The sequence below is a fragment of the Micromonospora sp. NPDC005203 genome, assembly GCF_042872705.1.
Lineage (GTDB): Bacteria > Actinomycetota > Actinomycetes > Mycobacteriales > Micromonosporaceae > Micromonospora.
Map to the genome: position 1 here is coordinate 449,901 of NZ_JBIAKV010000002.1, position 45,278 is coordinate 495,178.

At 72.5% G+C, this 45,278-nt stretch carries 41 protein-coding genes; 26 read left to right on the forward strand and 15 right to left on the reverse strand.

The features are described from left to right. The first annotated feature begins 18 nt into the window (after positions 1 to 18). The 4 genes from ACFYPM_RS07345 to ACFYPM_RS07360 all read left to right on the forward strand — a co-directional run bounded on the left by ACFYPM_RS07345 (position 19) and on the right by ACFYPM_RS07360 (position 3,648). The gene (locus ACFYPM_RS07345) at positions 19 to 801 is read left to right on the forward strand and encodes an ABC transporter ATP-binding protein (protein WP_387192170.1); all 783 of its coding nucleotides are present in this window, start codon (positions 19 to 21) and stop codon (positions 799 to 801) included. After that, positions 801 to 1,691 (forward strand): branched-chain amino acid ABC transporter permease, encoded by an 891-nt coding sequence (locus ACFYPM_RS07350; RefSeq protein ID WP_387192172.1) that lies wholly within the window; start codon positions 801 to 803, stop codon positions 1,689 to 1,691. Before ACFYPM_RS07345 ends, ACFYPM_RS07350 begins: the two co-directional genes overlap by 1 nt. Next, entirely contained in the window at positions 1,688 to 2,791 is a 1,104-nt protein-coding gene (locus tag ACFYPM_RS07355; RefSeq protein WP_387192174.1) for a branched-chain amino acid ABC transporter permease, read from the forward strand. Before ACFYPM_RS07350 ends, ACFYPM_RS07355 begins: the two co-directional genes overlap by 4 nt. 110 nt (positions 2,792 to 2,901) lie before the next feature. After that, on the forward strand, positions 2,902 to 3,648 hold the full coding sequence (locus tag ACFYPM_RS07360) for an SDR family NAD(P)-dependent oxidoreductase (protein WP_387192176.1): 747 nt from the start codon (positions 2,902 to 2,904) through the stop codon (positions 3,646 to 3,648). A 59-nt stretch (positions 3,649 to 3,707) separates the two neighbouring features. Here the strand turns inward: ACFYPM_RS07360 and ACFYPM_RS07365 are convergent, their stop codons facing one another. Then, complete coding sequence (locus tag ACFYPM_RS07365) at positions 3,708 to 4,541, reverse strand: hypothetical protein (protein ID WP_387192178.1); 834 nt, start codon at positions 4,539 to 4,541, stop codon at positions 3,708 to 3,710. A 141-nt stretch (positions 4,542 to 4,682) separates the two neighbouring features. Between ACFYPM_RS07365 and ACFYPM_RS07370 the strand changes: the two genes are divergently transcribed. From ACFYPM_RS07370 to ACFYPM_RS07380, 3 genes are all read left to right on the forward strand, one after another. Continuing rightward, a complete protein-coding gene (locus ACFYPM_RS07370) occupies positions 4,683 to 6,467 on the forward strand; it encodes a BTAD domain-containing putative transcriptional regulator (protein WP_387192180.1) in 1,785 nt (594 codons plus the stop codon). A 59-nt stretch (positions 6,468 to 6,526) separates the two neighbouring features. Next, positions 6,527 to 8,647: a RecQ family ATP-dependent DNA helicase gene (locus tag ACFYPM_RS07375; protein ID WP_387192182.1), complete on the forward strand. Its 2,121-nt coding sequence runs from the start codon at positions 6,527 to 6,529 to the stop codon at positions 8,645 to 8,647. 133 nt (positions 8,648 to 8,780) lie between these two features. Next, the gene (locus ACFYPM_RS07380) at positions 8,781 to 9,827 is read left to right on the forward strand and encodes a hypothetical protein (RefSeq protein ID WP_387192184.1); all 1,047 of its coding nucleotides are present in this window, start codon (positions 8,781 to 8,783) and stop codon (positions 9,825 to 9,827) included. Positions 9,828 to 10,227: 400 nt separating this feature from the next. Here the strand turns inward: ACFYPM_RS07380 and ACFYPM_RS07385 are convergent, their stop codons facing one another. Then, the gene (locus tag ACFYPM_RS07385) at positions 10,228 to 10,644 is read right to left on the reverse strand and encodes a helix-turn-helix domain-containing protein (RefSeq protein WP_387192186.1); all 417 of its coding nucleotides are present in this window, start codon (positions 10,642 to 10,644) and stop codon (positions 10,228 to 10,230) included. A gap of 248 nt (positions 10,645 to 10,892) precedes the next feature. On the opposite strand from ACFYPM_RS07385, the gene ACFYPM_RS07390 reads away from it, so the two are divergent. Then, positions 10,893 to 11,351, forward strand: a complete 459-nt coding sequence (locus ACFYPM_RS07390) for a hypothetical protein (protein WP_387192188.1) — start codon at positions 10,893 to 10,895, stop codon at positions 11,349 to 11,351. Between the two features lie 10 nt (positions 11,352 to 11,361). Here ACFYPM_RS07390 and ACFYPM_RS07395 read toward each other — a convergent pair whose 3' ends face one another. From ACFYPM_RS07395 to ACFYPM_RS07410, 4 genes are all read right to left on the reverse strand, one after another. Further along, positions 11,362 to 12,543 carry a class I SAM-dependent methyltransferase gene (locus tag ACFYPM_RS07395; protein ID WP_387192190.1) on the reverse strand — a complete coding sequence of 394 codons (1,182 nt, stop codon included), beginning with the start codon at positions 12,541 to 12,543 and terminating at the stop codon, positions 11,362 to 11,364. Positions 12,544 to 12,631: 88 nt separating this feature from the next. Continuing rightward, positions 12,632 to 14,338, reverse strand: coding sequence for a DEAD/DEAH box helicase (locus ACFYPM_RS07400; RefSeq protein WP_387192192.1), 1,707 nt, complete (start codon positions 14,336 to 14,338; stop codon positions 12,632 to 12,634). Between the two features lie 473 nt (positions 14,339 to 14,811). Continuing rightward, positions 14,812 to 15,039: a DUF3107 domain-containing protein gene (locus tag ACFYPM_RS07405; RefSeq protein WP_124822399.1), complete on the reverse strand. Its 228-nt coding sequence runs from the start codon at positions 15,037 to 15,039 to the stop codon at positions 14,812 to 14,814. 64 nt (positions 15,040 to 15,103) lie between these two features. After that, entirely contained in the window at positions 15,104 to 15,742 is a 639-nt protein-coding gene (locus ACFYPM_RS07410; RefSeq protein ID WP_387192194.1) for a TetR/AcrR family transcriptional regulator, read from the reverse strand. Between the two features lie 1,340 nt (positions 15,743 to 17,082). Here ACFYPM_RS07410 and ACFYPM_RS07415 point away from each other — a divergent pair. The 6 genes from ACFYPM_RS07415 to ACFYPM_RS07440 all read left to right on the forward strand — a co-directional run bounded on the left by ACFYPM_RS07415 (position 17,083) and on the right by ACFYPM_RS07440 (position 24,329). Then, positions 17,083 to 19,305 carry a hypothetical protein gene (locus ACFYPM_RS07415; RefSeq protein ID WP_387193391.1) on the forward strand — a complete coding sequence of 741 codons (2,223 nt, stop codon included), beginning with the start codon at positions 17,083 to 17,085 and terminating at the stop codon, positions 19,303 to 19,305. A gap of 23 nt (positions 19,306 to 19,328) precedes the next feature. Beyond that, positions 19,329 to 20,303 (forward strand): alpha/beta fold hydrolase, encoded by a 975-nt coding sequence (locus ACFYPM_RS07420; RefSeq protein ID WP_387192196.1) that lies wholly within the window; start codon positions 19,329 to 19,331, stop codon positions 20,301 to 20,303. A gap of 5 nt (positions 20,304 to 20,308) precedes the next feature. Next, a complete protein-coding gene (locus tag ACFYPM_RS07425; protein WP_387192198.1) occupies positions 20,309 to 21,166 on the forward strand; it encodes a DUF3152 domain-containing protein in 858 nt (285 codons plus the stop codon). Positions 21,167 to 21,254: 88 nt separating this feature from the next. Continuing rightward, on the forward strand, positions 21,255 to 22,091 hold the full coding sequence (locus ACFYPM_RS07430) for a DUF3152 domain-containing protein (RefSeq protein ID WP_387192200.1): 837 nt from the start codon (positions 21,255 to 21,257) through the stop codon (positions 22,089 to 22,091). A 122-nt stretch (positions 22,092 to 22,213) separates the two neighbouring features. Next, positions 22,214 to 23,395: an adenylyltransferase/sulfurtransferase MoeZ gene (gene moeZ, locus ACFYPM_RS07435; RefSeq protein ID WP_387192202.1), complete on the forward strand. Its 1,182-nt coding sequence runs from the start codon at positions 22,214 to 22,216 to the stop codon at positions 23,393 to 23,395. Between the two features lie 85 nt (positions 23,396 to 23,480). After that, positions 23,481 to 24,329, forward strand: a complete 849-nt coding sequence (locus tag ACFYPM_RS07440) for a squalene--hopene cyclase (protein WP_387192204.1) — start codon at positions 23,481 to 23,483, stop codon at positions 24,327 to 24,329. 179 nt (positions 24,330 to 24,508) lie between these two features. On the opposite strand, the gene ACFYPM_RS07445 is transcribed toward ACFYPM_RS07440, so the two are convergent. Next, positions 24,509 to 25,753, reverse strand: a complete 1,245-nt coding sequence (locus ACFYPM_RS07445; RefSeq protein ID WP_387192206.1) for a glutamate-5-semialdehyde dehydrogenase — start codon at positions 25,751 to 25,753, stop codon at positions 24,509 to 24,511. A 91-nt stretch (positions 25,754 to 25,844) separates the two neighbouring features. Beyond that, positions 25,845 to 26,954 carry a glutamate 5-kinase gene (gene proB, locus ACFYPM_RS07450; RefSeq protein ID WP_387192208.1) on the reverse strand — a complete coding sequence of 370 codons (1,110 nt, stop codon included), beginning with the start codon at positions 26,952 to 26,954 and terminating at the stop codon, positions 25,845 to 25,847. A 61-nt stretch (positions 26,955 to 27,015) separates the two neighbouring features. Here proB and ACFYPM_RS07455 point away from each other — a divergent pair, with 61 nt between their 5' ends. Beyond that, positions 27,016 to 27,330 (forward strand): MGMT family protein, encoded by a 315-nt coding sequence (locus ACFYPM_RS07455; RefSeq protein ID WP_387192210.1) that lies wholly within the window; start codon positions 27,016 to 27,018, stop codon positions 27,328 to 27,330. Between the two features lie 45 nt (positions 27,331 to 27,375). Here the strand turns inward: ACFYPM_RS07455 and ACFYPM_RS07460 are convergent, their stop codons facing one another. Both ACFYPM_RS07460 and ACFYPM_RS07465 read right to left on the reverse strand, forming a co-directional pair. Continuing rightward, on the reverse strand, positions 27,376 to 28,596 hold the full coding sequence (locus tag ACFYPM_RS07460) for a hypothetical protein (RefSeq protein WP_387192212.1): 1,221 nt from the start codon (positions 28,594 to 28,596) through the stop codon (positions 27,376 to 27,378). Then, entirely contained in the window at positions 28,589 to 29,152 is a 564-nt protein-coding gene (locus ACFYPM_RS07465; protein ID WP_387192214.1) for an RNA polymerase sigma factor, read from the reverse strand. Before ACFYPM_RS07465 ends, ACFYPM_RS07460 begins: the two co-directional genes overlap by 8 nt. Positions 29,153 to 29,334: 182 nt before the next feature. Here ACFYPM_RS07465 and ACFYPM_RS07470 point away from each other — a divergent pair, with 182 nt between their 5' ends. Next, complete coding sequence (locus ACFYPM_RS07470) at positions 29,335 to 30,726, forward strand: MFS transporter (RefSeq protein ID WP_387192216.1); 1,392 nt, start codon at positions 29,335 to 29,337, stop codon at positions 30,724 to 30,726. Between the two features lie 27 nt (positions 30,727 to 30,753). Further along, entirely contained in the window at positions 30,754 to 32,223 is a 1,470-nt protein-coding gene (locus ACFYPM_RS07475) for a pyridoxal phosphate-dependent decarboxylase family protein (RefSeq protein WP_387192218.1), read from the forward strand. Between the two features lie 53 nt (positions 32,224 to 32,276). On the opposite strand, the gene ACFYPM_RS07480 is transcribed toward ACFYPM_RS07475, so the two are convergent. Next, positions 32,277 to 33,479, reverse strand: coding sequence for a hypothetical protein (locus ACFYPM_RS07480; RefSeq protein ID WP_387192220.1), 1,203 nt, complete (start codon positions 33,477 to 33,479; stop codon positions 32,277 to 32,279). Further along, entirely contained in the window at positions 33,472 to 34,008 is a 537-nt protein-coding gene (locus tag ACFYPM_RS07485) for an RNA polymerase sigma factor (protein ID WP_387192222.1), read from the reverse strand. The genes ACFYPM_RS07480 and ACFYPM_RS07485 overlap by 8 nt, the downstream gene beginning before the upstream one ends. A 221-nt stretch (positions 34,009 to 34,229) precedes the next feature. On the opposite strand from ACFYPM_RS07485, the gene ACFYPM_RS07490 reads away from it, so the two are divergent. Further along, positions 34,230 to 34,811 carry an NADH-quinone oxidoreductase subunit B gene (locus ACFYPM_RS07490; RefSeq protein ID WP_387192224.1) on the forward strand — a complete coding sequence of 194 codons (582 nt, stop codon included), beginning with the start codon at positions 34,230 to 34,232 and terminating at the stop codon, positions 34,809 to 34,811. A 68-nt stretch (positions 34,812 to 34,879) separates the two neighbouring features. Beyond that, positions 34,880 to 36,196, forward strand: coding sequence for a DUF2252 domain-containing protein (locus ACFYPM_RS07495; RefSeq protein ID WP_387192226.1), 1,317 nt, complete (start codon positions 34,880 to 34,882; stop codon positions 36,194 to 36,196). Between the two features lie 16 nt (positions 36,197 to 36,212). Here the strand turns inward: ACFYPM_RS07495 and ACFYPM_RS07500 are convergent, their stop codons facing one another. Further along, positions 36,213 to 37,259, reverse strand: coding sequence for a glucose 1-dehydrogenase (locus ACFYPM_RS07500; protein ID WP_387192228.1), 1,047 nt, complete (start codon positions 37,257 to 37,259; stop codon positions 36,213 to 36,215). Between the two features lie 105 nt (positions 37,260 to 37,364). Between ACFYPM_RS07500 and ACFYPM_RS07505 the strand changes: the two genes are divergently transcribed. Both ACFYPM_RS07505 and ACFYPM_RS07510 read left to right on the forward strand, forming a co-directional pair. Further along, on the forward strand, positions 37,365 to 38,246 hold the full coding sequence (locus ACFYPM_RS07505; protein WP_387192230.1) for an NADH-quinone oxidoreductase subunit C: 882 nt from the start codon (positions 37,365 to 37,367) through the stop codon (positions 38,244 to 38,246). Then, positions 38,246 to 39,208, forward strand: coding sequence for an NADH-quinone oxidoreductase subunit H (locus ACFYPM_RS07510; protein ID WP_387192232.1), 963 nt, complete (start codon positions 38,246 to 38,248; stop codon positions 39,206 to 39,208). Before ACFYPM_RS07505 ends, ACFYPM_RS07510 begins: the two co-directional genes overlap by 1 nt. A gap of 192 nt (positions 39,209 to 39,400) precedes the next feature. Here the strand turns inward: ACFYPM_RS07510 and ACFYPM_RS07515 are convergent, their stop codons facing one another. After that, positions 39,401 to 40,420: a glutathione S-transferase family protein gene (locus tag ACFYPM_RS07515; RefSeq protein ID WP_387192234.1), complete on the reverse strand. Its 1,020-nt coding sequence runs from the start codon at positions 40,418 to 40,420 to the stop codon at positions 39,401 to 39,403. Positions 40,421 to 40,536: 116 nt separating this feature from the next. Here ACFYPM_RS07515 and ACFYPM_RS07520 point away from each other — a divergent pair, with 116 nt between their 5' ends. Further along, a complete protein-coding gene (locus ACFYPM_RS07520) occupies positions 40,537 to 40,965 on the forward strand; it encodes an ester cyclase (protein ID WP_387192236.1) in 429 nt (142 codons plus the stop codon). On the opposite strand, the gene ACFYPM_RS07525 is transcribed toward ACFYPM_RS07520, so the two are convergent. After that, positions 40,946 to 41,521: a Uma2 family endonuclease gene (locus ACFYPM_RS07525; protein WP_387192238.1), complete on the reverse strand. Its 576-nt coding sequence runs from the start codon at positions 41,519 to 41,521 to the stop codon at positions 40,946 to 40,948. The genes ACFYPM_RS07520 and ACFYPM_RS07525 overlap by 20 nt on opposite strands. Positions 41,522 to 41,617: 96 nt before the next feature. On the opposite strand from ACFYPM_RS07525, the gene ACFYPM_RS07530 reads away from it, so the two are divergent. Genes ACFYPM_RS07530 through ACFYPM_RS07545 form a run of 4 tightly spaced genes read left to right on the forward strand, consistent with a single transcriptional unit; the run spans position 41,618 to position 45,132 of the window. Next, on the forward strand, positions 41,618 to 42,232 hold the full coding sequence (locus ACFYPM_RS07530; RefSeq protein ID WP_387192240.1) for a NuoI/complex I 23 kDa subunit family protein: 615 nt from the start codon (positions 41,618 to 41,620) through the stop codon (positions 42,230 to 42,232). A gap of 25 nt (positions 42,233 to 42,257) precedes the next feature. Next, positions 42,258 to 42,818, forward strand: coding sequence for an NADH-quinone oxidoreductase subunit J (locus ACFYPM_RS07535; RefSeq protein ID WP_387192242.1), 561 nt, complete (start codon positions 42,258 to 42,260; stop codon positions 42,816 to 42,818). Further along, positions 42,815 to 43,204: an NADH-quinone oxidoreductase subunit NuoK gene (gene nuoK, locus ACFYPM_RS07540; protein ID WP_387192244.1), complete on the forward strand. Its 390-nt coding sequence runs from the start codon at positions 42,815 to 42,817 to the stop codon at positions 43,202 to 43,204. The genes ACFYPM_RS07535 and nuoK overlap by 4 nt, the downstream gene beginning before the upstream one ends. Next, complete coding sequence (locus tag ACFYPM_RS07545; RefSeq protein ID WP_387192246.1) at positions 43,201 to 45,132, forward strand: NADH-quinone oxidoreductase subunit L; 1,932 nt, start codon at positions 43,201 to 43,203, stop codon at positions 45,130 to 45,132. The genes nuoK and ACFYPM_RS07545 overlap by 4 nt, the downstream gene beginning before the upstream one ends. The last annotated feature ends 146 nt before the right edge of the window (positions 45,133 to 45,278 follow it).

The following is a 45,278-nucleotide window of genomic DNA, read 5'->3' on the forward strand; positions in this document are numbered from 1 at the left end:
GCGAACGGAGGCAGCACTGTGAGCGAACCGATTCTCACCGTGGAGGACCTGTCGGTCCGGATCTCCGGGCTGCACATCCTGCAGGGGGTGTCGTTCACGGTCGCGCCGACCGGGGTGACCGTCCTGCTCGGCCGCAACGGCGTCGGCAAGACCACCACGCTGCGCGCGATCGTCGGCCTCACCCCACCCGCCGGAGAGGTCCGCGGCACCATCCGGATGGGCGCGCGGAGCCTGCTGGCCCAACCCACCCACCGGCTGGTCCGCGGTGGGCTCGGCTACGTGCCCGAGGACCGGTGTGTGTTCGCCGGCCTCACCGTCGCGGAGAACCTGCGGCTCGCCGAGCGGCGCGGCACCAGCCCGGCGTACGACAAGGTCTTCGCGCTCTTTCCGGAGCTGGACCGGCGCGGACGGCAACGGGCCGGCTCGCTCTCCGGTGGGCAGCAGCAGATGCTCGCGATCGGGCGGGTGCTGCTCAACGACAACCGGCTGCTGCTGGTCGACGAGCCGACCAAGGGGTTGGCGCCGAAGGTGGTGACCGAGGTGGCCGAGGTGTTGGCACGCGTCGCGGAGTCGGTGCCGGTGCTGCTCGTCGAGCAGAACCTGGCGGTGGTACGCCGGCTGGCCCGCGATGCGGTGGTGTTGGCCGCCGGCAGGGTGGCCTGGACCGGCGACGCCCACGAGTTGCTGTTGGAGACCGCGTTGACGAAGTCGCTGCTCGGTGTGGGCTCCGCGGAGGTGGCCACGCCGAGCGCGAGGAGTGAGCTTGCGAGCCCCGCAGTCGCGAGGAAGGACCAGCTCTGATGGGGACCGTGATCCTGTTGACGTTGACCGGGCTCGGCCTGGCGGCGCTGTACTTCCTGGTCGCGTCCGGCCTCTCCCTGGTCTTCGGCCTGGCCGACGTGCTCAACTTCGCGCACGGGCTGTTCCTCGGCGTGGGCGCGTACGGCACCTGGTGGGCGGCGGGCAACCTGCCGGGCGCCGGCTCGGACGGGTTGGGCTTCGTGTTCGCGGTCGCCTTCGGGGTGGCCGCCGGCACGCTGGTGGCGATCCTGGTCGAACTGGTGCTGATCCGCCCGCTGTACTCCCGCACTATCGAGCAGGTGCTGGTCACCGTCGGGCTCTCGCTGGCCGGGGTGGCGTTGTTGCAGGCCACCTGGGGTGCGGACGCCCGGCCGTTCCCGCGTCCGGACTGGACCCGGCAGGTGACCGGCATCCTCGGCGCGCAGGTGCCCAACGGTGGCCTGCTGCTGATCATCGCGGCGGTGCTGGTGCTCGGCGCGATCCTGGCGTTCCTGCGCTGGACCCGGTACGGGCTGGTGATCCGGGCCGGCGTGGAGAACCGGGAGATGGTGACCGCGCTGGGCATCGACGTGCGCAAGGCGTTCACCCTGGTCTTCGCGATCGGTGGAGCGGCCGCCGCGCTCGCCGGGGCGCTCGGCGGGGTCTACTTCGGCACCGTCTCGCCCGGCCTGGGCAGTTCGCTGCTGATCTTCGCGTTCATCGTGGTGGTGATCGGTGGGATGGGCTCGGTGGTCGGCTCCGCGTACGCGGCGGTCGTGGTCGGGCTGGTGCAGCAGTTCGTCAACTACTACGGCACGTCCGGGCTCGGCGACATCTGCGTGGTCGGGCTGCTGGCCGTGGTGCTGCTGCTGCGCCCGCAGGGCATCGCCGGAAAGGTGGCAACGGCATGACGGTGATCGACGCGCCTCCTGCGCAGGTGCCCGACGAGTTGACCCCGCAGCGGGGGCGGTGGCACCGGGTGCGCCCGTTCCTGCCGCTGGTCGCGGTGGTGGTGCTGGCGATCCTGCCGTACTCGACGATCTCCCTGCCGGGGATCTTCGAGGGGCCTGTCAACTCACCCGGCACCCTGCAACTGCTCGCCATCTGCCTGATCTTCGGTGGCCTGGCAGCCGGTTACGACCTGCTCTTCGGCCGGACCGGCATGCTCTCCTTCGGGCACGCGCTGTACTTCGCCGCCGGCGTGTACGGCACCGACATCCTCATCACCCGGGCCGGTCTGCCGCTGTGGCAGGCGGCGCTGTTGACGATCACCGGCGGGACGATCCTCGCCGCGTTGCTCGGCGCGGTGGCGCTGCGGACCGTGGGTATCGCGTTCGCCATGGTCACGCTGGCCTTCGCCCAGGTCGGCGCGATCCTGGTGGCCCGGGACTTCGGCGGGCTCACCGGCGGCGAGGAGGGTCTGCCGCTGGACGTGTCCGGGCTGCCGGCCGGTCTGGTCGGGGTGACCAACACGGTCAACCTGTACTGGCTGGCGCTCGCGTACCTGACGCTCGTGGTCTTCGTGGTGCACCGGGTGAGCGGGTCCCCGACCGGTCGGGTGCTCGCCGGTCTGCGTGACGACGAGCGGCGGATCGGCGTGCTCGGGCTGGACCCGTACCGCTACAAGCTGGTGGCGTTCACTCTCGCCGGCGGGCTGGCGTCGGCGGGCGGGGTGGTCTACGTCCTGATCGTCGGCGGCGCCTCACCGCACATCACGTCCTCCGAGCTGACCCTGTCGCTGCTGGTCATGGTGGTGCTCGGCGGGCCGGGCACCCGCTGGGGGCCGGTGCTCGGCGGCGTCCTCTACATGTACCTGGACCACCGGCTCACCGCGTTCGGCACGAGCGACGCGGTGGGCAACCTGCCGGCCGTCCTCAGTCGCCCGCTGAGCCAGCCGCTGTTCGTCCTGGGCACGGTCTTCATCCTGGCCGTCTACTTCTTCCCAGGAGGCCTGACCAGCCTGGCCCCCCGCCTGTCCCACCTAACCAAAGCCCTCCGCCCCCCACGCTGACCCCACCCCCCTCTGAGCCCGTCGATCATGGAGTTATCGCCGCGACACGTCGCGGCGGATGGCGATAACTTCATGATCGACGGGTTTCAGTGCATGGGGAGGTTGGGGAGATGGATTCTCGGGTTGCTGTTGTCAGTGGGGGTGGGACCGGGATTGGAGCGGCCGTTGCCGGTTCGCTTGTTCGGGACGGGTACGACGTAGTGATCGTCGGGCGGCGAGCCGACGTGTTGTCGGCCGCCGCCTCGCAGATCTCGGTCGACTGCGGGCGGCCGGACGCCGTGACCGCCGTGACCGCGGACCTGACCGAGCCGGAGCAACTCGAGCGGGTGCTCGCGGCGGTCGGCGGTCGGCCGGTCGACGTGGTGGTCAACAACGCCGGCGGCTACCTGGGCGGGGACACCTCCACGCTGGAGGGGACCGCCGCGCACTGGCGAGCCAACCTGGACGCCAACGTGCTCACCGCCGTGCTGCTGACCGAGGCGCTGCGGCCGGTCCTGCGTCGGCCCGGCGGGCGGGTGATCCTGGTCAGTTCGATCGCCGCCCAGCGTGGCGGCGGTGGGGCGTACTCAGCCGCGAAGGCGGCTCTGCACGGTTGGGCGTACGACCTGGCCGCGAAGCTCGGCCCGGACCAGATCACGGTCAACGTGGTGAGCCCCGGTTATGTCGCCGAGACCGAGTTCTTCGGCGACCGGATGACCGCCGAGGGGCACGCGCAGCGGGTGGCGGCGACCCTGGTCGGGCGGGCCGGGCTGCCGGACGACATCGCCGAGGCCGTCCGCTATCTCGCGAGCCCGGCCGCCGGATACGTCACCGGCCAGGTCCTCGGTGTCAACGGGGGCTCGGTCCTCGGCCGCTGACCACACGAACGCAGAGGGCGGCGACCCCCCGTTTGGTCGCCGCCCTCCTATGTCAAGGGTCAGCCGTTCAGCAACTCGTACGCCATCGGCGGCGCCTTCGTCGCAGCGGCGCCGGTCGGTACGCTGATCTTCGGAGTGGTGCCGTAGTCGGCGTAGTTGACGACGTAGTCGTACGCCTTCGCCTTGCCGGCGGCCGGGATCTTCAGCGTCAGCGAGGTCAGGTTCTTGTCCGCGCCGACGACTGCCGTGAACGGCACCTTCTTGCCGGCGTCGCCCAGCGCCGCAGCCTCGCCGTCGTCGAACGCCTTCGCCGCCTCCCCGGCGCTCACGTCGATGAACCCGACGTACGTCCCGGGGCTCTGCTCCTCGACCGAGGTGGCCGCCTCGATGAGCGGACCGGCGTTGCCCTGGTCCGCACCGTCGTAGGTCGGGATGCCAGCGTTGTCGGAAAGCTTGGTGCGGTCCAGCTTCATCCACTTGTCCGGGAACTTCGGCAGCCCCGCCTGGCCGGTCAGCTTCGCCTTCATCCACAGCTCATCGGCGATGATCAGCACCGACATCTTGACGGTGATGCCCTCCGAGCCGGGCGCGATCGTGCTGTTCACCTCGATGCCCTTCGCGTCCGGGTCGACCCGCCCGCTCAGCGTGCTGGACGAGTCCTTGCCGGTGAACCGGAACGCCCCCTCGGTGCCCTCCGGAACGGCATCCAGGAGCACCTGCTTCGGGTCGGCGGTCGGGCTGGCGCTCGGGCTGTCGCTCGGGTTGCTCCGCGGTGCCGAGGCTGGTCCGCTCGTGGGTCCGCACCCCCCGAGCAGGGTGGTCGTGGCCAGCATGGCGGCGATCACGCCGACCGTGCGGCGGGTGGCGCTCGCGGTGCCCGTTGCCTGTGTCATCACATTCTCTTTCTCGCTGCGTGGCTGGTGCCGATGTCCATGTTGTCGGCAGGCACGGCGGTGCGGCTGCCGATATGCTGCCGTCCGGCTGCCGGGCACTGCCGTCCGGCGCTGCCGGAGGTGTCAGGAGCGGGAATAGGCATGTCAGCAACGCTGCGTTTCGAGATCCTCGGGCTTCAGCGGGCCTGGTACGCAGACCGCGAGATCGACCTCGGTCCCGGCAAACAGCGTGCTGTGCTGACCGTGCTGCTGCTCTCCGTGGGCCGTCCGGTGTCCACCGGGCAGATCGTCGAGGCGGTCTGGCCGGAGGATCCGCCCGCGAACGGCCCCAACGTGGTGCAGAAGTACGTCGCCGGGTTGCGCCGGGTGTTGGAGCCGGAGCGGTCGCCGCGTACGCCGGGCCAGGTGTTGAGCCTGACCGATGCCGGTTATCTGCTCCGCGTCGATCCGGACGCGGTCGACGCGGTCCGTTTCCAGCGGGGGATCCACCGCGCCCGGCAGCGCCGGGCCGAGGGTCGTGCCGCCGAGGCGTTGACCGAACTGGCCACCGCCCTGGCGCTCTGGCAGGGCGAGCCGTTCACCGGCTTCACCGGGCCGTTCCTGGAGGCGGCCCGGCAACGGTTGATCGAGCTGCGGGCGGTGGCGTTGGAGACCCGGGCCAACCTGATGCTGGACCTCGGCCGGCACCGGGAGATGGTCGGGGAGTTGGTGGAGTTGGTGGCCGAGTTCCCGGTCCGGGAACGACCGCGGCACCAACTCATGCTGGCGCTCTATCGCAGTGGGCGGCAGGCGGAGGCGCTCGCGGCCTACCGGGAGTTCGGCGACCTGCTCCGGGAGGAGTACGGCATCGGGCCGGGTGAGGCGCTTCAGGCCCTGCACCGCCGCATCCTCTGCTCCGACCCGACCCTCACGGTGGCGAAGCCGTCGAGCGAGCCGGAACTGTCCCGACCCATGCCGGCTCCCAGCCCTCGCCAACCAGCCGACCCACCCGCGCCGCCGCCGCCCACGCCGCCCGCGCCCACGCCGCCCGCGCCAACGCCGCCCGTGCCAGCGCCGCCCGCGCCGCCCGTACCAACGCCGCCCGTGCCGCCCGCGCCGGCCGTGCCGCCGCCGACCGCGCACCCCAGCCCGCCCGGGTCGCCAGCTGTCGCGTTCACCCCGCCGCCCGTTCCGTTTCCGGTCGCGGTGCCCCCGGACGGGCATTCGTCCCGGAACACCCGGGGGCCGTCGGCGCCGAGGTGGCTGAGTGTCAGCGTGACGATCGTCGGCACGCTGACCGCGGTGTTCTCCTTCGGTCTGCTCACCTGGCTGGTGGTGCTGTTCTACGCCAGTTGGCGGCGGAGCTGGCGCAACGGGCTCACCGGTCTGGGTTACCTGTCGCTGACCGCCACGATCATCGCGATGTTCGGCAACAGCGACTCGGAGGAGATGAGCGACACCGAAGGTCTCCTGATCGTGGCCTGGATGCTCGTCTGGCTAATCGGGGTCGTGCACACGATTTTGCTCAACGGCGCGCTCTGGACGGCCCTCACCAATCGGATCGCGGGGTCGCCTGCGCCGGTGGTCGACGACCGTCGGGTCCGCCGTGAGCAGGCCCGCTACCTGCTCTACCACTACCCGGCGGCGCGGCAGGAGCTGCACATCGGCCGGCCCGACCTGTACCGCACCTTCGACGACGGCGGCCTGGTGGACGTCAACGCGGTCGGGGAGCGGACGATCGCCGAGCTGCCCGGGATCACCGCCGGGCAGGCGCGGCAGGTGGTGATGGACCGTTGGCTCCGTGGCCCGTTCGGCTCGATGGAGGACCTGGCTGGCCGTTGCCTCCTCCCGCCGGTGCTCACTGACTCCCTGCGCGAGCTGCTCATCTTCTTCCCCCCGCCGCCGGTGCCCGCCGCACCCACCGCCACGCCCGACCGGGTCGAGTGAGGCGACCCGCACAGGGCGCGACGGGGAGGGACGTCTCCCGTTGCTGGTAGAAATGCCGGATGGGCGACGAGCGGGCGGCGGTACGGGAGCGGGCCGAGGCGGTGCTGCGTCGGCTGGCCGGCGATCACGCCCGGCTGCGCGAGGATCAGTGGCGGGCGATCGAAGCCCTGGTCGTCGACCGGCGGCGGGTGCTCTGTGTGCAGCGCACCGGTTGGGGCAAGTCGGCTGTCTACTTCGTGGCCACCGCCCTGCTGCGAGAGAGCGGTGAGCACGGCCCGACCGTCATCGTGTCCCCGCTGCTGGCGTTGATGCGCAACCAGGTCGAGGCCGCTGCCCGGGCCGGCATCCGGGCCCGCACGATCAACTCGGCGAACCTCGACGAGTGGGACGAGATCACCGCCGAGATCCAGACCGGTGCGGTGGACGTGCTGCTGATCAGCCCGGAGCGGCTCAACAACCCGGACTTCCGCGACGGCGTGCTGCCCAAGCTGGCCGCGACCACCGGGCTGCTGGTGGTCGACGAGGCGCACTGCGTCTCCGACTGGGGGCACGACTTTCGCCCCGACTACCGGCGGCTGCGCACGTTCCTCGCCGAGCTGCCCGAGCGCACGCCCGTGCTGGCCACCACCGCCACCGCCAACACCAGGGTCAGCCAGGACGTGGCGGAGCAGTTGGGTGACGCCCTCGTCCTGCGCGGCACCCTGGACCGCGAGTCGCTGCGCCTCGGTGTACTCGACCTGCCCAGCCCGGCGCACCGATTGGCCTGGCTCGCCGACCACCTGGACCAGCTGCCCGGCTCGGGCATCGTCTACACACTGACCGTGGCGGCAGCGGGGGAGACGGCCGATTTCCTGCGCTCCCGCGGCTACCCAGTCTCCTCGTACACGGGGCAGGTCGAGGACGCCGACCGGCGAGCCGCCGAGCAGGACCTGCTCGACAACAAGATCAAGGCGTTGGTCGCCACCAGCGCGCTCGGCATGGGCTTCGACAAACCCGATTTGGGCTTCGTCGTCCACCTCGGCGCACCCCCCTCACCGATCGCGTACTACCAGCAGGTCGGCCGCGCCGGCCGCGCCGTGGAGCACGCCGAGGTGCTGCTGCTGCCCGGCGTCGAGGACGCGGCCATCTGGCGCTACTTCGCCTCGCTGGCGTTCCCTGCGGAGCAGCAGGTGCGTGCCGTGCTGGCCGCACTGCACAGCGACCGCCCGCTCAGCACCCAGGCCCTTGAACCCCTCGTCGACCTGCGCCGGACCCGCCTGGAACTGATGCTCAAGGTGCTCGACGTGGACGGCGCGGTCCGCCGGGTGCGCGGCGGTTGGCTCGCCACCGGAGAGCCCTGGGTCTACGACGAGGCCCGGCTGCGCCGCGTCGCCGAGGCACGCACCGTCGAGCAACAGGCCATGCGGGAGTACGCGACCACGCCCGACTGCCGGATGCGGTATCTGCGGGAGTGCCTGGACGACACCGGGGCGGCCGACTGCGGGCGGTGCGACAGGTGCGCCGACCCGATCTTCGCCGCCGACGTGTCGACGGCCGCGCTCGCCGCCGCGCAGACGTTCCTGGGTCGACCTGGCGTGGAGATCGCGCCCAAGAAGCTCTGGCCGACCGGCTTGGACGCGGTGGGCGTACCCCTCAAGGGCCGGATCGCTCCGGCGGAGCAGGCGCTGCCGGGGCGGGCCGTCGGGCGCCTCTCCGACCTGGGTTGGGGTGGCCGGCTGCGCGACCTCGTCGGCCCGGAGGCGCCGGACGCGCCGGTGCCCGACGACGTCGTCGGGGCCGTGGTGGAGGTGTTGAAGGCGTGGGCGCACGGCGACGACCCGTGGCCGCGCCGGCCGGTGGGTGTGGTCGCGGTGGGTTCCCGGCGACGGCCCCGGCTGGTCGGCTCGTTGGCCGAGCGGATCGCCGCCGTGGGCCGGTTGCCGCTGCTCGGCGAGGTCACCCCGGCCGGTCCTGGAGGGCCGGCCGGTCCGCGCGGCAACAGCGCCCAACGGGTACGCGCGCTGCACGACACGTTCACCGTGCCGGTCGACCTGGCCGATGCCCTGGCCGGGCTGGACGGCCCGGTGCTGCTCGTCGACGACCTGGTCGACTCGGGCTGGACGATGACCCTGGTGGCTCGGGCACTGCGCCGGGCGGGCGCGCCCGACGTGCTCCCGCTCGCCCTCGCCGTGGCCGGCTGACCTGCCGCGACCCGGGTGGAGCGCCGCGCGCACGTCGGTGCGGGATAGTTCCTGGGCGGCGGCGAATGCGACGGTCGCCACCCCGTCCGGGCGTCGGACCGGGGTGGTCCGTCGCGGCGGTACGGTGGGCGGCATGACCGACCAGCGCCCCGCCGCCGTGCCGGTGGTGCCTGACCGGGTCCCCGACGCGGTGGTGATCTCTGACCGGGTCCCCGACGCGGTGGTGATCTCTGACCGGGTCCCCGATCCGGCGGTGGTGTCCGACCAGGTCTCCGCCGCACCGGATCGGAGCACACTCCGGCTGGCGTTGGTGGTTGGCGGGCTGGTGCTGGCGGTGCTGCTCGGCTTCGGCCTCGGCCGGTTGAACGCCGCGGGGACCACCGGCAGCCCGTCGTTGGCCGCCGAGCACACCGACCCGCCGGGCGTCGCGCCGCACAACCACGGCTCCGCCACGACCACCGATCAGGGCGCGGCCACCGAGCCGGGCGGGCTGGCGGTCAGCGCGGCCGGGTTCACCCTGACCCCCCTGGTCACCGAGTTCGCGGCGGGTCGCCCCGGTCAACTCCGCTTCCAGGTGCGCGACGCGCAGCGCCGGCCGGTCACCCGGTTCGCCATCGTGCACGACAAGCCGCTGCACCTCATCGTCGTCCGGCGGGACGTGACCGGTTACCAGCACCTGCACCCGACGATGGCGGCGGACGGCACCTGGTCGGTGCCGTTGACTCTCGCGCAGCCCGGCGTCTGGCGCGCGTACGCCGACTTCACCGTGGTTGCCGACAACGGCACGCAGACCGCGGTGACCCTCGGCGCCGACCTGGTCGCGCCCGGCGACTACCAGCCCCGGTCGCTGCCCGCCCCGGCCACCTCGACGACGGTGGACGGGTTCACCGTCGGCTACCTGGGGACTCCGCAGGCCGGGGCGACAGTGCCGGTCACCTTCCGGATCGACGGCGTCGGCGGTGCCGCCCCACTGGAGCGGTACCTCGGGGCGTACGGGCACCTGGTGGCGTTGCGCGAGGGCGACCTCGGCTATCTGCACGTGCACCCGGAGCCGGAACTGGTGGACGGCCAGGTCAAGTTCTGGTTGACCACTCCCGGTCCGGGCCGCTACCGCCTCTACCTAGACTTCCAGGTGAACGCCAAGGTCCGAACCGCCGAGCTAACCCTAACCGTCCCCTAGGACCCCCCACCCCCACCCCCATCCCACCGCCACCGCCCCCGTTGATCATGAGGTTATTGCCCCGACACGCCGTTACGGGTGGCAATCAACGCCGTTGCGTCAGGGCAGTGGCCGCCGGACCAACCCGCTGCTGACCATCGAGGCTTGTAGATCAAGCCACGTCGAGCAGGAGATCCGCGCCGATCTTGCACTTCCTGTCGCCGATTTAAGCGGGAATGCACCCTAATGTCGGGGCAGAAAGTGCAAGATCGCGATGCAGGATCGGTTGACGAGCAGTCATTCCGCCTAACGCAACGGCGTTGGGGTGGCCATGACCTCATGATCAACGGCGTGGGCGTGGGTGTGGGCGTGGGCGTGGGTGTGGGTGTGGGCGTGAGGCGTGCGGGTGGGGCGTGCGGGGTTAGCCCGCTCGGCGGACTGGGCGGCGGGCCAGGTAGCGCAGCAGGTCGCGGATGTGGTGTTTCTCCTCGGCGGGGACCGTCGGGTCGGCCAGCCGGTCGAGGATGGCCCGGACGTCGGCCTCTACCGGGCCGTCGTCGTGGCGTCGGCGGGGAGTGGGGCCGGCGTCGGGCAGGCCGAGCGCGCGGAACGCGGCGGCGACCGGGAGGTCCAGTGCGGCACAGAAGCCGCGCACCTTGGCCAGTTCGGGGTAGTCCTGCCAGTCACCAGCCAGCCAGCGGAACACGGTGGAGCGACCCACGCCGGTGTGCGCGGCAAGATCGGTCACGGTCCAGCCACGGTCGTCGCGGGCGTCGTCGATGGCGCGCCGGACGAAGCGGGCGAAGGCCATTTGCGGTGTTACGTCGGCTGATCCCATCCCTGCGTGTCTTCCCCCCTGCCGGAGCACCGGGACGATGCGCCTTCCGAGGGTAGTACGCCCGGGGCGCGAAACAATTGTCTGAGCGCACAAACTGTCCCGTGGACGAGACTTTTCTCTGGAAGCGTGTGTGCAGAATGAAAATTGCATCGAGCGATCACCGTCGTTCCTCCATTAGGCTCGGTGCCCGCCCCGGCATGGCGTCTGAACGCCAGCCATGTTCGACCGGACCACCGCCGAGGAGCACCATGGCCGAATCGAGCCGCCCCCAGCCGTACCAGCCCGGTGCGGTCAGCCTCTTCTTCGTCGCCAAGGCTGGCGTCTTCGCCGCCGGGTTCTGGATCTGGCTGCTGGTCCTGGTGCTCCGCACCGACTCCGCGACCGGCCAATACGTGCTGGCAGCCACCGGCGCGATCACCACCACGCTCGTCGGCGTGGTACTGGGTGCCCGGATGGCGTTGCAACACAATGCCGCCATCCGGCACGCGGAGATGAAGAAGCTGCTTGTCGACATCTCCTGGAACGCCTTCGCCGCCGCCGGCAACGCCGAGAGCACGGGCAAGGTGGTGCCGTTCCCCACCGCCCCGGCCGACGGCGGATGGGCCGGTCAGCGGAGCGGTGGCGAGCGGGTGACGGTCCTCGACCGTGGTGCCGGCGAGCGCACCGGTGGCCGGGATCGCGGCGGCAACGGCGAACGGCGTCGTTAGAGCGTGTCGACTACGCCGCCGCCGCCGGCTGCCGGTCGGTTGGCTGCCCGTCGGCGGCCAGCAGGGTCTCCAGCCGGGGTGTGACCCGCCACTGGTCCACCAGCTCGCGGTACTCCTCGCGCTGCGGTCCGGTCGACTCGGCGCCGGTGCGTCGGGCGCGGATCAGCAGGTTGCGGGGCGTGTGCTGGGAGTCCACGAACTCCACCACCTCGGTCCGGTAGCCGTGCACCCGCAGCAGTCCGGCCCGCAGCGCGTCGGTGAGCACGTCGGCGAAGCGCTCCCGCAGGATGCCCTGCCGGGTCAGCAGCTCGTACGGCGTCGGGGCCGGATGGGCGCGGAGCTGCTTGGCCAGGTCGTGGTGGCAGCACGGTGCGGCCAGCACCCAACGGGCCTCCCAGCGCACCGCACGGGCCAGCGCCTCGTCGGTGGCGGTGTCGCAGGCGTGCAGCGCCAGCACCAGGTCGGGGGCAGGGTCGACGACGGCGTCGGCGATCGTGCCGGCCACGAAGCTGATCCGGTCGGCCCAGCCCAGCCGTTGCGCCAGCTCGGTGTTGCGCCGCCGCTGGTCCTCCCGGACGTCCACGCCGACCAACTGCACGTCGAGCCCACGGGTCGTCAGGTAGCGGTACGCGGCGAACGTCAGGTAGGCGTTGCCGCAGCCCAGGTCGACCACCCGGAGCGGACCGGTCAGGTCGTCGGGCAGGGTCGCGGCCAGCGCGCGCAGGAACGCGTCCACCTGGCGGCGCTTGGCCGCCGAGCCGCCGATCTCGGCGAAGATCGGGTCCCCGGGGTCGAGCAGGTACTCCTTCGCCCGATCGTTGCCGCTCGGCGCGGCTGCCGGACGGGACGCCGCAGCCCGGTGTACCTGCGCCTCACCGGACTTGGTCACCCGTAGTTGCAGCGTCGCCGCGGTCGTCTCCACGTGCCAGTTGCCGAACGGCTCGGCCAGCAGTTCGTCGACCGCCGCAGCGGCGTCCGGGCCGGCGGCGAGATTGCGGGTGTACGGGCGAGCGCCGTCGGACGTGGTGATCTGCATTCGCGGCCCGGCCTTGAGCGCAACCGGCCGCAGTTCCGCCCGCTCGACGGTGGGGCGGCGCCCGCGGCGGCGTCCGGCGGCAACCGCCCGGGTCAGCGCGGGGTCGAGCAGCAAGGCTCGGACCTCGGTCAGGGCGGCTTCCAGTGATTCCGGCATCGTTCCATTCCCGGCAGGTGGGGTGGGAGAAGGGAACATCCCCCGCACCGCGCGAGGCGGTGCGGGGGATGTCAGGTGTTGCTGGTGGTCAGTCGGCTGTCGCTTCGGCCGGCGTACCCGCATCGGAACCGCCACCACGGCGGCGTCGACGGCGGCGCGGCTTCGACGGCTCGCCGTCGGACGCGGCGGCCGGCTCGGTGGGGCCGGCGTCGGCGGTGATCACCGCGGTCGGCTCGCCAGCGACCGCCTCGCCGGCCCGGCGGCGACGCCGACGGCGGGGGGTACGGGTGCCTTCCTCAGCCGCGTCGTCGACGGGCACGTCGGCAACGGGCGCCTCGGCGACGGCTGGCGTGCCGGCGTCGGAGCGGTCCCGACGACCGTCACCCCGACCACGGCGCTCGCCACGGCCCTCGCCACGGCCCTCACCACGTCGAGGGCTCCGGCCGCCACCACTGTCGCCCCGGCGGGAGCGGGTCGTGCCACCCAGATCCTCTTCGATCTCGGCGGACAACCCGGCCCGGGTGCGCTCGGCCGTCGGCAGGGTGCCGCTGACCTCGGTCGGGATGTGCAGGTCGGTGTAGAGGTGCGGCGACGTGTGGTACGTCTCCGGGGGCTCCGGCATCTCCAGACCGAGGGTCTTGTCGATGATCCGCCAGCGCGGCATGTCGTCCCAGTCGACGAAGGTCACCGCGACGCCCGTTGCGCCGGCCCGGCCGGTACGACCGATCCGGTGGGTGTAGGTGTCCTGGTCTTCCGGGCAGTCGTAGTTGATGACGTGGGTGACGCCTGTGACGTCCAGCCCGCGGGCCGCCACGTCGGTGGCGACCAGGATGTCGATCTTGCCGGCCCGGAAGGCGCGCAGTGCCCGCTCGCGAGCACCCTGGCCGAGGTCACCGTGCACCGCCGCGACCGCGAAGCCGCGGAAGTCGAGGTCCTCGGCGACCCGGTCGGCGGCCCGCTTGGTACGCGTGAAGATCATGGTCAGCCCACGCCCCTCCGCCTGGAGGATGCGCGCCACCACCTCGACCTTGTTCATCGAGTGGGTGCGGTAGACCAGTTGCTGGGTCTGCGGCGACGGACCGGTCTCGGCGGTGTGCCCGGCGTGGATCGTCATCGGCTGGCGCAGGAAACGCCGCGACAGGGTGACGATCGGGTCCGGCATGGTGGCCGAGAAGAGCATTGTCTGGCGGTCTTCCGGGAGCATCGCCAGGATCTTCTCGACGTCGTCGAGGAAGCCCAGGTCGAGCATCCGGTCGGCCTCGTCGAGCACGAGCGCGTGCACCCGGTCCAGACGGAGGTGCTTCTGCTTCTGCAGGTCCATCAGCCGGCCGGGGGTGCCGACCAGGATCTCGACGCCCTTGCGCAGCGCGTCGATCTGCGGCTCGTACGCCACACCGCCATAGATCGGCAGCACCCGGACGCCACGCGTCCGGCCGGCGGCGGCCAGGTCCTTGGCGACCTGGATGCCCAGCTCACGGGTGGGGACGACGACCAGCGCCTGGGGGACGCCGTCGCTGCCCTCGCCCGGGGCGAAGACCCGGTCCAGCAGCGGTACGCCGAAACCGAGGGTCTTGCCGGTGCCGGTGGGCGCCTGACCGATCAGGTCGACGCCGCGCAGCGCGATCGGGATCGCGTATTCCTGGATGGCGAAGGCGCGGGTGATGCCGGCCGAGGCCAGGGCCTCGACGGTCTCGGCGCGGGCGCCGAGGGCGGCGAACGTGGGGGCCTCCGGTCGAACCGGGGCGGTGGGGGCCAGTTCCTGGCCGTCCAGCAGATCTTGAGTCAGGTCGCTCATGTGGATGTGGGGGTGCCCTCTCGTGGGTGCGCCCGTCATGTCCTCAGGGCGCGTTCGGTATGACGCGGGCCACACGGTCGGCGGCAGATTGCCGAGCCGGACCGGGCCGCACGCGCGCCGCGGGCTGAGCTTCGATCAGATCGGCGCCCACGGCAACTGCTCCATGCTACCTGAACAGGCATGGCTTCGTCCCGATTCCCGGCCGGCCAGGCGACACGCGGGGGCAATGATTGTGACCTGCGTCACAAATGCGCCGGCCGGGGCGTACCCTGCGCGAGTCACCGCTGGCGGCGCGGGCGTCCGGGTCGGGGTCGCGCGACGCCATCCGAGAGAGGTGCGGCAGAACCCCAACAGGGTCGCCGCATCGAGCGTGGCACGGCACGGCGCGGCGGAGCGCCGGCCGGAACCGCCGAGCACCGATGCCGGCCCGCGGCAGGTGGCCCCACGCCTACCTGCCGCGATGGCCGGCCCGGTCAGCGGACGGTGAAGCCGACCGCCCGGGACGACGCCTCGGCGATCTCGACGTAGGCGACCTTCTCGATCGGCACGATGACCCGTCGGCCCTTCTCGTCGGTCAGGGAGAGCGTGCCGCCGTTACCGGCGAAGGCGTCGGTCACGATCTGCTCGATCTCGGCCGGCGACTGTGCGCTGTCTACTACCAGCTCACGCGGCGCGTACTGCACGCCGATCTTGACCTCCACTGTGCCTCCTCAACTGGGGCGAGAGAACCGCCCTGCGAAGGCTATCCGATCACGGGGTCGGCGGTCAGGCTGACTCACCTTGCAGCGGGAAGCTCGCGATGCCGCGCCAGGACAGCGTGGCCACCAACGCCTCGGCCTCGGCCTTCGGCACCTGACGGCCGCCGGCCAGCCAGAACTGCGCGGCCGTCTCCGCCGCGCCGACCAGCCCGGAGGCGAGCAGTTCGGCGTGGGCCCGGCTCACGCCGGTGTCCGAGATGATGGTGTCGGTGATCGCCGCGATGCAGCCCTGCTCGACCCGCTCGACCCGCTGTCGCACCGCCGGGTCGTTGCGCAGGTCCGACTCGAAGACGAGGCGGAAGGCCTCGCTCTCGTGGTCGACGAAGTCGAAGTACGCGCGCACCGACGCGCCGACGCGCTCCTTGTTGTCACTGGTGCCGCGCATCGCATCCTGCACCTGAGCGACGATGGCGTCACAGTGCGTGTCGAGCAGCGCCAGGTAGAGATCCATTTTTCCGGGGAAGTGTTGGTAGAGCACCGGCTTGGAGACCCCGGCCCGCTCGGCGATGTCGTCCATCGCGGCGGCGTGGTAGCCCTGCGCGACGAACACCTCCTGCGCCGCAGCGAGAAGCTGCTTACGGCGCGCGGAGCGGGGCAGGCGGGTGGGCCGGCCGGCGGTCTGTGCACCGTTCCCCGCAGCGCTCATGAAATCCTCCGAGTTCTCCGTACGAGCCGGCATTTTCCCCCCAGACCGGGCGAAGCCCGTGACCCCCGTCGTGGAAATGGCCCGCCGCTGTAACTTATCGCCACTCTCGGCACACGGTAGCCTCAGCGGGGGCGACCAAGGAGCGCGCGGTGAGTGAAACAGGGCAACCCGGAGCCGCCACCCCGGGAGAGCACGGTGACGGAGCGGGTCAGCACGACGACCCGGGCCGTCCCGTCAGCGGGTGGGCGCCAGCGACGGGCGGGTGGTCCCGAGCCGCCGATCGCGAGGATGCCCGGGACGAGGCGCCGCGCTGGCAACCCGATCCCGCCGCTGGCTGGCGCGCCTCGTCCAGCCGACACGGTGACCTTCCGGCGCCCCTGGTCGGGCTGCCGGGTGACCTCGATCCGCCGACCCGTGCCAACGGCCACCACGCCAATGGCGTGCACCATCCGGACGACGCCAACGGCGTCCGCCCTCCCGGTCTCGAACCACCCGCCGGCCGCCCCGCGCCGGTGAGCGCGCCGCCGGGGTTGCCCGCCGAGGGTCGGCCCGAGGCGACCGGCGACCGGCTGGTGGTGCCCGCCCAACGCCCCGCGCCGCCCCGGGAGCAGGGTGCCGGCGAGCCCGACAAGGGCACCGCCACACGCTCCACCGTCGATCCGGCCGCCGCGCACCGCGCTCGCTGGGCCGAGCCCGGCCTGCCGACCTCCGCGCCGGCAGTCCAGGTGCCGCCCGTCGGCACCGCCGCGTCGGGTTTCGAGGTGCCGCCCGGCTTCCGCGCGCCGACCAGCGAGCGGCTGGCCGCCGACGAACCGGCCGCGCCACGAGACTGGCGGGACCCGCTCCCACCCGGCCAGCCGGCAGCATCGGGGCCGGCCGGGCACGCCGACGCGACCGAGCCGGGTCGCGCCGCTGGCATCCCCCGACCAGGCGAAACGCACCGAGCCGGCGAGTCGCCGGCCATCGAGCCGGACTGGTCCGGGCCGAACTGGAACGGTCCGAGCTCGGGCGGCGGATGGGCGCCGCCCTGGTCCCGATCCGACGACGAGCCGGCTGCTCCCAAGGCGCGGGACGAGCCCGCGCCGAGTTGGGTCGCCGAGCCCCACCTGCCGTACGAGCCGCTGCGCGCCGAGTCGCCCCGCCCGTACGAGCCGGTGCGTGCCGATCCGCCCCGGGGGTACGACGTCACGGGCGGGTCCGACGCCTCGCCGACGCACCCCGGCGAGCAGAGCACCCCGCCGCCGTCCGAGCGCCCGTCCTGGGTCGCACCGCCCACCGTTCCGCCCCGGGCTGTCGACCCGGACGCGTCCCCCACGAGCGGACCGCCGGTGTCATCAGGCATGGCGCCGCCGGTCGTCGAGCGCCTCTCCTGGGCCGACGGTCCCACGCCGACCAGCGGCCCGCCCGCCGATCGCCCCTCCTGGGCGGGTGGCCCGCCGCCGACCAGCGGCCCGCCCGCCGATCGCCCCTCCTGGGCGGGTGGCCCGCCGCCGACCAGCGGCCCGCCCGCCGATCGCCCCTCCTGGGCGGGGTCCGGCGCACCTCGCACGGACCGCCCGTCCTGGGCCGGCGGGTCCGACCCCGCGCCCACCAGCCCGGCGCCGGCGCGGCCGTCGTGGGCTGGCGGCTCCGAGGCGGCGACGAGCGTTCCGCCGGTACGGCCGTCCTGGGCTGGCGGCTCCGAGGCGGCGACAAGCGTTCCGCCGGTACGGCCGTCCTGGGCCGGCGGGTCCGACCCCGCGCCCAGCAGCCCGACGCCAGCGCGGCCGTCCTGGGCCGGAGAAGCCGATCCGACACCGCCCACCGCCTCGCCGACGCGGCCCTCCTGGGCCTCCGGAGCCGTGCCGGCCGACGCGCCACCTCCGGCCCCGGCCGGGCCGCCTCCCACGCTGACCGACGCACCCCCGGCCCCGGCAGGCCCGCCCCTGGTGGCGGAGCGTCCCTCCTGGGTCGGCGGTTCGCCGACGCCGAGCAGCTCCCCGACCGAGCGGCCGGACTGGTCCGAGGGCCGGATCCCCGCCACCCCCGCCGAGCGCCCGTCCTGGCCAGCCAGCCATTCGGCAAGCGCGGCCGGCGGCGGGGAGGTGGGCGAGACGTCCGGCCCGCCGCGGCCCGAGATCCGGCCGGTCGCGCCGTTCCGGCTCCGGCCGGCGGCACCCGAACCGCCCGTTCCGTCTCCCGTCGATTCACCCCGGGCGAACGTCCCGCCGACCACCGACACCACGTCGGCCTCCACCGGCGCGGCGCCGCCCTCGGCCACCAGCGGGGCCCAGCGCCGTGACCGGCCCCCAGCCGTTTCCACCTCGCCCTACGCGGCTCGTCGATCCGCCCCCGATCCGACGTCGTCGACCGGGCCGGCCGACAACGGCCGGCAACCAGACCCGAGGGCGGCGGTGCTGCCGCAGCGCGTCCCCGCGGAACCGGACGTGCCCGTCGTGCCGGAGCCGCCAGCCGTGGAGCCACCTGCCGAAACCCCGGAGCTCGCCCGCATCGCCACCCACCTTCGTCGGGACGACGAACCAGCCCCACTTCGGGAGCGCCCCGAGGGGTTCGACGTCAACGCCATCCTGGACGCCGTTCGGGAGGTCGCCGGTGTCCGCGACGCGGCGCTTCGCCGTACCCCGGCCGGGGCGCACAGCCTGCGCCTGGACCTGGCCGACGGCGCCGATCCGGCCGAGGTGAGCCGACAGGTGGCCCGGCTGCTGCAGGAACGGATGGGGCTGGCCGCCGCCCCGCAGAACGTGCCCGGCGTGCCCAGCACGCCACCCCCGCCGGTTCGCCGACGCCTGGCCGAACCGCGACCTGCCGAACGGCGTACGGCGGAGCCTCCCGGTGCGGCCCCGCGCGACGAAGGTCCGGAGGCCCGTACCGGTGAGGTCCGGGCGGCCGAGACGACCGTGCCGCAACGTCCCTCGGGCGCCCCGGCAGCGGCCACACCGGCAGGCTCGGAGCAGTGGACCGGCACGGACACCTCGCGCCGCCGCCGGCCGAACGCGCCGCACCGGGGTCGCGCCACGGTCGAGGAGCCCGGATCGGTCTCCGCCGCGCCGGCCGGTGCGGCGACCGGCAGCCCGGCCACGCTCGGCACGTCGTACTCCGGTGGTCAGGTGACCACGACGGAGTCGGCGCCGTCCCGGCCGCTGGACACCGGGGGCGTGCCGGGGCCGCGGGTGGTGATCGACCACGTGCAGGTGAGCACGTTCGGCCTGGACGCGAACGTGGAGGTCCGGCTGCTGGCCGACGACGACAGCGCCTCCGGGTACGCCACCGGGCCGGCGGTGGACGGCTACGTGCTGCGGCTCTGTGCGGTGGCGGCGGCCGCCGCGGTGGACGAGTTGCTGCGGGGCACCGACAACGCCGAGCGGGGGCGCTGCTTCGTCGAGCACGCGGCGGTGGTGCCGTTCGGCAACTGCGAGGTGGCCACGGTTGTGGTGCTGCTCGTCTGTGCGGGCTGGGTCGAGCAGCTCGCCGGCTCGGCGCTGGTCGCCGGTGATCCCCGGCAGGCGGTGGTCCGGGCGACGTTGGCGGCGGTGAACCGTCGGCTGGAGGCGCTGCTGTCCTGAGTGGTCCGAGGCAGACTGGAACGATGAGAAGCGCCACCCTCTGGCCCGACCATCTGCTCCCCGATCATCACGTTCCACCGCCCTGGCCGGGCCGGGAGGTCCGCCTCGACGGCCGGGTCACGTACGTGCGCGACACCCCGGCCACCGCCGCCGGCGCGGAACCTGCGCTGTACGTGCACGGGCTGGGCGGGTCGTCCCAGAACTGGACCGACCTGGCCGGGCTGCTCGCCGACCGGCTGGACGGTCAGGCCATCGACCTGCCCGGCTTCGGCCGCAGTGAGCCGGGCCCCCGCTACACCATCCCGGCCTTCGCGGATCTGGTCGTCCGCTGGATCGAGCACTCCGGTCGGGGTCCGGTGCACCTGTTCGGCAACTCGCTGGGCGGCGCGGTCGCGGTGCAGGTCGCCGGGCTCCGGCCGGACCTGGTCCGTACCCTCACCCTGATCTCCCCGGCCCTGCCGTTTCTCGATTTCCGCCGCTCGTTGCAGGGGCGGATGCTGCCGGTGCTCGCCATCCCGCGGGGTGAACGGCTGGTCGCCCGGCACCTCACCCAGCTCGCTCCCGAGGTGATGGCCCAGCAGGTGCTGGAGGCGTGCGTCGCCGACCTGAGCCGGATCTGCGACCAGCGTCGGGCCGAGGCGTTGGAGGAGATTCGGGTGCGGTACGAGGCGGAGCACTACGCCGCCGCGTACGTCCGGACGTTTCGCGGTCTGGTCTCCAGCTTCCTGCGGGCGTACCTGCCGGGGTCGGGTTCGCTGTGGCGGCTCGCCGAGGCGGTACGCGCACCGACCCTGGTGGTGGGTGGCCGTCAGGATCGCCTGGTCGACGTGCGGGTCGCGCCGCAGACCGCCCGGGTCATCCCGGACAGTCGGTTGATGATGCTCGACGGCGTCGGTCACGTGGCGCAGTTGGAGGTGCCCCGCCTGGTTGCCCGGGCGGTGGTCGGCCTGCTCGCCGAAACGGAGGACACCGTGGGGCGGCCTGATCTGGCAGGCTGACCTGGATGCCCAGGTCAGCCCACCTCCCCGGTCGCCGTCAGCGACGCCTCGCGCTGCTCGCCCAACTGGTGGCGGTGGTGATGGCGGTCGGCGCGGCGGTGACCGTGATCGCCGAGGGGCCGGGTGGGCATCCCCCCGCTGGCCGGTTGGCCGCTGACGAGGTCGTCACTCTGCCGCCGCCGCTGGTGGCCGCGCCGCTGCCGCCGTCGGTCGACCCGTCGCCCTCTGCCGTGGTCGAGTCCAGCCCGTCCCCGGTGCTGCGGGTGCCCGGCGCGGTCCCGAGCGCCGGCACCGGGAGGTTCGGCTACGACGCCCGTTCCGGCCCGGTGCTGGGGCGCGCGGGTGAGCTGCGGCGGTACCGGGTCGCGGTGGAGTCGGGCAGCGACGAGACGGCCGCGGACTTCGCGCAGGCGGTCCAGGTGGCGCTCGCCGGGCCGGGTAGCTGGGTCGACAGCGGCAGGCTACGGATGCAGCAGGTGCCGGGGGACGCGCCTCGCGACTTCACCATCTACCTGGCCACCGCCCGCACGGCGGGTCGGATGTGTGCCGACGGCGGGGTGGACATCCGGATCGGGGGTCGGCCGTACACGTCCTGCCGGGCACCCGGCCAGGTGATCATCAATCTGGATCGGTGGCGGTTGTCCGTGCCGCACTTCGTCTCGGCCCGCGTGCCGCTGGACGTCTACCGGACGTACGTGGTCAACCACGAGGTCGGCCACCAGCTCGGGCACCGGCACGAGCGTTGCCCGGGTGCGGGTCGACCCGCACCGGTGATGATGCAGCAGACGCTCTTCCTCAACGGGTGCCGGGTCAACCCGTGGCCGTACCTCGACGGACGCCGCTACGCCGGCCCCGCCCTCTGAGTGAGCGACCGACGTACACCATCAGGCGTCTTGCGTGAATTGCGGCAAAAGCGGAGATATGCCCGAATAATCTGGCAGGCTCGACATCATGACGCCGTCGTCCCCTTACGGCCCGCCCACGTCGCCGCCCGACCGGCCCGACCGGTCGGCGTACGAAGGCGCACACCCCACGCTCACCCGGATGCGCCGGCGGCGTCGCCGCACGCTGCTGCTCGGCGTGCTCGTACTCGTGCTCGCCGGCGGCATCGGCACGACGCTCAACCGGGGCGGCGAGCCACCGGCCGACACTCCCACCATGACCCAGGGCGAGATGGGCCACGGGGGTGGGGCGCCCGTGCACCCGGCGCCCACCAGCTACCCCTCGGTCGGAGCCGGACGCTTCACGGCTGCCGACGGTGCGACACCGGTGCACGGAACGGACGGGCCGCTGCGCCGTTACCGGGTCGTGGTCGAACGCGGCACCGGCCAGGACGCCGCCGCGTTCGCGGCCAAGGTCGACGAGGTGCTGGCCGACCAGCGCAGTTGGATCGCCTCCGACGAGTTGCGGGTGCAACGGGTGGCCGACGCCGGGGCGGCGGACTTCACCATCTACCTGGCCACCCCCGTCACGTCCGAGCGGATGTGCGCCGAGGGCGGGTTGACCACCGAGCGCTACACCTCCTGCCGCCTGCCCGGCCAGGTCGTCATCAACCTGGCCCGCTGGATGGAGGCGGTCCCCGACTACGGCGCGCCGCTGGACACCTACCGCACCTACGTGATCAACCACGAGGTGGGCCACGAGTTCGGCGAGGAGCACGAGGCCTGCCCCGGCGCGGGGGAGCCCGCGCCGGTGATGCAGCAGCAGACGTACGGCCTGCACGGCTGTGTCGCCAACGCCTGGCCCTACCTCGACGGCCGTCGCTACGCGGGTGACATCGTCCCCTGATCGACCGGGTCGTCGGTTATTCCCGCTCCCGCATCGCGGACCAGTGTCGTCCCTCATGGCCGAGCGGGGCTCCCGCGAGCAACAATGGCGCGGTTCACACCGCCGATCCCGGGGAGTCCACCGTGTCGTTGCCCCCGCTCGTCGAGCCCGCCGCCGAGCTGACAGTTGACGAGATCCGCCGCTACTCGCGCCACCTGATCATCCCGGATGTCGGGGTGACCGGGCAGAAGCGGCTGAAGAACGCCCGGGTGCTCTGTGTCGGCGCTGGTGGCCTCGGGTCGCCCGCCCTCATGTACCTCGCCGCGGCCGGGGTCGGCACGCTCGGCATCATCGACTTCGACACCGTCGACGAGTCCAACCTCCAGCGTCAGATCATCCACGGCGTGTCCGACATCGGCCGGTCCAAGGCCGAGTCCGCCGCCGCGTCGATCCGCGAGATCAACCCCCTCGTCCAGGTGGAGATCCACAACACCGCGCTGGACCGGGAGAACGTCAAGGAGATCTTCGCCCAGTACGACCTGATCGTCGACGGCACCGACAACTTCGCCACCCGTTACATGGTCAACGACGCGGCGGTGCTGCTCGGCAAGCCGTACGTCTGGGGCTCGATCTACCGCTTCGACGGCCAGGCGTCGGTGTTCTGGGCCGAGCACGGCCCGTGCTACCGCTGCCTCTACCCGGAGCCGCCGCCGCCCGGCATGGTGCCCTCCTGCGCCGAGGGTGGCGTGCTCGGTGTGCTCTGCGCGTCGATCGGCTCCATCCAGGTGAACGAGGCGATCAAGCTGCTGACCGGCATCGGTGAGCCGCTTGTCGGTCGCCTGATGGTCTACGACGCCCTGGAGATGGAATACCGCAAGATCAAGGTCCGCAAGGACCCGAACTGCGCGCTCTGCGGCGACAACCCGACGGTCACCGACCTGCTGGAAGACTACGAGGACTTCTGCGGCGCGGTCTCCGAGGAGGCCCAGGAGGCGACGCTCGACGCGACGATCACCGCACTCGAGCTCAAGGAGTGGCAGGACGCCGGCAAGGACATCTTCCTGGTCGACGTTCGGGAGCCCGCCGAGTACGAGATCGTCCGCATCCCCGGTTCCACCCTGATCCCCAAGGGCGACATCATCTCCGGCGAGGCGCTGGCGAAGCTCCCGCAGGACAGGCAGATCGTGCTGCACTGCAAGTCCGGGGTCCGCTCGGCTGAGGCGCTCGCCGCGCTCAAGGCGGCCGGTTTCCGCGACGCCGTGCACGTCCAGGGCGGTGTGCTCTCCTGGATCAAGCAGATCGATCCGTCGCTGCCCGCCTACTGAGCGACGACCGGGGCCGGCGGCGGGCCACTCACCCGCCCCGGCCTCGGCCGATTCTCCGAGGCGCGAGGACCTTTACGCAGGTAGCGTGACCGCCGTGGTGGACATGGACGGCGCTATCGGCTTCGTCGTGGCGCACGGAGACGCGGTCGACCGCGCGCGTCTCTCCCGGCTGCGCACCGGCGTGGGTGTGCCGGACGAGGTGCTCGACGCCGCCGAGGCCGGGCAGACGCCCGACGGCGGCTGGCCCGCCGTCCTCGACGGCGCGGTCGGCTCCGTCGACGCGACCTGCTTCCGCCTGGCCGAGTTGGACGACCTCGGTGCCCTCGGCCGCCCGGCGGCCCGGCACGCGCTGGACTGGCTCGCCGCCTCCCAGCTGCCCGACGGCGGCTGGGACGAGGACCCGTCGCTGGCCGACCTCGCCCCGGAGTGGGCGCGGCCCGGCGACCCGGAGGCCCGTCTCTACCTCACCGCCAACGCTGCTTTCTGGCTCAGCGTGGGCGGGCTGGACGCCCGGTCCGCCGGGCCGCTGGACCACCGGGTCGGCGGGTCGTACGCCCGGGTGGTGCAGGCCGCCGCGCAGGCGCTCGCCGCGCAGCTCGCCCCGGACGGCCGTTGGCCCTCCTTCGTGGCCGCCGGTTGGCTGAGCGCGGCCGTGCTGCACCGGCAGGAGATGTACTACGAGTCGGCGTTGATCCAGTCGGTGCTCGCCGAGCGGATTCCGCGGTTGTCCCCGGCGGACGTGGCCTGGCTGGCCGGGACGCTGCGCCGGGTCGACATGGGCGAGGAGCACTGGTTGCTGGTCGCGGCCCGCGATCGGCTCACCAGGACCCAGCGCAGCGACGGCGGCTGGGACAGCGACGACGGTCACCAGTTCGACGTGCACACCACACTACGGGCGATCCGGGCCTGCCGAGCGGCCCCCCCAACCGCCTGATCACCCACCCCCCACCCCCACCCCCCACCCCCACCCCCCACCCCCACCCCCCACCCCCACCCCCCCCTCCGGCGTCGATCTTGCAGTTTCTGTCGCCGATTCACGTGCAATGCCCCTTATGTCGGGACAGTAAGTGCAAGATCGACGCGGGGGGGGTGGGGGGGTGGGGCCGAGGACGGTCAGCCGCGCAGGTGTCCGTCCCCGGTGACCACGTACTTCGCCGAGGTCAGCTCGGGCAGGCCCATCGGGCCGCGGGCGTGCAGTTTCTGGGTGGAGATGCCGATCTCCGCGCCGAAACCGAACTCGCCGCCGTCGGTGAAGCGGGTGGACGCGTTCACCATCACCGCGGCCGAATCCACCCGCGCGACGAATTCGCGGGCCGCGCTCGCCGAGTCGGTGAGGATCGCCTCGGTGTGCCCGGTGCCGAAGCGGCGGATGTGCGCGACGGCCGCGTCCAGCGACTCGACCACCGCGACCGCGATGTCGGCGGACAGGTATTCGGTGGCGAAGTCCTCCTCGGTGGCCGGGACCACCGCGGCGGAGTACGCGGCCACCTCGGGGGAGCCGTGCACGGTCACCCCCGCCTCGGCGAGGGCGGCCAGCATCGGCGGCAAAAACGCGTCGGCGACGCTGGCGTGCACCAGCAGCGACTCGGCGGTGTTGCAGGTGGACAGGCGCTGCGTCTTGGAGTTCAACGTCACCGCGACGGCCCGCGAGATGTCGGTGGCGGCATCCACGTAGACGTGGCAGTTTCCCACCCCGGTCTCGATCACCGGCACCGTCGACTCCTCAACGACGGTGCGGATCAGCGACGCGCCACCGCGCGGGATGAGCACGTCGACGAGCCCTCGGGCGCGCATCAGCTCCTTGACCGATTCGCGGGAGCTGGCGTCGAGCAACTGCACCGCGTCGGCCGGGAGCCCGGCGCCGGCGACCGCGTCGCGCAGCACCGCGACCAGCGCGGCGTTCGAGTGCGCGGCCGAGGACGAACCGCGCAGCAGGGCCGCGTTGCCGGACTTCAGGCAGATCCCGGCGGCGTCCACCGTCACGTTCGGCCGCGCCTCGTAGATGATGCCGACCACCCCGAACGGCACCCGGATCTGGCGCAGCTCCAGCCCGTTGGGCAGGGTGGACCCGCGGACCACCTCGCCGACCGGGTCGGGCAGCGCGGCCATCTCACGCAGCGCGTCGGCGATGCCGGTCACCCGACCCGCGTCGAGGGCGAGCCGGTCCAGCACGGCCGCGCTCAGCCCGGCCTCCCGGCCGGCCGCCAGGTCCGTCTCGTTCGCGGTCAGGATCTCCGGGGTACGCGCCACCAGCGCGTCGGCCATCGCCACCAGGGCGGCGTCCTTGACCGTACGCGTGGCCACCGCCAACTCGGCGGCGGCGTCCCGCGCCCGACGCGCCTGCTCGACGACGCTCATACCAGCACTCCGCTGCGCTCCGTGCCGCCATGCGGCAGCAGAGGACTGAATTGATGATCCGCTCGCTGACGCTCACTCATGCCAGCTCTCCTCACAGCAGGACGAGGTCGTCGCGGTGGACGACCTCTCGTTCGTACGCCGGGCCCAGCGCCGCGGCGAGTTCGGACGTGGAACGGCCGAGCAGCCCCGGCAGCTCCACCGCGTCGTAGTTGACCAACCCACGGGCGACCGACGCGCCGGCGGTGTCGACCAGATCCACCGGGTCGCCCGCGGTGAAGGTGCCGTCCACGGCGGTGATGCCGGCGGGGAGCAGCGACTTGCGCCGCCCGACGACGGCCGCCACCGCGCCCGGGTCGAGGTGCAGCCGCCCCCGGGGTGACGTGGCGTGGGCCAGCCAGAACAGCCGGGCTGTCGGGCGTTGCCGCTGCGGGTGGAACAGGGTGCCGACCGGTTCGCCGGCCAGCGCCTGCGTGGCCAGGTCGGCGGCCGTGAGCACCACCGGGATGCCGAAGCCGGTGGCGATCCGGGCGGCCTCGACCTTTGTCACCATGCCGCCGGTGCCGACACCGGACCGGCCGGCCCCGCCGATGGTGATCCCGGCGAGGTCCGCGTCGCCGTGGACCTCGGTGATCCGGGTCGATTGCGGCTTGGTGGGGTCGCCGGTCCAGAGTGCGTCGACGTCGGAGAGGAGGACCAGCAGGTCGGCGTGCACCAGCGCGGCGACCAGAGCGGCCAGTCGGTCGTTGTCGCCGAACCGGATCTCCTGGGTGGCCACCGTGTCGTTCTCGTTGACGATCGGCACCGCCCCCAGGTCCAGCAGCTTGCGCAGCGTCCGGTACGCGTTGCGGTAGTGCGCCCGCCGGGTCACGTCGTCGACGGTGAGCAGCACCTGCCCGACGGTGCGACCGTGCCGGGCGAAGCTGGTCGCGTACCGGCCGATCAGGAGGCCCTGCCCGACGCTGGCGGCGGCCTGCTGGGTGGCCAGGTCGCGCGGGCGTCGGGGCAGCCCGAGCGGGGCGAGGCCGGCGGCGATCGCGCCGGAGGAGACCAGCACCACCTCGCGGCCCTCGCTGGCAAGCCGGCCGAGGGTGTCGACGAGCGTGTCGACGCGCTCGTCGGCCAGCCCGCCGGTCGCGGTGGTCAACGAGGACGATCCGATCTTGACGACGACCCGCCGGGCCGCCGTGACTGCGTCACGCACGCGACCATTCTGCGTGGTCACGGCCGCACCGCCCGGCGACGATCCCATATCGTGGCGGATTGTGACTCCTGACGAGTACGTCGAGGCGGTGCTCGACCTGGTCGAGCGGATCCCGGAGGGCCGGGTGATGTCCTACGGCGCGGTGGCCGACGCGCTCGCCGAGCGCTCGGGTCGCGCCTCGGCGCGGCTGGTGGGCAACATCATGGCCCGCCACGGCGGCTCGGTGCCCTGGCACCGGGTGGTGACCTCCGCCGGCCGGCTGCCGCCGGGGCACGAGCGGGAGGCGCGGTCCCGGCTGCGCGCCGAGGGGGCGCCGCTGCGCGGCGAGGGCGTGGACATCGCGGCGGCCGGATGGTTACCGGAGGAGGGGCCGTGACGACGGGCGGAACGTGATCGGCGTCCGGCGGAACGTGGTCGCTGTTCAGAACCGGATGGGGGCCGGCATCGCGTTGTCGTCTGGTTTGAGGTCGGGCCACGTGCGGTCCTGGGTGTCGCCGTGCAGGATGAGGAAACTCCGGGTGGAGGCGTCGGCACCTGGCTGGGCAGGTATCAGTTGGACGAACGTGTAGCGGCGCGACTCACCCGCCGGTAGGCCGGGTAGTAGACACCCCAGTTCATCCGTGTCTGACAGCTTTGCCGGTTTGCAGCGGGCCCAGTCTCCGCCCGCCCGTTCACCACGTTCGATCTTGTGGAACGCGACCTGCGGCGCGTCGACCGGGCCGGCGTTGGTGACCGTGAAGACCAGGGTGAGTTCACGTCGGGTGTCCGCACCGGGGACCTCGGCCAGTTCGTGGTCCATGCTCACCCTCAGGTCGGTGAGCCGGGGATCCGGGCCGAATGTCGTGGGGCCGTCGGTCTGCTCGAACCGCTGCCCGTCCCACCGGTACGTCCGGACCTGTTCGCGCCGGAGGTAGTTGGGGATCTCGCAACACGGCACGATGTCGGCCACCGTCACCCGCACCGAACCGGTCGGGGTGATCTCCGCCGCGAGGATGTCCTTGAACTCGTCGTCGGTCCGGACCACTCGGCCCACCGTCTCGATCCGGTCGTCGGAGTTCCGCTCGAAGGCCACCACCTGCTTCGCCGACGCTTCGCCGTACCGGCAGGCGACGATGGCGATGGTCTCGTCGGCTCCGTCGCCATCGACGTCGCCGTACTCGAACTCGTTGTCGGCCAACTCCGACACGTAGGTCTTCTTCGTGTTGGTCTTCAGCCGGACGTTCGAGGTGGTGCAGCCGCCCTCCGCCATGCCCGCCGGCCAGTTCGGCAGGTCGACAGGTGTGGCGAGCAGTTGCGCCCGACTTATTCGTCCGTCCGGGCCGGTCGGGGCGGTGGGTGTCGGCATCTGCGTCTGCGTCGGCGACCCGGTCGGCGTGGGCGTCGGCGGCGCCGACGTAAGCGGGGTCGGCGGTGGGACGGACTCCACCGGCACCGGCGGAGTCCGGTCGGCGTGCAGCGCGGCGTTGATGACGACGGGGGCCACCCCCAGGACGACGGCTGCCGCCGCGGCGGCAGCCGTCATCCGTCGCCGTCGGCGCAGGAGCTGCCGGGCCTTGTCGGGACCGGGACCGGTCACCTGGCTGATCACGTCTCTGCGGTACGCGCCGAGCCGCTCGCGTAGCAGCGGGTCGAGGTCAGACATCGCGTACCCCCTCGGTGTTCTCGTCGAGCAGCGCAGCCATGGCGGTCCGGCCGCGGTGCAACCACGACTTGACCGTGCCCTCGGCCACCCCTTCCTGCGCGGCGATCTGGCTGACCGACAGGTCGGCCAGATAGTGCAGGATGACCGCGCGGCGATGGTTGGGCGGCAGTTGCGCCAGCGCCGCGTCGATGGCGACCCGGTCGGGTGTCGGCCCGGCCACCTCGGCCTCGGTGCGCCGTTGTCGCAGCAGGTGGTCCCGGGCGGTACGCAGGCGTCGCCAGCGGCTGTGTGCCAGGTTCCAGGCGACCTTGCGAACCCAGGCCACCGGGTCGTCGTAGCGGACCAGGCGGTCCCAGCGGGCCAGCGCTCGGTAGAACGCCTCCTGGGCCAGGTCCTGGGCGTGGCCCAGATCTCCCGTGTACGCCGACAGTTGGGCGGTCACGCTGCCGAAGTGCGCGTGGTAGAAGTCGTCGAAGGTGATCGTCGTCTCGACCGCCGAACCGGCCGTCCGTACCGCCGGTGGCTGATTGGCGCGGGAGCCCATCGTTGACGTCACTGTCCCTCCCCCGTGACCGCCAGGCTGATCTGCCCTCGGCGGTGGTAACACTCCAGAACTGCGGACGCGGTTGCGGCTTCACTGCCGGCAACCTGACTTGTTAGATGCCTGCGACGGGCCGGCAGTTCATCACCGCAGGAGGGGATGTGTCCGGCAGCGCAACGTGAGTAATATTCGGCCCCATGAAAACGCCGCCGGGCGCCGGCTCGCTGCCTCGACGGGTGCACGCCGGCTACGCGCTCGGCTCCCTGGCCACCGGTGCGTTCGGCACCGTGCCCGGTCTGCTGCTGCTGCCGTACCTGACCGACACGCTCGGGGTGGCCGCCGGGCTGGCCGCTCTGCTGGTGCTCCTGCCGAAGGCGTGGGACGTGCTGGTCAACCCGGTCGCCGGTCGGATCTCCGACCGCACCCGGTCGCCCTGGGGCGCCCGCCGGCCGTACCTGCTCGTCGGCGGCCTCGCGCTCGCCGTGCTGTTCGCGACAATCTTCGCCGCGCCGTTCGGCAACAGCTCGGCCGCCGCCGCGTACGTGGCGTTCGCCTTCCTGCTCACCGCCACCGCGTTCGCCTTCTTCCAGGTGCCGTACGTGGCGATGCCGGCGGAGCTGACCGACGACTACGCCGAGCGCACCAGGTTGATGACCTGGCGGATCGCCGTGCTGGCACTGGCCATCCTGGTCTCCGGCGCGATCGCTCCGCTGGTGGTGACCGCCGGCGGGGACGGTGTGGCCGGGCACCGGTGGATGGGCCTGTTCGTGGCGGTGCTGATCGCCCTCGGTGCCCTCGGCGCGTTCTTCGGCACCCGGTCCGCACCGACCGGCACGGTGGGCGGCAGCGAGCCCACGCTTCGCGCCCAGCTCGCCGTGGCCGGGGCCAACCGCCCGTTCCGGGCGCTGCTGATCTGCTTCGTGGTGCAGTCCGCCGGGGTGGCGACCATCCTGGCCGGGGTCAACTACTTCGCGGCGCAGATCCTGCGCGACGAGCAGAGCGGGCCGACCCTGCTCTTCGTCTGCTTCGTCGGGCCGGCGCTGCTGGTGATGCCACTCTGGACCCGGGTCGGTGCCCGGCTGGGTAAGCGGACCGCCCTGGTCGTCGGCTCGCTGATCCTCGCCGCCGGGGCGCTGGCCCTGGTCGCCGCGCCGGTGCTGCCGCCGGTCGCGGTCTATCTGATGGTCGCGGTCATCGGCGTGGGGTACGCCGGACAGCAGGTCTTCGCGTTGGCGATGCTGCCGGACTGCATCGCGTACGACACGGCGCGCACCGGCCGACGGCAGGCGGGTGTCTTCACCGGCCTGTGGACCGCCGGGGAGACCTTCGGCCTGGCGCTCGGCCCGGGCATCTACGGGCTGGTGCTCCAGCTTGGCGGCTACGTCTCCTCCGACACCGGCTCGGCGGCGGCCCAGTCCGACGCGGCGAGACTGGGCGTGCTGCTCGGCTTCACGATCATCCCGGCGCTGCTGGTGGCTCCGCCCGTCCTCCTCCTGCGCCGCTACACCCTGACCCCCGCCGCGCTAGCCGCCGCCACCCGCGCCGGACGGGTCGATCATGGAGTTGTGGTGGGGGACGAAAGCCGTTGACCGTCACGAGAAGGGCACCATGACTCCATGATCGACGAGAGTAGGGTCTTGCCTCCCGGGATTGCCGCCGACGTCGTGCTCTCCGAGGTGCGCCAGTTGCGCGCCGGCGACCGGCCGACCCACGGAGGGCAACTGTTCGCGTACGTCTACGACCCGGCGGTGCCGGGGCTGGACGAGTTGGCTGCCGCCGCGCACCGCGAGAGCGCACACGTCAACGGGCTGGACCCGACCGCCTTCCCCTCGCTGCTGGCCATGGAGAACGCCCTGGTCGGCACCGCTGGCCGGGTGCTCGGCGCCGGCCCGGGCACCACTGCCCCGGACGTCGTCGGCAGTGTCACCAGCGGCGGCACCGAGTCGCTGATCCTCGCCGTCAAGACGGCCCGGGACGCGCACCCGGAAATCGACGCGCCCCGGATCGTGGTGCCGTCGACCGCGCACGCCGCGTTCGCCAAGGCGGCGCACTACCTGCGGGTGGCGCTGGACGTCGTGCCGGTGTCCCCGGACACGCTGCGTCCCGATCCGAGCGCGATGGCCGCCGCGATCCGCCCGGAGACGGTGCTTGTCGCCTGCTCCGCGCCGTCGTACGCGCACGGCGTGGTGGACCCGGTCGCCGAGATCGCCGCCGCGGCGGCCGCCGCCGGGGTGCGCTGCCACGTGGACGCCTGCTTCGGCGGCTGGACCCTGCCCTACCTGCGCCGCCTCGGCGAGCCGGTGCCGGCGTTCGACTTCACGGTCCCCGGGGTCACCTCCATCTCGGTGGACCTGCACAAGTACGCGTACGCGCCGAAGGGCGTGTCGGTGCTGCTGCACCGCGACGCCCAACTGCGTGCCCCGCAGTACTTCGCGTACGCGGACTGGCCCGGCTACACGATGATCAACCCGGTGATCGCGTCCACCCGTTCGGGCGGGCCGATCGCCGCCGCGTACGCGACGCTGCGGCACCTCGGCGACGACGGCTACCTGCGGCTGGCCGAAGCCACCCGGGACGCGGTCGCCGGCCTGGCCGACGCGGTCCGGGCGATCGACGGACTGCGGCTGATGGCCGAACCCGAGTCCACGGTGGTCTGCTTCACCGCCACCGAGGGTGGCCCCGACCTGTTCGTGCTCGTCGACGAGCTGACCGCGCGCGGCTGGCACACTCAACCCCAACTGTCGTACGCGGGACTCCCGGCCAGCGTGCACCTCACGGTGACCGCCTCGGTGGCGCCCCGGGTGGCCGAGTTCGGGCCGGCCCTGGCCGACGCGGTGGCCGCCGCGCGCACGGCCGGCCCGGTGGCTCTCCCGCCCAAGCTGGTGGCGCTGGCGACGTCGCTGACGCCGGACGCGCTCACCCCCGAACTGGTCGCCGGGCTCGCCGGTGGGCTCGGGCTCGGCGCCGGGGACGCGACGCCGGACCGGATGGCGGTGGTGAACACGCTGCTGGACGCCGCCCCGCCGGCGCTGCGGGAGCGGCTGCTCGTCGAGTTCGTCGGGCTGCTGCAACGTCCCACCTGGTGACACCGCACGGTCTGGTCTGCACGCCGAACGGCGGCAGACCGGACCGAACCGGCTCAACGGTAGGTTATTTCGACTGTGTTGTCCGGTTCGTAGACCTCCTCCACGAAGTCGAAGTTCACGTCCACCGGCCGCACGTCGACCTCGGCCTTGCCCGTACCGACCGTGGTGCCCGCCGCGACCCGGAAGCCCAGCGTCAGCAGAACCTCCTTGCCGTCGCCGAGCCCGTTGAGGTCGCAGGTGACCGGCTCCCGGGTCGTCTCCGGGTCGTTGCGGCAGGCCGCCCAGCCAGCGCCATCCGGGCGGACCGCCGTCGGCAGGCCGAGCCGCAGGGACACGTAGGCGGCCAGTCCGGTCATGTTGCGGACGCGCACGTTGACCATGCCGACCCGGGAGCCGTCCGGCGTGTCGGCCAGCACCAGGTTGGTGGCGGTGACGACAAGGTTGACGTCGTGCCGGTTCGGGCCGAAGCTCGTCGGTCCGGAGACCTGGGCGAAGGCACCACCCTTCCAGCGGTAGCCCCGCCACTGCCGTTGTGACCACTCGGCTTTCCAGCCGCCCCCGGGCGCGATGTCACCGACCTGTACGCGGACCATGCCGTCGCCCACCACGTCGAGTGCGAACAACCACTGCGGCTTGTCGATGGTGGTCGTGACCACCCGGCCGAGGGTCACCACCTTTCCCGCCTCGTCCCGATCGAAGGCGACCACCTGCATCGGGCCGCCGGTGCCGAGCACGCACTGCACGAGCGCCACCGTCTCCACCGCGCCGTCACCGTCGACGTCGCCGTGGTCGAGCGCCACGAGCCAGTTGACGCCCTCCCGATCGTCGCCGGAGATCCGCGTCTGCGACGTCGGGCAGCCCTGTCCGGCCCGCCACGCCGGCAGGGTCACCGATGCGCCGAGCAACTGTGCCCGGCTGATCCGGCCGTCCGGCACGGGCGTCGTCGGGCTGGCGCTGGTCGCGGAAGGGCTGGGAGTCGGGGTGGCCGAGCCGCTCGGCGTGGGCGACGCCGAGATGCTGGGCGTCGGCTCGACCGGACCCGGCCGGTGGTCCGGCCCGTCCATCGCCGCGTACCCGAGGGCCGACCCGCCGAACAACGCGAGCACCGTGGTGGCGGTGGTCGCCAGCCGACGCCGGCCGCGGCCTCGCACCGTCCGCCGAACGGCGGCCGGGCCGGGCACCTCGACCTCGTCCAGGACGGTACGGCGGTAGCGGGTGAACTCTTCGGCCAGGCCGAGGGCCTCCTGCTCAGACATCCCGCACCTCCTCGTTGCTGTCGCGTAGCTGGCTGGCGAGTGTGGCCCGGCCCCGGTGCAGCCAGGACTTGACCGTCCCTTCGGCGACCTGTTCCTGGGCGGCGATCTCCGCGACCGTCAGGTCGGCGAGGTAGTGCAGCACGACCGCCCGCCGCTGGTTCGGCGGTAACGTCGCCAACGCGGTGTCGAGGGCCACCCGGTCGGGGCTGGGCTCCGGGACGTGGGTCTCCCGCTGCCGCAGCAGCCACGTCTGGGCGGTCCGCAGCCGCCGCCAGCGGTTGTGGCCGAGGTTCCAGGCAACCTTGCGGACCCAGGCCACGGGGTCCTCGTATCCGGCGATCCGGTCCCAACGGGTGTACGCCCGGCAGAACGCCTCCTGGACCAGGTCCTGCGCCTGCCCACGGTCACCCGTGTACGCAGTCAGCTGCACCACCAGTCCCCGGAAATGCGCGTGATAGAAGTCGTCGAAGACCAGTTCGGCGGCCTCCGGTGTGGAGTTGCCCGGCGGGTCAGGTGGACGTCCGCCCACCCGCACTCCTCTTGTCACAAGCACTCGTCCTCCCCGTGGTGGCAACCGGCGGTGCGTTCGCCAGCACCAGTCACACCAGCGGGTGTGACGGCGGGTTGCACGTCGGTTGGCGTCGATTCGCTGTCTGATCCGGGACATCGGGCCGCGCGCTCGGGCTGGTCACCGCCGGACCGCGAGGACATCGCCTGTGATTCACTGTCGATGAGGAGAGGGGGGCGGTCGTGCAGCTACCGGCAGTGCTGGGTGAGCCGATCCGGTTCGTGCTGAACTGGGGGCGCCGCTACTCGCTCTGGGTGTTCAACTTCGGTCTGGCCTGCTGCGCGATCGAGTTCATCGCCACCAGCATGGGTCGGCACGACTTCATCCGGCTCGGCGTGATCCCGTTCGCCCACGGCCCCCGCCAGGCCGACCTGATGGTGGTGTCCGGCACGGTGACCGACAAGATGGCTCCGGCGATCAAACGGCTCTACGACCAGATGCCCGAGCCGAAGTACGTCATCTCGTTCGGTGCCTGCTCCAACTGCGGCGGCCCCTACTGGGACTCGTACTCGGTGACCAAGGGCGTCGACCAGCTCATCCCGGTCGACGTCTACGTGCCCGGCTGCCCACCCCGGCCGGAGGCGCTGCTGCACGGCATCCTGCGTCTGCAGGAGAAGATCGCCGCCGAGCAGTCCGGCCTCGGCGGTGTGCGGCAACGGGATCTGCTGGCCGCCCCGCTGGACGCCCCGCCCCGCGAGGCCGCCGCCCCGCGCTCCGTCGACTCCCTCACCGCCCCACCGGTACGCCCACCCGCCACGAACTGACGACGGGATCCGCCGCCGTTCGGACGGGTCCGACGTACGGGTGGCCGGGCCGGGCTAGCCTGCGCAGCATGACCAGCTCAGTGGACCAGCGGTCCGCCCACATCGTCGACGTGCTCACCGAGGAGTTCGGCGCGTCCATGGCGATCGACCCGGCCGCCTTCCGCCGCAAGTTCCGCAAGATGGCCGCGTCCCCGTTCGCCTTCTACCGGGGCAGTGCCGCGCTGTTCTACGCCGACCAGCTCGGCGACTTCGCCGACGACCGGTTCCTCGACGAGCGGACCAGCCGGGTGTGGATCCACGGCGACCTGCACGCGGAGAACTTCGGCACCTACATGAACGCCTCCGGGCAACTCGTGTTCAACGTCAACGACTTCGACGAGGCGTACGTCGGGCCGTTCACCTGGGACCTGCGCCGGCTCGCGGCGAGCGTGGCGCTGCTCGGCTACGGCAAGGCGCTCTCCGACACGTCGATCGGCGACCTGGTCGCCGGCTTCGCCCGGTCGTACCTGACCGAGCTGCGGGCGATCGCCGCCGGCGGCGACGACGCGATCGGCTCGATCACCCTGGAGAACGCCGACGGGGTGCTGCGGCGGGTGCTCCAGCAGGCCCGGCTCAACACCCGCGTGGACCTGCTCGCCACACAGACCACCATCGACAACTACGAGCGGCGGTTCTCCATCGGGGACGGGGTGTTCGAGGTCGACGACGCCACCCGGGACCGGGTGCGTGCCGCCTTCGGGGACTACCTGGGCACCCTGCCGTCCGCCTCGACGCAGCTCCGGCCGGTGGCGGCGCGGATCAAGGACGTGGTGCTGCGCAAGGGGGTGGGCATCGGGTCGGCCGGGCTGCCGTCGTACAACCTGCTGTTGGAGGGGCACACCCAGGCCCTGGAGAACGACGTCGTCATCTACATGAAGCAGGCGCAGGTGCCGGCCGTGGCGCGGTACGTCACCGACGAGTCGGTCCGCGGTTACTTCCAGCACCAGGGGCACCGGACCGCCGAGTCCCAGCGGGCGTTGCAGGCGCACGCCGACCCGTGGCTGGGCTTCACCGAGTTGGACGGGGCCGGCCAGCTCGTCGCCGAGGTCTCCCCGTACGCCGCGGACCTGGACTGGTCGGACGTGAACGAGCCGGAGGAGTTGACCGGGGTGCTCGTCGACCTCGGCCGGGCGGTGGCCCGGATGCACTCGGTCGCCGACGACGAGTCCAGTCACGACCTGGTGGACTATTCCACCGAGGAGGCGATCGTGGCCGCGGTGAACGCCGACGAGTCGGGCTTCGTCAGCCACCTGGTGGGTTTCGCCCACGCGTACGGGGTGCGCGCCCGGCAGGACCACCAACTCTTCGTCGATCTGTTCCGCAACGGCCGGCTGCCCGGCATCTGAGTGGGCGGGGCGGCGCTCAGGACGCGAACTCCAGCACCACCTTGATGTCGTCCGGCCCGGGGGTGTACGCGTCGGCGTACCGGTTCACCGGCACCCGACGGGTGATCAGCGACTCCAACCAGACCTGGTCGGCGCGGGCCAGCGCCTGCGCGGCCATGTTCCAGTGCCTCCGGTTGGCGTTCACCGAGCCGAAGACCACGTTGTTCTCCAGCACCAACGCCCGGTTGAGCGCACCGGCGTCGAAGTCGATGCTCCGGCCACCGCTGGACACTCCGGCCAGGCAGACGATCCCGGTGGGGGCCGCCTTGCACATGACGTCGAGGACCACGCTGGGAGCGCCGGTGCACTCGATCACCACGTCCGGCTCGAAGGGCAGGTCGTTGACCGCCACCGTGTGATAGGTGGCGCCGAGCCCGGCGACCAGCTCCGGCTTCGGTCCCTCGGTGTTCCGGTCGAGCACGTGGACGGTCAGCCCACGCTGGGTGCCGAGCAGGGCGGCCAGCAGCCCGATCGGCCCGGCCCCGGTCACCAGAACCGTCTGCGGCTGCCACTCGGCCCGGTGCCCGATCCGCTCGATGTGGTCCCAGGCCTTCGCCACCACACTTGTCGGCTCCAGCAGCACGCCCACCTGGGCCAGCGCCGGGTCGAGCGCGACCGCGAACCGCGGTTCGACCCGCCAGCGGTCCCGGGCGAAGCCGGCCAGTGCCTTGATGCCGTGTTCGGTGTACTGACCGTTACGGCACATGTCCCACTCGCCGACCGCGCAGTTCGAGCAGGGCACCGGGTCGGGATACCGGACGATCCCAGCCACCAGGTCACCGGTTTGGAGGGTGCCGCTGGAGTCCTCGATCACCCGGCCCAGTGACTCGTGCCCGATGACCAGGCGGTCGGCGCCCGGCGGCGCCTCGCCGTACTCTCCGGCGATGATCTCGTGGTCGGTGCCGCAGATCCCCACCGCCAGCGCCTCGACCAGGACAGAGCCCTCCTCGGCAGCCGGCTCCGGCTGATCCTCGACGAGGCTCAGCGAGTTGGCGACCCCGGGTTTCACAGTCACAGCGCGCACGACCTCATCTTTCCCCGCCGAGGGCCGCGCCGCTCCCGAAGCCGGCAGATCACCAGGCCTCGGCGGCGGCCAGGCGCGGACCCGACCGGCACTAGGATCAGCGGCATGACTCCCGAAGCCCTCGGCGCTCGGCTGGTCGCGCTGATCGCGCCGGTTGCGGCAACCCCGTCGGTCTCCGGCGGGCAACGGTTCGCCCGCGCCACCGTGGACGTCCCGCCGGACAGGTGGCTCACCGCGGTCCGGGCCGCGCGCGACGACGACACGTTGGCCTGCGACTTTTTCGACTGGCTCTCCGCGGTCGACGAGTTGACCGACGGCTTCGACGTGGTGGCGCACCTCTGGTCGACGCGGCTGCGGCACGGTGTGCTGCTGCGTACCCGGCTGCCGCGCGACGCGCCCACTGTCGCCTCGGTTGTCGACGTCTACCCGGGCGCCGCCTGGCACGAGCGGGAGACACACGAGATGTTCGGCATCGACTTCGCCGGCCACGGGGACCTGCTGCCGCTGCTGCTGCCGCCGGAGTTCGAGGGCCACCCGCTGCGCAAGGAGTTCGTGCTCGCCTCCCGGGTGGCGAAGCCCTGGCCGGGCGCGAAGGAGCCGGGCGAGTCCGAGGCTGGTGGTGGACGCCGGCCGATCCGCCCGCCGGGCGTACCCGCGCCGGGCGAGTGGGGCACCACGCCCACCCCGGCCGGCGCCGGTGGCGTGGGAGAGGGACCGCGTGGCGGCACCCCGGCCCGCCCGGCCGGTGAGCGTCCGGCGCGGCCCGCGCCGGGGACCCGTCCGGCGCGTACTCCCCGGTCTGCCGGCACCGCCGGCGGCCCGACCCGAGCCGAGCAGCCCTCGCCCGGCGTCGGCCCGGTCGCCGAGTCCGCGCGCGACGCGGCTGCGCCGGACACTCCTGGCGAGGGCCCGGCCGAGTCGGGCGGCGAGCCGATCGCGGACCCGCCGGGCCGCGCTGGCCGGAGCGACGACGGGGGTACGACCTGATGCCGCTCTGGGTGGAGTTGGTGCTGCGGGTGGGTGGCGTGCTCGTCGCGTTCCTCACCCTGCCGCTGCTTGTTGGCCAGGCCGAGCACAAGGTGATGGCGCACATGCAGGGCCGGCTCGGTCCGATGTACGCGGGTGGCTTCCACGGTTGGGCGCAGCTCGTGGCGGACGGGGTCAAGTTCGTGCAGAAGGAGGACATCACGCCGCGCGAGGCGGACCGGGCGGTGTTCCGGTTGGCCCCGGCGGTGGCCCTGGTGCCCTACCTGCTGGTGCTGCTGGTCATCCCGCTCGGCCCGAACGACCTGGTCGGGCAACCGTTGGACATCGGCCTGTTCTTCGTGCTGGCCGTGGTCGGTGTCGGCGTGGTGGCGGTGCTCATGTCGGCGTGGGCGTCGGCCAACAAGTACAGCCTGCTGGGCGGCCTGCGCGGGGCGGCCCAGTTGCTCGGCTACGAGCTACCGCTGGTGCTGGCCGCCGCTTCGGTGGCGATGGCGGCGGGCACGCTCAGCCTGTCGGGCATCGTCGAGGCGTGGCAGCCGTGGTGGTTGCTCTGGCAGGCACCCGCGATGATCGTCTTTTTCGTCGCCGGGCTGGCCGAGATCCGTCGGCCGCCGTTCGACATGCCGGTGGCCGACTCGGAGCTGGTCTTCGGCTACATGACCGAATACACGGGTCTGCGTTTCGCGTTCTTCCTGCTCGCCGAGTACGTCGGCATCGTGGTGATCGCCGCGCTGACCACTGTGCTGTTCCTCGGTGGGTGGCAGGGCCCGTTCGCCGACGACCAGCTGGGCTGGCTCTGGACGCTGCTCAAGATCTTCGCGGTGTCCTTCGTGATCATCTGGCTGCGGGTGTCCTACCCCCGGCTACGTGAGGACCAGCTCCAGCGCCTCTGCTGGCTGGTCCTCGTGCCCGCCTCCCTGGCCCAGTTGGTCCTCACAGCAGCCGTCCGCATAGCCCTGTAACCCCCACCCCCCACCCCACCCCCCACCCCCCCACCCCCCACCCCCCACCCCCACCCCCACCCCCCACCCCGCGCCCCCCACCCCTCCCGCGCCGATCTTGCACTTTCTGTCCCGACAAACTTGGGCGAATGTTGCATTTCGGCGTCAGGAAGTGCAAGATCGGCGCGAGTTGGAGGGGGCGCGGCGCGAGAGTCAGCGCAGCGGGGTGTGGGCCGGGTCCACCGGCTCTTGCGGGGGTGGGGGCGGGGTGCCGTCGCCGAAGGGGCGGCCACCCAGGGCCTCCCGACCGTGCGGGGTGACCCAGTTGGACAGGTCGGGGCCGAGCGGCACGATCCCGGTCGGGTTGATGTCGCGGTGCACCTCGTAGTAGTGCCGCTTGATGTGGTCGAAGTCGATGGTGTCGCCGAAGCCGGGGGTCTGGAACAGGTCCCGCGCGTACGCCCACAGCACCGGCATCTCACTCAGCTTCTGCCTGTTGCACTTGAAGTGGCCGTGATACACCGGGTCGAAGCGGACCAGCGTGGTGAACAGCCGCACGTCGGCCTCGGTGATGGTGTCGCCGACCAGGAAGCGCTGGTCGGTCAGCCGCTCGGCCAGCCAGTCCAGCCGGTCGAAAAGTCGGTGGTACGCCTTGTCGTACGCCTCCTGGCGGCCGGCGAACCCGCACCGGTAGACGCCGTTGTTGACGTCCCGGAAGACCACATGGTTGACCTCGTCGATCTGCGCCCGCAGGTGCTCGGGGTAGAGCTGCGGGGCACCGTCGCGGTGGTACGCCCCCCACTGGGTGGACAGGTCGAGACTCATCTGCGCGTAGTCGTTGGTCACCACCTGCCCGGTCGGCACGTCGACGATCGCCGGGACGGTGATGCCGCGCTCGTAGCCGGGAAAGCGCTTGAAGTACGCCTCCTGGATGCGCTCGATGCCGAGCACCGGGTCCCGGCCGCCCGGGTCGAGGTCGAAGGTCCAGCTCCGGGCGTCGTGGGTCGGCCCGGCCACCGCCATCGAGATGGCGTCCTCCAGGCCGAGCAGCCGGCGCACGATGATCAGACGGTTGGCCCACGGGCAGGCGCGACTGACCGCCAACCGGTAGCGGCCGGGCTCCACCGGGTACCCGTCGCGCCCGTCCTCGGTGATCCGAGTGGCGATGTACCGCTGGTCGCGGGTGAACTCGGCACCCGGCTCGACGTACTTCCCGCCTGTTTCCCCGCCCACGTCATCCTCCGGTTCGTCGCCGCCTCCGTCCCATCCTCGCGAATCTTCGGCCCGACTGTGCGGTGCGGCGCAACCTGGCCCGTCTCGCGGCCGGACGGCCCGGTTACCCTGCCGGCATGACGGATGTGGAGGCGGCGGCCCGGCGGTTCATCGCCGACGTGTGGAACGCGCGCCGGGAGGAGTCCGCGTACGAGTTGGTCGCCGAGGAGTGCCCGGGGCTGGGCGGCACCGGGCCGGAGGCGACGCTGGCCTGGCACCGGGAGCGGCGGGCGGCCTTCCCGGACCTGCGCTACAAGATCGTGGATGTGGTGGCGGCCGGCGAGCGGGTGGCCGTGCACTGGCGGGCTGCCGGCACGCACGCCGGGCAGTTCGGGCCGGTGCCGCCGACCGGGCAGGTGGCCAGCTACTCCGGTGCGACGTTCCTGCGCTTCGACGCGGCGGGCCGGATCGTCGAGGTGTGGAGCTGCACCGAGTTGTTCCAGTTGCTGCAACAGCTCGGCGTCGAGATGCTCCCTCCGACAGTCGTCAGCGGACCCGGGGCGTGATCCGACTGATCGGCAGATTGATCGGAAAGGGCTCGCCGGTGTCGACGAACTTCGTCCACCGCCCGGTCTCGGTGTAGACCTCGTTGACCGCGTCGATCCGGTAGGTCACGACCTCCAGGTCGCCACCCAGGGGCTCGATCCGCCAGTAGTAGGGGATGCCCGCCTGGGCGTACAGCGCCGGCTTCAACACCCGGTCGATCGAACGGGTGCTCGGCAAGACGATCTCGATGGCCACGACCACCTCATGCGGCTCGTACCTCGACGGCTCGCGTGCCGCCGCTGCCGCCGTGGTGATCAGCACGTCGGGGATGAAGGAGCGGGTGCGGTTGATCCGCACCTCGACCCCCTGGGTGACGTCGTAGCCGTCGGGGCAGTCTTCGTCGAGCGCAGCGCCAAGGCGCATCGCGATGCTCTGGTGGGTACGGGTGGGGGAGGGGGACATCAGCAGCACTCCATCGAGCAGTTCCCGGCGGCGGCCATCCTCGGGCAGCGCATCCAGATCGTCAGTCGTCCACTCGCTCTCGGGCGGGTGGTCGCTCTGCAGCGCGGCGGTCATGGACGGGTCCTTCCAGGTGCGTTCGTTCTCCCCACGACGACGGTACCGCCCTGGACCTGTGGGTGGTGGTCGCGCGCGCCGGGGCCACAGGGCAGGATGGTCGACATGACCGACCCCAGCGAGCACGGCGACCCGCCCGGCGCTACCGGCGCGCGCGGCCTGCCCGGTGCGGGCCTGGTAAAGGGGCTGGCGGTCACCCTCAAGACGATGACCAGCCGCTCGACCACCCAGCAGTACCCGGACGTCGCCCCCGACCTGCCGCCCCGCTCGCGTGGCGTTATCGCGCTGTCGGAGGAGAACTGCACGGTCTGCATGCTCTGTGCCCGGGAGTGTCCGGACTGGTGCATCTACATCGACTCGCACAAGGAGGAAGTGGTGGTGCCCGGCGCTGCCCGCCCCCGGCAGCGCAACGTGCTCGACAAGTTCGACATCGACTTCTCGCTCTGCATGTACTGCGGCATCTGCATCGAGGTCTGCCCGTTCGACGCGCTCTACTGGTCACCCGAATTCGAGTACGCCGAGTACGACATCAAGGACCTGCTGCACGACAAGGAGCACCTCGGCCAGTGGATGGCCACCGTCCCCGCGCCACCCGCGCACGACCCGAACGGGGAGCCGGCCAAGGAGGAGACCGCGGCCGCCCGCAAGGCCGCCGCCGCGCGTCCGGCCCCATCGGTACGCCCCGACGGCGACCAGGACCCCGCGACGTGACCGCCCGAGCCGGAGAGGCCGCCCGGTGACCGGCGCGGACGTGCTGCTGCTGGCCCTCGGCGCGGTGGCGGTCGGCGCGGGCGTGCTGGTGGTCACCACGAAGCACCTGGTCCGGGCGGGGCTCTACCTGGTGGTGTGCCTGGGCGCGCTGGCCGGTGACTTCCTCGTTCTGAGCGCCGAGCTGGTGGCCTGGGTCCAGGTGCTGATCTACGTGGGCGCGGTGGTGGTCCTGCTGCTGTTCGCGGTGATGCTGACCCGGGCGCCGATCGGCGCGTCCGACGACCTGGACCGGCCCGGCTGGCCGGCCGCCCTGATCGGTGGCGGCGCCGGGCTGGGGCTGACCGTCCTGCTCGTCGACGCGTACCGCTGGAGCACCGTCGCGCTGCCCGCCGCGGGTACCGCCGAGCGGCTGGGTGAGCAGATCTTCCAGTCCTGGGTGCTGCCGTTCGAGGTGCTCTCGGTGCTGCTGCTGTCCGCCCTGGTGGGCGCGATCGTGCTGTCCCGGCCGGACATCGGCCGAGCTGGCCCGCAACGCGACGGCCGGACAGTCGACCTGGTTGACAGCTTGCCCGGGGGGCGCCGGTGAGGCCGGTCATCCCGTACGTCACCGCCGCGCTGCTGTTCGGCCTCGGCGTCTACGGCGTGCTGCGCAGGCGCAACGCGGTGCTGGTGCTGATGTCTGTCGAGTTGATGCTCAACGCGGTCAACCTGATCCTGGTCACCGCGGACACCACCGCCCGCGCCGTGCTGCCGCACTCCGGGCAGGTCTTCGCGCTGTTCGTGATCGTCCTCGCCGCCGCCGAGATCGGGGTGGGGTTGGCGATCGTCCTCCAGCTCTACCGGCTGCGGGCCACCGTCGCCGTGGATGACGTGCCGCTGACCGAGCCGGCGCAGACCGTCGGCGGGCGCGAGCCGGCGCAGACCGTCGGCGGGCGCGAGCCGACCGTCCTGGACACGGAGGGGGGCCGGTGACCGGGCTGCTCGGGGCGTTGCTGCCCGCCGTACCGCTGGTCGCCGGCCTGGCCGGTCTGCTGTTGCCGCCGGCCCCGCGCCACAACGACACGACAGGCGGCGGCCGGGCCCGACAGGTGGCCGTGGCGCTCGGCGTCACCGGGGCGGCCGGCGCGTTGGCGCTGGCCGTCGCGCTGCTGCTCACCGTCGACGGGCCGACGGAGACGTCGACCACCTGGGTCGACGTCGGCGGGCTGGCGGTCACGCTCGGCGTACGGCTGGATGGCGCCGCCGCGCTTGTCGCGGTGGCGGTCACCGTGGTCGCCCTGGCCGTGCAGGTCTACTCGATCGGCTACCTGAGGCGCGGTCCACACGACGACGTCGACGTCGATCACCGCTACCCGCCGTACGCCGCGCAGATCAGCATCTTCACCGGCGCCATGCTGCTGGTGGTGGTCGCCGGTGACCTGATCATGCTGTTGGTCGGCTGGGAGGTGATGGGCCTCTGCTCGTACCTGCTCATCGCGCACGACCGCCGACTGGCCGGCGCCCCCGCCGCCGCCATGAAGGCGTTCCTGGTGACCCGGGTCGGTGACGTCGGGTTCCTGCTCGGCATCGCGTTGCTGGGTGTGTCGACGGGCAGTTTCCGGATCGCCGACGTGCTCGCCCACGACCACTCCAGCGCGACGTTGACCGCCGCGGGCCTGCTGCTGCTCGCCGGGGTGGCGGGCAAGAGCGCACAGTTCCCGCTGCACACCTGGCTGCCGGACGCGATGGCCGGCCCGACGCCGATCTCCGCGCTGATCCACGCCGCGACGATGGTCGCCGCCGGGGTGTACGCCGTGACCCGGCTCTACCCGCTGTTCACGGCCGCGCCGGTGACGCTGACGGTGCTGGGGGTGCTCGGCGCGATCACCCTGCTGCTCGGCGCGCTCGCCGCCACCGCCCAGGACGACATCAAGCGGGTGCTGGCCTGGTCGACGGTGTCCCAACTGGGCTACCTGACCGGCGCGCTGGCGGTCGGCTCGCCGGCGGCGGCGCTGTTCCACCTCCTCACCCACGCCGCGTTCAAGGCGCTGCTGTTCCTCGCCGCGGGCGCGGTGATCCACGCCGTGGGCACCACCCTGATGTCGGAGATGGGCGGGCTGCGGCGCAGCATGCCTGTGACGTTCTGGTGCACCGTGGTGGGCCTGGGCGCGCTGGCCGGGGTGCCGCCGCTGGCGGGCTTCTGGAGCAAGGACGGCGTCCTCACGGTGGCCGAGGCCGCCGCGCTGGAGGGCACCGGCCCGGCACCGTCGTGGGTGGGCTGGATCGTCTGGATCGCCGGCCTGCTCGGCGTGGCGATCACCGCCTGGTACGCGGGCCGGCTGTTGCTGCGCGCCTTCTTCGGCGCCCCACGACTGCCGCTGGTCCGGCCGCACGACCCGCCCGCGTTGCTGCGCTGGCCGGTGCTGCTGCTGGCCGTGCCGGCCGCGCTGCTCGGTCTGGTGGGGTTCGTCGGGGCGTTCACCGACCGCCTGCGGTTTTCGACCGTCCCGGTGGCGGGCTCCGAGGACGGCCTGGTTCACCTGGGGCCGGAGGTGCTGCTGCCGCTGGCGTTCCTGCTGGTCGGGGCGGCGCTGGTCACCCTGGGATGGCGTCGGAACCCGGCCGCCGACCCGGCGGCCGCGCTGGGTCCGCTGCGGCCGGTCTTCGCCCGCGCGTTCCGGCTCGACGACGTCCAGCACACCCTCGTCGTACGCCCGGTCCGCGCGCTGGCCCGCGTCACCCGCGCGGGTGACGAGGTGGTGGTGGACGGTGCCGTCGAGGGCAGCGGGCGAGCCGCGACCGGTCTGGGCGCGGGGCTGGCCGCGCTGCACCGGGCGGCGCTGCCCCGGGCCGCCGCCGGCGTACTGGCCGGCGCGCTGCTGATCGGGCTCGCCGCCACCCTGATCGGAGTTGTCCAGTGAGCGCGAGGAGTGCGCCGGGGTTGCGCGCCCCGCAGTCGCGAACAAAGGCGGTCCAGTGAGCGCGAGGAGTGCGCCGGGGTTGCGCGCCCCGCAGTCGCGAACAAAGGCGGTCCAGTGAGCGCGAGGAGTGCGCCGGGGTTGCGCGC

What these genes read in the sequence shown, in the direction of transcription:
- ACFYPM_RS07445 (WP_387192206.1), bottom strand. Translation starts at nt 25,753, where the DNA reads ATGAGCGTCGTCGAGCAGGCGCGTCGGGCGCGGGACGCCGCCGCCGAG.
- ACFYPM_RS07505 (WP_387192230.1), top strand. Translation starts at nt 37,365, where the DNA reads ATGACTCCCGAAGCCCTCGGCGCTCGGCTGGTCGCGCTGATCGCGCCG.
- ACFYPM_RS07510 (WP_387192232.1), top strand. Translation starts at nt 38,246, where the DNA reads ATGCCGCTCTGGGTGGAGTTGGTGCTGCGGGTGGGTGGCGTGCTCGTC.
- ACFYPM_RS07470 (WP_387192216.1), top strand. Translation starts at nt 29,335, where the DNA reads ATGAAAACGCCGCCGGGCGCCGGCTCGCTGCCTCGACGGGTGCACGCC.
- ACFYPM_RS07480 (WP_387192220.1), bottom strand. Translation starts at nt 33,479, where the DNA reads ATGTCTGAGCAGGAGGCCCTCGGCCTGGCCGAAGAGTTCACCCGCTAC.
- ACFYPM_RS07420 (WP_387192196.1), top strand. Translation starts at nt 19,329, where the DNA reads ATGAGAAGCGCCACCCTCTGGCCCGACCATCTGCTCCCCGATCATCAC.
- ACFYPM_RS07415 (WP_387193391.1), top strand. Translation starts at nt 17,083, where the DNA reads ATGGCGCCGCCGGTCGTCGAGCGCCTCTCCTGGGCCGACGGTCCCACG.
- ACFYPM_RS07410 (WP_387192194.1), bottom strand. Translation starts at nt 15,742, where the DNA reads ATGAGCGCTGCGGGGAACGGTGCACAGACCGCCGGCCGGCCCACCCGC.
- ACFYPM_RS07390 (WP_387192188.1), top strand. Translation starts at nt 10,893, where the DNA reads ATGGCCGAATCGAGCCGCCCCCAGCCGTACCAGCCCGGTGCGGTCAGC.
- ACFYPM_RS07430 (WP_387192200.1), top strand. Translation starts at nt 21,255, where the DNA reads ATGACGCCGTCGTCCCCTTACGGCCCGCCCACGTCGCCGCCCGACCGG.
- ACFYPM_RS07425 (WP_387192198.1), top strand. Translation starts at nt 20,309, where the DNA reads ATGCCCAGGTCAGCCCACCTCCCCGGTCGCCGTCAGCGACGCCTCGCG.
- ACFYPM_RS07400 (WP_387192192.1), bottom strand. Translation starts at nt 14,338, where the DNA reads ATGAGCGACCTGACTCAAGATCTGCTGGACGGCCAGGAACTGGCCCCC.
- ACFYPM_RS07530 (WP_387192240.1), top strand. Translation starts at nt 41,618, where the DNA reads ATGGTCGACATGACCGACCCCAGCGAGCACGGCGACCCGCCCGGCGCT.
- ACFYPM_RS07475 (WP_387192218.1), top strand. Translation starts at nt 30,754, where the DNA reads ATGATCGACGAGAGTAGGGTCTTGCCTCCCGGGATTGCCGCCGACGTC.
- ACFYPM_RS07350 (WP_387192172.1), top strand. Translation starts at nt 801, where the DNA reads ATGGGGACCGTGATCCTGTTGACGTTGACCGGGCTCGGCCTGGCGGCG.
- ACFYPM_RS07365 (WP_387192178.1), bottom strand. Translation starts at nt 4,541, where the DNA reads ATGACACAGGCAACGGGCACCGCGAGCGCCACCCGCCGCACGGTCGGC.
- ACFYPM_RS07355 (WP_387192174.1), top strand. Translation starts at nt 1,688, where the DNA reads ATGACGGTGATCGACGCGCCTCCTGCGCAGGTGCCCGACGAGTTGACC.
- ACFYPM_RS07385 (WP_387192186.1), bottom strand. Translation starts at nt 10,644, where the DNA reads ATGGGATCAGCCGACGTAACACCGCAAATGGCCTTCGCCCGCTTCGTC.
- ACFYPM_RS07375 (WP_387192182.1), top strand. Translation starts at nt 6,527, where the DNA reads ATGGGCGACGAGCGGGCGGCGGTACGGGAGCGGGCCGAGGCGGTGCTG.
- ACFYPM_RS07520 (WP_387192236.1), top strand. Translation starts at nt 40,537, where the DNA reads ATGACGGATGTGGAGGCGGCGGCCCGGCGGTTCATCGCCGACGTGTGG.
- ACFYPM_RS07395 (WP_387192190.1), bottom strand. Translation starts at nt 12,543, where the DNA reads ATGCCGGAATCACTGGAAGCCGCCCTGACCGAGGTCCGAGCCTTGCTG.
- ACFYPM_RS07460 (WP_387192212.1), bottom strand. Translation starts at nt 28,596, where the DNA reads ATGTCTGACCTCGACCCGCTGCTACGCGAGCGGCTCGGCGCGTACCGC.
- ACFYPM_RS07380 (WP_387192184.1), top strand. Translation starts at nt 8,781, where the DNA reads ATGACCGACCAGCGCCCCGCCGCCGTGCCGGTGGTGCCTGACCGGGTC.
- ACFYPM_RS07495 (WP_387192226.1), top strand. Translation starts at nt 34,880, where the DNA reads ATGACCAGCTCAGTGGACCAGCGGTCCGCCCACATCGTCGACGTGCTC.
- ACFYPM_RS07360 (WP_387192176.1), top strand. Translation starts at nt 2,902, where the DNA reads ATGGATTCTCGGGTTGCTGTTGTCAGTGGGGGTGGGACCGGGATTGGA.
- ACFYPM_RS07370 (WP_387192180.1), top strand. Translation starts at nt 4,683, where the DNA reads ATGTCAGCAACGCTGCGTTTCGAGATCCTCGGGCTTCAGCGGGCCTGG.
- ACFYPM_RS07525 (WP_387192238.1), bottom strand. Translation starts at nt 41,521, where the DNA reads ATGACCGCCGCGCTGCAGAGCGACCACCCGCCCGAGAGCGAGTGGACG.